This window comes from Cyclobacterium xiamenense (genome assembly GCF_900109255.1).
Lineage (GTDB): Bacteria > Bacteroidota > Bacteroidia > Cytophagales > Cyclobacteriaceae > Cyclobacterium > Cyclobacterium xiamenense.
Genome location: NZ_FNZH01000004.1, coordinates 230,687 through 288,357, shown reverse-complemented (window position 1 = coordinate 288,357; position 57,671 = coordinate 230,687). Strand labels below are relative to the sequence as shown.

Here is a 57,671-nt window from a genome sequence, read left to right as displayed (position 1 = left end):
AGCAGAACGGAGCAAAAAAAGTGCTGCTTTACAGCAATTCCATCCTGGCACCGGCACTGGCATTGTACCGAAAACTGGGCTTTCGCGAAATCCCCATGGAACCCGGCACGTACCAACGCTGCGATATAAAAATGGAGTATATTTTTTAGCTCCCGGATTTATTCCCGACAAAAATTACAGCCTTTTTTATTCGTTCCGAAAATTACCGGTGAGAAACTTCCGGTAACGAGCTGCTGGCTACTATCTGGCCGTTTATTCACGCCATGCGTTACCAATAGCCCCCCACTTTCGGCAGGACTTCATCCGGTCTAATCCAAAATAATCTAAACTTAATGCGCTTTGGCGGGTTATCTTTTTGCTCCAGGACAAAGCCTTACTGGTAATGTGCACACCTCACTCCATCCTGGGGCACAACAGTCCCGAGCCGCCTATAGCAACTAAACCTTAAACGGAAGTTCGTACTACGCAATACAAAAAATCATGAAAAAATTCAAAAAATCAGAAATCGTATTAATGGTGTTGGTTGTCGTTCTGATCGGGGTTTCGGAATACTACTTTCTCATCAGAAACGAGCCATTGAAAGCAATTTTCATCGGCTTGTGGTGTCCGACCATTCTTGGTTTTCTGATATTGTTCAATAGGAAACGATAATATGGAAAATGTAGATGTAATACTCTTAACAATTGTGGTAGTGGTATCCTTTGTGGTGTTTATTGTGACTTCGCTAAAGGAATTCAACCGAATGGAGGAGGAACCCTACGAATACGAAAAAGCAACCGGTCCTACCAGAGCAGCATTGTTCAATGCGCTCAGCGATCTGTTTGAAGATGACGAAATCCCGAAAAAAAGTAGGGATAAGTTTAAGCGTACCATCACACGCACCATTTCTGACATGCACAGCGACGGGGTGCGGTTTGACGGGTCAGCTAACGAACCTCCGGCCAAGTCCAGGCGCAAGAAAAAATCGCAGGAATCAAAGAAAAAAAATCGCTGAGGCAGCCGGCTTTCGCACCGCTATTCGAGGAGAACGGTCGGAAGAAATGAAAAAAATTATTGCCGATTGATTTTCTGAAGGTTAGAAAAATGCCATTGCAATGCTCCACCGGATAAAGTCCTCTTTGTACACTTTTTTTCCCTTTCGGTTTGAAGAACACAAAGTGTAGCCATTAATTATCTGGTTTTTAGGCAGTTGGCCACCATCTGGGTTCACCGAGGCATCGGCGTGGAAGTAGCGTCGAGCACCAAATCAGTGCAGTTTTCCAGTGAGTATTAGCCTGGGCTTTTCCAAGACCTGAACTTCTCCGGTATCTCAAAGACCCGTATTCAACAATTCTTCCAACCTGTTGGAATCCACGTAGGAATTGACTCGCTTACGCAAAACGAATGCATCATCAAAAAGCAAAATCAAAGGCGGAGCAAAAGTCGTACTACCTCCATTGAACAAAAGGGTCAATTCGTGAAGTGGCGTTCTGGATGTTTCCAATTGCTTGTTTGAAAAGACCCGGTTGCCGAGGACCACATCATCCGGATGTTCGGCATCGAATTTTACGGCATAAAACCTGGCTGAAAGCAGTGCGGAGATTCTGGGTTTGCTAAAGACTTCCGCCTCCATCTTCCGGCAATAGGTGCACCAGTCTGTTTGGAAATACAGCAATACCGGCCGGGGATGTGCCGCCAAAGAATCCTCCAACTGCGTAAAGCTTAGCCAAAAGGTGTTTCCTTCCTCCTGAGCGGTAAGGTGTCCGCTCAGGAGGGAAAAGATCACTAGGAATATAAGCCCTTTCATCAACGGAAATTACCAATTTTTATACCTAAAAAAAAGGTCCTGGGCCGCAAGGGGCCGTACACAAAGTCCGCATCCCGCGTGGGGCCGGTATCGAACGCTTCCTGATAGCTGTCAAAGATGTTTTGAACGCCACCACTCACTTCCAAATTAAACCGGTTTGCCAACATCCACCTGTACGAAAGCCTTACGTTCACATCCAAGAAGGCAGGGGATTCTGTCAGTTCGATAAATTCTTCCTCATTTACCAATAGGGGAACCAGCATGGGGCCGGTGTACAAACCGGTGATATCAAGACCGAAAACCTTGTTTGGGGTCCAACTGGCGTTCAGGAAACCATAGGCGTTGGGAGTCCGAATAAATTCCGAGACCGTAATTGCCGGAAACTCCGTTGAGCCTTCCTCGGGTTCGAAAAGAACCTCATCCTCGCTATAAAGCGCCCGTTGGAGGGTCCCTCCCACCTGAAAGGAGTAACGGCTGGAGGGAGAAATGGCATATTCCACATTGATACCGGAAACAGTGGCTCCGCTTCCATTCCTGGTCTCTTCCAAAAATGCTCCATTCTCCATCTGACCCAGATTCACGCGCTGAAATTGGTTATACAAGTTGGTGTAGAAGCCCTCAACGAGAAAATTGCTTTGTACAAGTCCCGTATTATTGCCCATATTCAGGGAAAGCGTATAGGCATCCGAGGTTTCCATGGCGAGATCCTCCGCCAGCACAACGAATTTTTGTTCCCCATCCACCGAAGAAATATGCAGGTCTTCGTCAAATGCCTGCGGGGCGCGAAAACCCCGGGCATAGCCAGCTCTGAGCTGGGCCTCCGGGAGCAGGTCGTAGAGGAGGGTAAATCTGGGACTGAGAACGCCTCGGTTAAAATCGACCTCCCGGGATATTTCCCCGATTTCATACATTCCGTCGACCCCTACCAGATCGTACCTCGTTCCCATAAATACGGTTAGTTTATCGCTTGTCTTCCATTCAAATTGTCCGTAAAAACCACCGGTATTCACCCGTTGATCGATTAATTTTTCGTACCCGGAGATTTCGTCTTCCACGGCATTCCCCTGGTATTCCATCCCGGCAACAAAAGTAGTGCTGCCATTGAAATTATGGGTAATTTGCGAGCCCAGTACCCCTGCAAAGTCGTCGGTTAGACCGTAGGCATTGGTTGCCGCCAGGCTATCTGCCAGTGTCCGTTCTCCACCAAGTCCTCCATAATAGCTTCTACGTGTACCGGTAAGCATGCTGCCGTAGGTGGAAACTTTTGTTCGCTTGTCCTTACTGAATCGATCGTAGGTCAGTCCTGCGTTAAGAATGCTGTGATCCAATTGCTCGGCGATGTCGGCCAAATGAGGTGCCAAATCCAATTGGTCCCCCCCTCGGCGAAACTCCTCGATAGCATTGATGTCCAGGGTCAGCTTGCTGTATTCGGATGCTTTAAAAAAAGCCTTGGCTCCAAATGTCAGGTTATTGAGTGACACCAGTTCGGTAAATCCATCGCCATCTGCGTCAAAACCCTCCCGGTCTCTCCGCATGCCATAAAACGTCACCCCACTGTTCAGGTCTTCGCTGACCACGGAGGCATTAAAATTGGTCGATTGATCCGGTACCTCCCCGCGGAGTAGACCAATATTCGATCCGATTTGCCAATTGTTTTCGACCGGGTCCTTTGTGATCACGTTTACGGTGCCGGCGATCGCATTCGACCCGTACAGGGCAGAACCTCCACTCCGGACAACTTCTACCCGCTCGATCACGTTAGCAGGAATCATTTCCAACCCGTATACTCCGGTAAGCGTACTGAATATGGGCCTACTGTTTACCAGGATTTGCGAATAGGGCCCCTCCAATCCATTCATCCGCAACTGCGTGAATCCACAATTCTGGCAATTGGCCTCTACCCGAACACCCGGCTGATAGCTTAGGCCCTCCACCATCGACAGGGACTGTGTGGCCTGCAATAGCTTTGAACCCACCACGGATACCAGACTTGGTGCATCTTCTTTGCTGAGCTCGTACCGGCTGCTACTGACCACCACCTCATTGAGCCCAAAGCGGTCTTCGTTGATCATCCGCTCAACCACGGTGGTTTTGCCAGCTTCCACCGTTACATCCGCCGTGGTGGTCGCGTATCCAACCGCCCGAATCTGCAGTTTGTAATCCCCTGCAGGAAGGTTTCGAATGGTGAATCGTCCCTCAAAATCTGCTACCGCACCAAAATCCGTATCCACAACCAGAATGGTTGCCTGTACCAGCGGACCTTCCGGACTGCTGACCAGGCCGTGAATCGTACCGGACTGCTGTGCCATGGCACAACAACCCACAAAAAACACCAGGTAAAATTGAACTATTCGTTTATTCATTGTTTTGTCTTTAAAAACGGGTGAATGCCTGTGAATAGGGGTCACCTCACCCAACGTTTACATAAGATTGGTGCCGCTGCTCGAAGCAGGCAGGTCTACGACTACCGAGTTACCCCGGTACCGCAGCAAAAGAAAGGCATGGTAAAACTAAACGAATAATGGCGGTCCTCTTACCGGGCGGTGGGACCGAAAGGTCTCCTGATGAAATTGTGGCAAAAACGCGGGAGTAACCGATGGCTCAGGGACAACTGACTCAATGATGACCTCGTAAAATCCCAATTCCAGAAGGGGACTTGCGAAAATCAACTTGTATAATTCGTACTCTTCCTCGGAATGGGTATCGTTCTTTTTGCTATTGTTTCCCTCGGTACCCAGGTTATAGGGATGCGCATGTAAGGCGACCAATTGACCCCCGTCCCAATGCGAGTGGACAAAAACCACATGGCAGCTAAGGGAAAAAAAATACACCAACAAAACCGCCCAGACGGCCAGTTTTCTACGGTATGTTGGTTTGATTTTCATTGGTTTTTTTTTCCGAGATTCAAGGTGTTATTGACTATCACTTGCTTATCGGGTATTTCCGCCGGAGTTTTTATCGGCGCCTCTCGATGCATTTGCTGGCATTGGATGCGCTCCTGTACCGGTAGCGGCGCCACATTACCCGGCTACGCGGACCAGCTGTGAGGCTCGAATCCGATCGCAGCCCAACCCGGATGACAAATTGCGTCAAGGTATTCAATCGGTTTTTCCGGGCCCAACTACCTCGAGGTAAAGATAAAAAATTATTTTTATCTTTACCTAATACAGGTTTATTGTTTGGTGAATAATTATGTTAGCCTTGTCTAATTTTTACCAAAATATCCGTAGCACCTTATAAATGAATCTTGGGATGCCTTCGAATGATTGAATCGATTCCAGTCTTCGGGAGCCTGTGGCCTTGTTTTTGGGATTGCCGGCATCGTGCCACAAACCCAGCGATAGTCCAGGGGAGTTTGGCCAAGCGAATCTCCGAATGAAAAGCGAAACCGGCAAAACCTGCGCAAACATCCGTTTTTCCCGATAGCGGGTGCAGGCATCCGGTGTTTTCGCTTCCTGGTATTTTTCAGGCCAAAATTTTGTCCGCTATTTTGTTTGCACAGGTAGTGATATCTTGCTACTTTTGCATCTCTATTTCGCGCACGTGGTGAAACTGGTAGACACGCCATCTTGAGGGGGTGGTGCCTTCGGGTGTGGAAGTTCGAATCTTCTCGTGCGCACCCCGACCTTTCCTTTTTGGGAAAGGTTTTTTTTTGAACAGAAATTTTCCGAATTTTCCTTCCGCATGAATGCTACGCAATCGTTTCAGTTGATAAAAGGCCCCATTGAAGCCCGTTTTTCTAGCCAGGGAGCCGAGTGCACCAGTCTCAGCGTTCGCGGGCTGGAATACCTCTGGCAAGCAAATCCGTCGATCTGGGGACGACATGCGCCGGTCTTGTTCCCGATTGTTGGACGTCTACGAAGCGACCAGTACAGCTACCAGGGAAAGAGCTATCCCCTCTCGCAACACGGTTTCGCCCGAGACCGGAACTTTTCCGTTTTGGAGCAATCTACCGACCGTCTGGTATTCACGCTCGAATCCGACGAACAAAGTCTATGCGTTTATCCCTTCGCCTTTGCGCTGCAAATTGCTTATGAACTGACCGAAACCGGCATGCACGTAACCTACCGTGTCCGCAACCCGGACCCGGAAGCGGACCTATGGTACAGCATCGGAGCCCACCCGGGCTTCAACTGCCCTCTTGAGCCAAAAATCGAATCATTGGAAGACTACCAACTGGATTTCGGGCAGCCAAACCTGTCCTCCCTCTCCCTATATACCCTTGAAAATGGGTTGATCGGAAGAAAAAAAGAGGCACTTTCGTTAAACGCGGGCAAATTGGACCTGCATTGGGAACTATTCCAAAACGACGCGTTGATTTTCGACGTGGGTCCGGTGACCTCCATTTCCGTCCGTAGCCGGAAGACGGGAAGAGGCTACGGCATGGAGTTTGCTGAGTTTTGCTGGCTGGGCCTATGGACCAAACAACGGAATGCGGGTTTTCTATGCCTGGAGCCCTGGAATGGGATTGCCGATGCCTGGGACCACGATGGCCAGCTTCAAAACAAGCGGGGCATGCAGTTGCTTTCTCCCGGAGGGGTACAGGAAGTGGGTTTTGGCCTGACGCTATTTGATTAAAATCACCCACCGGCAACATCCTTTTTCTGTATTGGCTGCCATATACCGCATAGATTTATTAATTTTGCGCCATGTTATCCATCAACAACCTATCGTATTACATTGGGGGACGTCCCCTGTATGAAAATGCCTCCCTGCACATCAAGCCCAAGGACAAAATCGGCCTGGTGGGCTTGAATGGCACGGGCAAGTCCACCCTGCTGAAAATCATCCATGGCGACCTTCAACCAAGCGGCGGCGAAATTCAAAAAGCCAAGGATTGCAGTATCGGCTTCTTAAATCAGGATCTGCTTTCGTATCAGTCCGAAGACAGCATTTTGGATGTGGCGCTGGAGGCGTTCAAAGAGACACTATCTTTGCAAGAGGAGATTGACCGGGTATTGAAACAGATGGAGACGGACTATTCGGATCAGATTCTACAAAAGTTGGCACACTTGCAGGACAGGTTTGAAGCCAACGAAGGCTACACCATCAAAGCAAAGGCAGAGGAAGTGTTGGAAGGGATTGGTTTTCAGACGAAAGACCTGGCGCGTCCCCTGCGGACCTTTTCCGGAGGCTGGAGAATGCGGGTCATGTTATCCAAACTGCTTTTGGAAAAACCTTCCCTACTCATGTTGGATGAACCGACCAACCACCTGGACCTTCCCTCCATTCAATGGGTAGAAAATTACCTAAAGGCCTATGAAGGCGCCGTAGTGGTCGTATCCCACGATCAAACCTTTTTAAATAACTGCACCGAAACCACCGTAGAAGTATCCCAGGGAAACCTCACCAGCTACGCCGGTAACTATGCTTTCTACAAAAAGGAAAAGGTAGCGCGGGAGGAGATCCAGCAAAATGCCTACGAAAACCAACAGCAAATGATCAAGCAAACGGAACGCTTTATAGAGCGCTTCCGTGCCAAGGCGACCAAATCCAATCAGGTACAATCCCGGGTTAAAGCATTGGACCGCCTGGATCGGGTTTCTGAGGTGGTTCGGGATGAGGTATCCGTCAATTTTAAGTTCAAATTCTCCCAAAAATCCGGCCGGGACGTGGTCGTATTGGACGGGGTTTCCAAATCCTTTGGCAGCCTTCAAATACTCGATAACGCCCATGCCCGCATCGAACGGGGAGATAAGATAGCACTTATCGGTGCCAATGGAAAAGGGAAGTCCACGCTGCTACGGATCATCGACGGTTCGGAGCCCATCGATGGCCGCAGGGAAGAGGGATACAATGTAATCAAATCCTTCTTTGCCCAGCACCAGTTGGAAGCGTTGGGCATTAACAACGAAATCCTCCAGGAACTTTCCCAGGCGGGTAGTAAAAAAACGGAGACAGAGCTCCGCAACGTATTGGGTTGCTTTCTCTTTACCAACGACGATGTATTTAAAAAAATAAAGGTACTCTCCGGTGGCGAAAAATCCCGGGTAGCCCTGGCCAAAACGCTGATCTCCGAGGCGAATTTCCTGTTGCTCGACGAACCCACCAATCACCTGGACATTCAATCCGTCAACATACTGATACAGGCCCTTCAACAGTACGAGGGGACCTTTGTCACGGTATCTCACGACCGGTTATTTATACAGGGCGTAGCCAATAAAATTTGGTACATCGAAGACCATAAAATCAAGGAATACCCGGGCAGCTACGACGAATACGTGTACTGGCGTTCGCAGCAGGCACCCAAAGAAGAAAAAGCAGCGGCTCCTCCTAAAAAAGATACCCGATCGGCAGGAAGTGATAGGGCACCAACCGATCCCGGGCAGAAAAAACGCATGCGGGAAAACGCGCTGGCATTGGAAAAACTGGAAGAAGAAATCACTGCCCTGGAAACGAAAAAATCGGCATTGGAAAATCTTATGGCCGATCCCACCGTTTACGAAAACGAGGCACGCATGCAGGAATTGCAGACGGACTACGCATCGCTCTTGAAGATAGAGGGCAGCCTGAACAAAAAATGGGAAAACCTGGCCGAAGAGATCGATAATCTGCAGGAATAATGCCGTACCAATCCCCCTTACCATGAAGCAGGTAGTATTGATGTTGCTGTTTATTTCCGGACTTGCTTTTGCATCGCCCTCGGCGAGTGCCCAGCAGGTATACGAAGACCAGGTAGTCGATCCAAACATTCATACCGTACAGCTGTATCCGGAAACAGGGGATTTTCAAGCGCAGATGACCGCTCCGGTAATCGCGCTAAACAGCGGACTTACCCTAACCTTGCAGTTCGACGATATTGCCTACGAAGCCGACCGGTATTCCGCCAAACTGATTCACTGCAATGCAGACTGGACGCAATCCGGCCTACGAGATCCTGATTTTCTGGAACAATACAACGAGTTTAATGTAAATTCCTACGAATACAGCATCAATACGCGGATTCCGTATATCCATTATACATTCCGGGTTCCCAGAGTCATCCGAAGCGGCAATTACGTCATTCAGGTATACCGGGGCAGGGACAAATCGGCCACACTGTTCACCAAACGATTTATGGTGTACGAAAACCAAGTGGCCATTGGAGCAGCGGTCGTCCCTACCAGCTTAAACGAAGACCGGTTGCAACGACAGCAGCTTGACGTCACGGTGAATTACGGTAACCGGGAATTAATAGACCCGTTGAACCAAACCCGGCTAGTGATTCGGCAAAACCAGCGCTGGGGCAATGCCATTAACGGATTGCCCTACACCCAAATCCGGGAAGATCGGAAGCAGTTGCAGTACCGCCTCTTCGACGGGAGTAATACCTTTCCTGCGGGCAACGAATTTCGTTTTGTTGATCTCCGCTACGTGCGCACCCGAGGAAGAAACATCGCGGCGATCACCATGGAAGAAGATGTGGTGTTTGCCGAAGCGGGCATGGATGAGTCCAGAAAAGGCCAGGGCTACCTCGAGTACCTGGATATCAACGGGCAATTTGGGGTATTCAATATCGAGCGGCAAAACCACGACCTGGAAAGCGAATACGTATTGCTTACGTTCAACCTAAAATCCGAAGAACTTGCGCGTCCACCGTACATATTGGGAGCCTTGAGCCAATGGGGAAACAAACCGGAGTCCAAAATGACCTACGATGCCAAAGGAGGCCGGTACCAGGCGTCGTTGTTTCTGAAACAAGGCTGGTACGACTACATATATGGGCTTCCGGGCGAGGAGGGCTGGGAAACGGAGCCTTTTGAAGGGAATCATTTTCAAACGGAAAACGAATACGAAATCTTTTTTTATTACCGCGACATGGGTTCTCGTTACGATGAATTAATCGGGTACAGTGTTGTAAACCCAAACAAAAGACGGCTTTAGGTGATGATTGAAACAAAAAAACCCGGATGACTCCGGGTTTTTTTGTTTAATCATCCGACGCCGATGATTCCTCTTTGTCATCGGTTGCCCGCTCGTCGTTTCGTCTGGGCTCATGGGATTGAGAACGGTAGGGGACAAAACCCTCTCGCTTGAATTTGTACGGCTCGGTTCGCTGGCTAGGCATGTTATTGGCCAAATCCAACATACCAAAACCCTTGTGGGTAAAGGCCCCCAGTCCACATTTGAACACAAAATCCTGCACTTCTTCGGCTGCATACAAAGTAAAGGGGAGGGTGTATCCTCTCACTTCGTATTTTACGTCCATGTCATACACCGAATAGATTCTGGCGAATTTCTTCTGTTGTTCACGCAGTTTGTTCACGTAATTCATGTCCGGCACAACCTGAAATTTGTAGAACGACTCCATCTGCTCCTGATTGTACCAGCCCGACTTTTCCATTCGGGTAAGCGTAGACTCGTAAAGCAAATCGGAAAACTCGTCCGTGTCCGGATTGATAAACCGTTTGCCGGATTCATCATCGAACGTGGGCGTTAATAACACCAGCGGCGAGATGCATACGAACTTGTTGGAAGTCTCCAACGGCGGCTCAATCTCTTTTTCTGTGTACTCCGGGGATAAAATAAGATTTCCCAACTCAATTTTCGGGGTTTTAAACACCTGCTCCAACAAATAGTCGATAAACGCTTCATCGGGAGCGGATACGACCAGGGTGACTAAGCTGGAATAGTAGTGCAACCCACTTCTACTCACTTTGGTCTGACCTTTGAGACCAGAAAAGTTGAAGTAATTGTAGTTAAAAAACGTTTCTTGTCCTCCCTTTACGATCAGACCTTTGAGAAACTGTGCCAGGATGTACTGGTGGTGGAAGGGTAAGTAAGCACCCTTGTTCTTTAAGGAAAATATTAATCTAATTCTCACGACATTAAAAATGAAAAGTTAAACAATAAGTTATTACAACATTACTACAGAATAAACTAATTTATGGGTAAATAAGTTGCAGCAAACATAACAATAATATTTCAATTTATTTATACATTGAATCGAAAATGCATAATATCTCCGTCACAAACTACATATTCCTTACCTTCAACTGCAATTTTCCCGTGTTCACGGCAAACCGCCTCCGTTTTATACTGTTCGTAGTCCTTTAGTTTGATTACTTCGGCTTTGATAAATCCCTTCTCAAAATCGGTATGAATCACACCCGCAGCAGCCGGAGCCTTCCATCCTTTTTTGATGGTCCAGGCCCGAACTTCCTGCACGCCCGCTGTAAAATAGGTGATCAAATTCAATAGCCTGTAGGCGGCGGCAATCAAGCGGTTGAGCCCACTTTCTTCCAACCCGTATTCAGCCAGAAACATGTTTTTCTCTTCTACATCTTCAAACTCCGCAATCTGTGCTTCCAGCGCCGCACAAAGCACGATCACGTCGGCATTTTCCAGGACGACTTCTTCCTTTAGTCGTTTTACGTGGGCATTCCCCTCCTGAATACTGCCTTCGTCCACATTCGCCACGTACAATACCGGCTTGATGGTCAATAAATGAATGTCCTGCAAGGCTTCAAGATCGTCTTCGTCCGCTTCTACCGCCCGAGCATTTTTCCCTGCCTTGAGTGCTTCCTTGTACTTTAGCAGGCTTTCCATCTGCTTTTTGGCCTTCGCTTCCCCGCTTTTGGCTATTTTTTCGATGCGAAGAATCTTCTTCTCCACCGATTCGAGGTCTTTCAGTTGCAATTCCGTATCAATGACTTCCTTGTCAAAAACCGGATCAACCGAACCCGCCACATGGACTACGTTGGGGTCTTCGAAGCACCTCACTACATGGATGATTGCGTCCACCTCCCGTATATTGGCCAAAAACTTATTACCCAGGCCCTCTCCCTTGCTAGCCCCCTTTACCAAACCTGCAATGTCCACGAATTCAATCACCGTCGGAATGACTTTTTGCGGATGAACCAAGTCTTCCAATACCTTCAGCCGGGTATCCGGAACCGTCACCACCCCTACATTGGGCTCGATGGTACAAAATGGAAAGTTTGCCGCTTCGGCTTTTGCGCTTGATAAGGCATTGAATAAAGTTGATTTCCCCACATTAGGCAGGCCAACAATCCCACATTTTAATCCCATGAACGTTAAATCTTATCTATTTTAAATATTCGGTATTCTTTGTATCCTTTGTAAAACTCCTGTATCGAAACCCTGAAAATGGTATACACAGGTATCGCAAAAATCATTCCGAGCACACCCGCAATTTTTGCACCGGCAAAGATAATAACAAAAATTTCAAGGGGATGTGCTTTTACAGATTTAGAAAAAATAAATGGCTGCAAGATGACATTATCGCTAAGCTGAACCACTGAAAAAACGGCTAAAACCTTAAATAGAAAAAAATACACCTCATTGGCCGCATTGAAATCTCCTGTAGACAGCCCCACTAAAACACCAAAGATTGTTCCCAGAAGCGGTCCGGCATAGGGAATCAAATTTGCTACCGCAGCAAACACCGCAATCGTCATCGCATAATCTACATTGGCAAGGGTCAGGCCTATAGAGGCAATGGAGAAAATCACCGACATTTGAATCAACAAACCCAGCAAGTAATTGGATAGCAAGCGCTCAACCTTGTGAAACGTCGCTACCGAAAGCTCGAAATACTTGTTGGGAATGAAATTGAGCAGGTTTCTTCGGAGAAGGCCGTTTTCCAGCAAAAGAAAAAAGGTAATAAATCCCACGGCCAGTATGCTGATAAAAAAGCTGCTGGTGGTGGAAATCACCTGGTTGATAAAACCCTGAATGTTTACCTCATTGAAACTATTGATCAGGTTTTCTTTGACCAATCCGATCAGGTAACCCGGCTCGTTGTTGATCAGGTTTAATTGGATCAGAATGCCCTCTAAATTGTCTATCGGCCGCTGTATCTGGTCGTATAGGTAATTGATGTCCAGGTCTTGTAGCAAGGCCACCTGGGAACGGAACAAGGGTATAAATAGCAACACCAAAAAAAAGACTACGGAAAGCACTGCCCCAAACGAAAGAACAATGGACAAAGCCCGGGGAATGTGCTGCCCCATCACGTACAGGTTGTTGATCTTGTTGGTGAGGGGGCGTAGTGCAGCCGCCAAAACAAGGGAAAAAACAAAATATAAGCTGATGTCTGAAAAATACCAACCCAATAAAAAGATGAGCGCCGTGAAAACGGTTGCCGTTAGGATTACTCGGAACATACACTAAATTTAGCAAAAAAAAACGAATTTCAGGATATTTTTGCCTGCATCAGGCAAGTAACCCCAAAATTCGTTTAGAGGCCCTTAACGGGTCCTGAAAACTACCCGAGAAAAAAGGCTCCCGGTCCTTATTCCCATTTCAAATCTTCTCCGAATTTATTGTTTTCGTTGTTTGTCTCCGTTGCTTCCGGCTCCACGTCAAATTGCGAAAAATCGAAATCTGCCATCAAATCGTTTTTCACATGATCTACCGCATCTTGAAGTGCCTCGACAAACTTGGCGAAATCTTCTTTGTACAAGAAAATTTTATGCTTTTCGTAGAAAAAATTATCGTCCTTGATTTTCCGCTTGCTCTCCGTGATGGTCAAATAATAATCGTTTGACCTGGTGGATTTCACATCAAAAAAATAGGTTCTCTTGCCGGCCTTTACCCTTTTGGTGAAAATCTCATCTCTGTCGTAATCCTTGTTATTTTCCACTATCCAAACATTTAATTTTTTTGTAAAAAACAATTTAATGCCAAGTTAAATCAATTCACTTGTTAAATTCAAATTATTGCCTCTTTTTTTTTCCAAAATTCGGGATAATATTCAAATTACCTGTTGGAAAAGACAATTTTATGACTACAAAAGATTGTTTTTTCTTGCTATTGCGCTATTCTCCATGGAGAAATTGCTTTTTGGCAAGCAACGCTTCTTCGGATTCTCTGTGGTCTGGATCATCCACGCAGCAGTCTACCGGGCATACTGCGGCACATTGTGGTTCCTCATGAAATCCGGTACATTCCGTACACTTTTCGGTCACGATATAGTAAAACTCGTCGGATACAGGCGCTTGTTTTTCGTCCCCACTGACCACGGATCCATCGTCAAGGGTTACTTCTTTTAACTCCGTACCTCCACCCCAGGTCCATTCAATACCGCCTTCGTAAATGGCTGTATTCGGGCACTCGGGCTCACATGCACCGCAGTTGATGCATTCGTCCGTTATCATTATTGCCATTGTTCTTCGATTTTGTTTGTTCGCAAAACTACTACCCAAAAGACAATCTCACAAGCAAAAAGATTCCCTTTTGTTCAAATTTAATTCGCCAACATTAATTGGTATGCTAACTACTTACTTTACTCTTTGTCGGGCTTTCGTTATCTTTGCCTGGCTTTCGAAAACGATTCCGCCGCCAAACCCAACCCCAATTCCGATCCCATGGATGTACGTCAACGACTGATAGCCCTTTCCTCCCTGCATGACCACCTTCAAAACCTGCCCACAGCGACGAAAGACACACTGTTTCAGCGGATGCAGAATCAAAATAGCTGGTTTACCCCAGAACAATCCAAGCATGCCCTCGAAGGGATTATTCGGTATCTATCACCCCAAAAAATTGCTGCGTGGGTAGATCGCTACCCGATGCTATCGGATCCCTCGTTTTCTCCAAAAACGATCGGTCTGATCATGGCTGGAAACATTCCGGGTGTTGGGTTTCACGACTTACTCTGCGTTTGGCTGACAGGTCACCTCGCATGGATCAAGTTAAGCTCTTCGGATCAGGTATTGATCCCCTGGCTGGTACAACAGACGGAAAAAATCGCCCCAGGGCTGGCTCAAGCCGTCCATTTTTCGGAGCAACTAAAGGGAATGGATGCCTACATAGCGACGGGGAGTGACAATTCGGCTCGTTATTTCGACTATTATTTCGGAAAATACCCTCATATCATTCGAAAAAACCGGACCTCCATTGCCCTACTGGATGGCAAGGAAAGCCAGGAAGACTGGAACCAACTTTCTGAAGACATTTTTCGCTATTTTGGACTTGGCTGTAGAAACGTATCCAAGGTGTTTTTTCGGGAGCCGGATCAGATACAAGCGTTCTTGAAAGGAATGGATCCTGCCAATCAGATCATCAACCACCACAAGTACCTGAACAACTACGAATACAATAAATCCAAATACCTGGTCAACCGAACGCCTCATTTGGACAATGGTCATTTACTTTTGGTCGAAAATGAGGCGCTTGTATCCCCGATCTCGGTAATCTACTACGAAATGTATGCCGGTGAGGCTGATCTTCGGTCCAGGATTGCCGCGCTGGAGGACAAAATACAATGTGTGGTGTCACGAAACGGTTGGTGGAAAGATAGCATTCCGTTCGGCACCGCACAGATCCCCAACCCTGACGACTTTGCAGATAAGGTAGATACGGTGCAATTTTTATTGGATCTGCGATAAGGCTTTCGAAATAGCTGGAGACTCCGGTTTGTTTTTTTAAAACCTGTATAAATTAACAGATTAAAGTGCTATTTTAGCCAATTAACAGGCGATTTTCGTATCTTTGCCGCTTCATTGAATTTTCTACAAATAAACTTTCGTATAACTTTATCATCCATGGTTTTTGATATAGACATGATCAAGTCGGTTTACGCAGCGTTCCCGAAGCGTATAGCCGCAGCCCGAAAAGCAGTGGGCAGGCCGCTCACCTTAACTGAAAAAATCCTTTACGCCCACTTATCCGAAGGAGAGGCAACGAAGGGATACGAGCGGGGAGGTTCCTACGTGGATTTTAAACCGGATCGGGTAGCCATGCAGGATGCGACCGCCCAAATGGCATTGCTTCAGTTCATGCAAGCCGGCAGATCCCAGGTGGCGGTCCCTTCTACTGTTCACTGCGATCACTTGATACAGGCAGAGGTAGGGGCTACCAAAGACCTGGCCAAGGCAAAAGATAAAAACCGGGAAGTATACGATTTTTTATCCTCGGTATCGAATAAATATGGATTGGGTTTCTGGAAGCCAGGGGCAGGTATCATTCACCAGGTGGTGTTGGAAAACTATGCCTTCCCGGGCGGAATGATGATTGGAACCGATTCCCATACACCCAACGCCGGTGGTCTGGGAATGGTCGCTATAGGCGTAGGTGGAGCCGACGCCTGCGATGTCATGGCAGGACTTCCCTGGGAACTCAAATTCCCCAAACTGATTGGCGTAAAATTGACCGGTAAGCTTTCTGGCTGGACCGCTGCCAAGGACGTCATTCTTAAAGTGGCCGGTATACTCACCGTAAAAGGTGGTACGGGATGCATCGTGGAGTATTTCGGTGAGGGGGCTCGCTCGTTATCAGCTACGGGCAAAGGCACCATTTGCAACATGGGAGCTGAAATCGGAGCTACCACCTCCATTTTTGGCTACGACGAAAAATCCGAAGCCTACCTGAGAGGAACCGATCGGTCTGAAATAGCGGATCTCGCCAATGAAATCAGCGAACACCTCACCGGAGACGATGAAGTATATGCTTCTCCAGGGGAATATTTTGACGAGATCATTGAAATTAACCTGTCCGAACTCGAACCACACATCAACGGTCCGTTTACCCCGGACCTCGCGTGGCCTCTATCCAAGTTTGCTGCGGCCGTTCGCGAAAATAACTGGCCGCAAAAACTGGAAGTCGGACTGATCGGGTCCTGTACCAACTCCTCTTACGAAGACATATCACGGGCCGCATCCCTTGCCCAACAAGCAGTCGATAAAAAACTGAAAGCAAAATCCGAATACACCATCACTCCCGGGTCAGAACAGGTCAGGTATACGGTGGAACGGGATGGCTTTTTAGGGGTATTTGAAAATATGGGCGGAGTGGTCCTCGCAAACGCATGCGGCCCTTGCATTGGCCAATGGGCCAGACACGGCGCCGAAAAGCAGGAAAAAAATTCTATCATTACCTCTTTTAACCGCAATTTTGCCAAAAGAGCAGACGGTAACCCCAACACGCATTCTTTTGTCGCCTCTCCGGAAATAGTTACGGCTATGGCTATCGCCGGTGATCTTACCTTTAACCCCCAAACCGATACCCTTACCAACGAGGAAGGCAAGCAGGTAAAGCTGGAAGAACCTGCCGGTCTGGAATTGCCAACCAAAGGGTTTGCGGTGGAAGACGCCGGATACCAGGCGCCTGCCGCCGACGGATCTTCGGTAGAAGTTAAGGTAGCACCGGACTCCGATCGGCTACAATTACTCGAGCCTTTTCTTCCATGGGAGGGAACGGATTTGAAAGGCTTAAAACTACTGATCAAGGCAAAAGGAAAATGTACCACCGACCATATTTCCATGGCTGGTCCCTGGCTTCGTTTTCGTGGGCACCTGGACAATATTTCAAACAACCTGCTCATCGGTGCAGTCAATTTCTTCACCGAAGAAACCAATAAGGTGAAAAACCAACTTGACGGAACCTACGGAGAAGTACCGGCAGTTCAACGGCAGTACAAGCTGCATAACATCGGTTCTATAGTGGTAGGAGACGAAAATTACGGCGAAGGATCCTCACGCGAACACGCGGCCATGGAACCCCGATTTTTGGGCGTACGGGCCATTTTGGTCAAGTCTTTTGCCCGTATCCACGAAACCAACCTCAAAAAACAGGGCATGCTGGCCCTCACCTTTGATAATCCGGCCGATTACGACCTGGTACAGGAAGACGATTCGATCGATATTGTAGGCTTGGATAGCTTTTCTCCTGGAAAAGCACTGACTGTGGTCCTACACCATAGCGATGGAAGCACGAATGAAATCAAGGTCAATCATACGTACAACGAAGGGCAAATCAAATGGTTTCAGGCAGGATCTGCCTTAAATCTGGTAAAAGAAAACGCCATCTAGTATCCGATACCTGCTAGCACTTCTAAAGGCCATGAATCCACGTTCATGGCCTTTGTTTTTTTAAGTAAATGTCAGAAGTTTTCACTTGCAGCCTAACCGCCTTGACTACCTCCTGGATTCGCTGAGTTCACGTCGCCAATTCCAGTTGAATCGCCCCCTTGGTTCAAAGCAGCCTGAAAGCCAGTACACCCACCGGGTCCAGTAGCCATTAGGCAGCACGAAATTTGCTACATAATACCGGTAGGCGGCCGGAAAAAGCAGCCATTCGACCCCTTTACCCCACTGGTAACACATCAGCCAAAAAGACTGGTTATCCACCCCGGCCTGCCACGGGTCGATCCGTTACAAGAAAATAGAGGTAGACGTACACGCCGATCGAATTGGCTTATTTCACAACTTTAACTAGCGGTTCATTCCCTCCCGCACCAAGGCAGGCAGTAAGGATTATTCTTTCCTAGTTGCCTCTGCGATCATCGTTAGCGAGTATCTCTGCACACCGGCTGTGTTGGATGGTTGGGCACACGCATGTACCCTGCCTCAAACAGTTGTAAATTAATACTTCCCTTTAAATCGGTGTGAAAAACGAGCATCCGGGTAAAAAACGGTCTCACCACGAACCGCCCAATGGGGTGCGGGGAAGCCGTGAGCAAAAAAAAAGCTGCCCATGGGACAGCTCTCAATTTTTAGTAATGACGATGAAATTCGCTGGACTAGTTATTTTCCACCTTTCCAACGGAAGCATACATCAGCTTTCGTGCATCTGCTTCCCTTAATTCAAACTGTATATCACTGATAGGTCCCATTTTCACGTCTCTATCCGCTTTCAGCGAAATCGTGATCTGATCCCGTTCGGCTTCCGATAGGTTATCTTTTTCCTGATTCACCCACAGGATGATGTCAGAAGTGTTGATCAATACATCGTTGGCCTGAATTCGAGGCTCCGATCCATACAGGGAGGTGTTCTTGGGCTTTCCAATGTACAGGTAGGAGATCAAGGTCTTTTTCTGCAATTTCTGCAGCTGCGTAGCCTGCGGAATTTTTTGCTCCACCAGGATTTCCTGCTCCCGCAAAACCGTCGTCACCATGAAGAAGAACAACAACATGAAGATAATATCCGGTAGTGCTGAAGTAGGAATATTGGTGTCAGCTTTGGTTTTCTTTTTAAACTTCGACATAATTAGCTTCCTATTTTATCAGGTTCAGCAATCGAGATGGCCATTGGAATACGGTCTTTTCCACGATCGATCAATTCTTTTTCGGCCGCAGTTTGCCCCGACAGTGCCCGGTACTGCTCTGCAGTCAGTCCTACCCGCTCTCCGTAGATCTCGAAATAGGCCTTTTTCACCAAATCCAAAACTTCCAGATAGGTCTCATAACTAGTACCTCTATTGGTCTTGATGGAAATTACTGCACCACCGGTCATGGGATGGTCGGAAGATTCCGGACTTTGCTCTGCCAAGCCTCTCAATGAAGGAGGTAACTCATTAAACAAGGCCACCGCATCTTCGTCCGGGTTACCAAAGTTCAATACAAAACTTTTGATTTCTTCGGACAAACCATCGGTGTTATTTCTGAATTCACCTTCGATCAACAAGTCATCGTTTGCATTGATCAGAATGTTAAATATATTCCGTTCGTTTAGCTCCACCTCTGGTGGTGGCTGATTGGGATCCTGCTTGGGAGGAAGGATATTAAGAATACCCTTATCCGAAGCGATTGTTGTGGTTACGAGAAAGAAGATAAGAAGCAAGAAGGCGATGTCCGCCATCGACCCTGCATTTACCTCCTGACTCATTCTACCTCTCTTGCTAGCCATAATTACTTGATTAATTTATTAAGTTCGGTAATTACGATGCCCACGATGGCCAGAATGAATAGGGCATATACGGTAAGCAATACCCCTCCTACCATCTTGGCACCTTCTGGAGAAATATTAAATGGGTCTGCCATGTACTTGGCAGCCACATCTCCACTTGCGGAGGAATAGGCTATCCCAAACACTGCACCGATGATAACCACCCCGGCGACCGTCTTTAACAGACTTTTTGGGTCTCCGAGAGACTGGATCAATGGCATTAGGATTGCAAAAATCGCTCCAACGATGATCAGCAAGTACCCTGCATATAAAAATATATCAGTAGTATCCATTTTATCTAAATATCTTGAGTGAATAAATCATTTAAAGGTACACAAAAAAGACCAGGATTACCTGGTCAATTTGTGTTTCACCAAAATGTCTACTAAGCTGATGGAAGCGTCTTCCATATCGTTTACGATAGAGTCAATTTTTGCCACGCAGTAGTTGTAAAATAACTGTAGGATAATCGCTACGATCAAACCGGCTACTGTTGTTAAAAGGGCGATTTTGATACCACCTGCCACGAGAGACGGAGAGATATCACCTGCTGCCTCGATGGAGTCAAAGGCACCAATCATACCAATTACCGTACCCATGAAACCAAGCATTGGTGCAAGGGAGATAAACAGGGAGATCCAAACCAGGCCTTTTTCTAGCCTACCCATTTCTACGGATCCGTACGCAATGATGGATTTTTCCACCATGTCAATACCTTCCGAATAGCGCATCAACCCTTGAGTAAAGATGGAAGCAACGGGGCCTCTGGTACCTTTAGTCACGTCTTTGGCGGCTTCAATTCCACCCTCTTCTAACGCACTTTCAACTTTGGCCAACAATTTCTTGGTATTGGTCGTTGAAAGGTTAAGCGTGATGATTCGTTCCAGTGCCACAGCCAAACCCAATATCAAACACAACAAAACGGGCGTCATGTACGTGGGATCTCCTTCAATAAACTTGTCTTTGATCACTTGATGAAAGGATTGCTCTTCAGCAACGATGTCATCATCGGTCATCACCGGCGTGGGATCAGGAGCAGGCGTTGGAGCTGGAGCAGCAGCCTCTTCGGTGGTGTCAGCTTCTGTTTCTTCTGTTTCTTCTTGTGCTTTTGTGATCATCGGAGAAAATAAAATCCCGAAAAGCATGAACAAAGCGATTAACTTTTTCATAATGTAGTTTTTAATAGACATTTAAAGGTTGAACGGTTTCTGAATTCGAATTAAGTTTTTAAAGTTATAATTTTTTCGGTTCATTTTGCAAATGATTCCATTATAATTTCTAAGAAAACCCTTTCTGTGGGTAACAGATTGTACCCAATTTCAAGTTATTTTAAATAAAAGGATTGTTTCAACCCAATTATACCAGTGGATATACTCCAGTTTGGATGGCGCCCCTCTACCGGCGTAACTTACTATATGAGGCAGGTTTCAAAGAACTGGAAACGCTTGTTTCCGAACCAGGTGATTCATGTAGAGAGGAAGGGATTCGAACCCTCGATACCCTTTAGGGGTATACACGCTTTCCAGGCGTGCTCCTTCGACCGCTCGGACACCTCTCTGTTTATTCTGGTGAATTTCAGCTTTGTTGAAGCGACAAATAAAATTATAAAATTCAGCCCATGCAAATAATTGCCTCGTTTATTATGTAAAAATAACACGCCTCAAACGGAATTTTTCTGGCAATGAAAGCTAGAAGATTGACGATCAAACCATTGATTCGAGCCCTGTCAATGGCTCAAAACAGACATCTCTCCAGCCAGCGGCGTCATCATCTTGCGTTTAATTTCGGTTTCGTCACTTTCGTTGGCCAGTACAAACATCATCTTGGTAATCGCAGCCTCTGTGGTAATGTCCCCTCCACTCAAAACCCCGACGCGTTTGAGGTCGGTACTGGTCTGGTAACGGCCCTGAATCACCCGCCCTCCGTTGCACTGCGAGACATTGAATACCAGCAAGCCCCTGTCTACCGCCTCCTCCATGGTATGGATAAACCAGTCCTCGCTCGGGCTGTTGCCGGAGCCGTAAGTCTCCAGCACAATGCCTTTCAATCCTTCGATTTGAAGGCAGTGTTGGATGACGTTTTTTGTGATCCCGGGAAAAAGTTTCAACACCATGACGCGATTATCCAGCCTGTTTAGGTATTTGAGCTTTTTCCCCTCTTCATAGGGACGGATCGAGGCATAATTGTAGTCGATCACAATGCCGGATTCTGCCAGAGGTGGGTAATTTTCTGACTCAAAAGCATCAAAATGGACGCTTTGCACTTTCTTCGCCCGGTTTCCCCGAAGAAGCATGTGGTTGAAAAAGATGCAAACCTCTGGTACAATCGGTTTTCCATTGGCTTTCGAAATCGCGATTTCCAGGGAGGTCATCAGGTTTTCCCGGGCATCCGAGCGCATCGCGCTTATGGGCAGTTGTGCCCCCGTAAAAATCACCGGTTTGTTGAGCCCGGAAAGCATGTAGCTGAGCATGGACGCACTGTAAGCCATGGTATCCGTGCCGTGCAGCACCACGAAACCATCGTAGGTATCGTAATTCTCGTAAATGATGTAGGCCATGTCCACCCAGTGTTGCAGGTTGATGTTGGACGAATCAATGGGTTCCGGAAACGAAATGACCGTAATGCTGATGTTCAGGTTGTTTAGGTTGGGGATTTTTTCCAAAATTTTCCCAAAATTAAAGGGCACCAGCGAACCCTGTTCGTCGTAGGCCATTCCCAGCGTACCTCCCGTATAGATGATGAGGACCGCATATTCGATCTCAGTTCGGGCGGCAGTATTTAAACGAACGATTTTATAATTCATCGAAAGGCTGTTTAAAAACGGTCAACGCGTTTTTACTCGTCACGGCGGCTACTTCCTCCACCGAGGTTTGAACAAAGCCGGCCATTTTTTCGGCGATGTGTGGGATGTATTCCGGTGAATTCCGCTTTCCCCGGAAAGGAACTGGAGCCAGGTAGGGACTGTCGGTTTCCAACACCAACCGATCCAGACCCAGGGCAGCCACTACTTCTCCCAACCCACTGTTTTTGTAGGTGAGCGTTCCCCCGATGCCCAGATAAAACCCCATGGCAATAATTTGCTTTGCCTGAGAGAGATCTCCGGAAAAACAATGAAAAATGCCAGACAGTCCATCGACCTGCTCGGATTGCAGCAAGGCAATGGTTTCATCCAAGGAATTACGGCAATGCAATACCAGCGGAAGGCTTTTGTCTTTCGCCCATCGAATATGCCTGCGCAACGATTCCTGCTGTTGCGCAAAATACGTCTTGTCCCAATACAAGTCGATGCCCGTCTCTCCTACGGCCACAAACGGGTGCCGGCCCCACCATTCCTCCATAGTGTCTAACTTTTGTTCGAAATCTGCTCCTACGTCACAGGGATGCAAGCCGAGCATAGGAAAGCAAACCTCTTCAAAATCCGCCGCTATCTGCAGCATCCCCGGAATGGACTCCAGGTCAATATTAGGCATAAAGAATTTCGCCACACCCCGTTCCCGGGCCGTCCGGATCACTTCGTACCGATCGGAATCAAATTTCTTGCTGTAAAGATGGGCGTGTGTCTCGATAAATTTCATGCGTACTTGCGGTTTTTCCATTGGATGGCTCCGGGCCAAAAGTAATACAATACGGTGGCCCAGCTTACGATCCAGTTATAAATTTCAAAGCTTAGTAAATCCAGAAATCTTGTTTTCGTTTCCGTTTTTGCAGCAAATGTGCGGATAAAAAGGGATTGAGCCAAAATTTTAATGGCCCAACTGATCCCTGTCAGTAACGGTACGTAATACAAGGCGACAGCCAGTGCCAGGTAGAACCCTACCTGCAAGCCCAATAGCCATTGCCAATACCAGGGCAAAAGGAATGCACCACGCATCCAACGTTTTCGCTGCTTCATCAACCGGGCAAATCCCGGTTCGGGCAGGGTCCTCACCAGCGCGGCTCTATTTACCAGTTGAATGGGTCGAAATCCCATCCCGTACATGGCTCTGGCCAGGGCGAGATCTTCCGTCACAACTTCCTTGAAGGGGAAAAATCCGCCCACTTTCCTGTAGGGGCCTTCCCCCACTGCCATGTTATTCCCCATGGCTGTTAGGGTAAATCCCCAATCTGCGACCACTTTTACTTTTCCCAGGGTAAGCCACCAGTCCAGGGACTGCATGCGTGCAAACCAGGAGTTTCCGGAAATCGTCGTTATCCCGGTCACTAAACCGAATTCCTGAAGATAGGTTTTCGCCATGCATTTTGCCCAGCCTGCCGGAACCCGGCAATCCGCGTCGGTAAAGAGCAACAATTCCCCCTCTTTTACCTGCCCGGCCATCAGGGCCATGGCAAGGGCTTTGCCGTTTTCTCCAGCTACCGGCGGACGGTCCAGCGGTATCAACTGCCGGTTTTTTCCCTGACTCACCCAGTTGGCCAGGATGGCACCCGTCTCATCACTGCTGTGGTCATCCGCCACTAGGAATCGAATCTTCTCGGCGGGGTACTGCAGCGCGTCTAGCGCACGAAGGCAGTCGGGCAAATTTTCTGCTTCATTTCGACAGGGAAGAAAAATGCAAACGTTTGGCATAGCGGCGGTCGGGTCCGCTTGGGAGTACCCGCGAAAAAATCGTTTCAGTCGGAACCAAAGTACCAGGTATTGGAGCGTAACCAGGGACAGTATGAGTAGCGCCACCTGCTGCACGGCTACAGTAGTTGGGTGGTGTAGCCAGTGGCGGATAAATAGTCCAGGTATCCGTGCAGCATGCTTTTGAGAAAGTGTCGGGATTTTTGCTGATCGTGAAACAAGACAATGGAGCCGTTTCTGGTTGTTTCCTGCAATTTACGCAGCGCGCGTTTGGGAGACATGCCGGGTACAAAATCCCATGAAATCAGATCCCACAAGACGATTTCATACGCTTCTTTAATCGCCCTTTTTTGCTTGCAACGGATGCTCCCGTAAGGCGGCCGAAACAAGGTGGGACGTGTACCGGTCTCGGCACGGATGACTTCTCCACACCTTTCTACGTCCTGCAGGTATCCCGCAACACTTGTTTTTGCACCTCGAAGGTGGTGAAAAGTATGGTTGCCGATGCCGTGTCCTGCTTGCCATACCTGCCGGGCCAGGGAACCGGACCGGCTTACGTTATCTCCCACCATGAAAAAGGTCGCCTTCATCCGGTGTTGGTCCAGGGCTTCCAGCACAAAATCGGTCACTCCATCTACCGGCCCATCGTCAAACGTCAAAAAAACATTCCGTTGATCCCGGTCCCGGTGCCAGGTAAAGTCGGTAAAAACCTGCTGCGCTATGTCTGGTACTTTAAAGGGGCGCATCTCCGTTGAATTGAAGGCTAAGCAACGTAAGGTCATCCCGTCGCGGCACTCCCTCAGAAAAGGCGTCCAGTTCTGTAAAGAAGCCTAAATGAAAGTGTTCGGGAGTCGCACAGGGGTTGGCGCGGATGTACTGCAAAAAGCTTTCCTCGCCATACTCTTGTTCCCTGGGATTTAGTGTTTCGGTCAAGCCATCCGTATACAGGTGTATGATAAAGCCGTGCAGGTCGTTACGTTGGCCCTGTTCCAAAAACGGTAGGGATTCGAAGGCTCCCAGAATGGTGGTACCTGCCTCCAGCACTTCCATCTGCTGCCCCTGCTCGGTGCAAAGGACGGGGGGATTGTGCCCGGCATTGACGTAGCGCAGCCTGCCATCCGAATACCGGTAATGTCCCAGGAAGAAGGTAATGAACCGTTCTCCGTTGGTGTTTTCAAATATGGTGGAATTTAGCTGTTCGACGATGGTCACCAAATCCGAACCACTTCGCAACAAGGTTCGCAAGGCAGCCTGAAAGTTTGACATCAGCAGCGAAGCGGGCATTCCCTTGCCGGAAACATCTGCTACACAAAAATAAACATCATTTTTGGTGGGCTGAACCAGGTCGTAGTAATCGCCTCCCACCGTACTGTGGGGAAAATAGGTCACCTTTGCCTTTAGTCGGTGATTGGATGGCAAGCTTGCCGGAAAAAGCATGCGCTGCACACTGCTGGCGATTTCCATTTCCTTGCGCAAGCGTTCCTGCTCGAGTTGCTTTCGGGCAAAGCGTTTGTTTTCCAATGCCACAACCAGGATGTTGGTAAGCGCTTGGGTAAAGTCCAGGTCCAACCCTTTTTCTTTGTCCTTGGTATTCAAGAACAGGATTGCCAGCATTTTTTCTTTGTGGTAGACGGGTACGTATATATTTACCTCCGAGAAAGAGTATTCCTGAGAAAGGCTCACGCTGAGTTTACCCAGGTCTTTGTTTTCCTCCACATCCGCTTTTGCAATATGTTCCGGTAACTTTCCTTTTACCTGGTGGGAGATCCTGCGTTCAAAAAACTGCTCCTGCTCGTTGAACACATAAAGTAACAACGACTTGATGTTGAGGTGCACGAGACAGGTGAATTTAAAAATGTTGAGCAATACATTCTCCGTCTTATTTTCGTTGATGGCCTGGGTGATTTCCAACAAGGCCTTTAATTCCAATTCTTTTCGTTGGTACTTTAACGTCTCTGTGGTCATGTCAGCGGGTATTGTGTCTCAAAAGCCCTTGTTTGCTGGCCAGGTAATACAGCTCGTTGCCGTTTTCTTTCAACGCAGGCGGGGTAAATATTTCTTCCTCAGGACCCGAATAGCATTTAATCCATGCTTTTTGCAGCAGCAAATCCAAGGTAACTAACAGCCGCTCGTCCTCCCAACCCAATTTATTTTTAAGGTAGTCGTACGATTGTAGGAAATACAATTCGTCGAGCAGGTCAAATTCGTCGTCGGTCATTTTTTGTACCCATTGGTTAGGTGGAATGACAAAAATAAGGGTTTGATTAGTTTTTCCTTCCTTTCCAGGTATATTTTCCTGAAATCGCCCGCGGAACGGTCCGGACCACAAGCAAGGGGTATAACCAACCGGCTAGAAACAGGTCCAGGTTGTTCACCGGCTTTCCGAAATGCCGTAGAAACCGACCCAAGGTTCGTTTTTCCAGAAAGAATTTCAGCGCGCAATAAAGCAGGACCCAGCCAAGAAAGGTCCAATGCAGCAATGGAAGCAGCAGGACGGCCAACTGACACAGACTGACAAGTGCAAAAAAGCCCGCCGAAGCGGCATGCCCCCAGCTCCGGTGAGCATTCCATTTACTGGCCCATCGACTACGTTGGGCAATCCAAGCCTCCACCCCCGGTAGGTGCCGGGTTGTTACCAGCGATTCCGGTCCGGCACTATACCGCAAGGCAGGAGCGCCGAATGCGGCAAGTATTTTTTTCATCAGAAACTCGTCGTCCCCCGATAACAGGTGTTCGTTTCCCTCGTAGCCAGAAACATGGTAGAAAGCTGCCCGGCGAAAAGCCAGATTGGCAGCGCTGCACATCAACGGGTTTCCCCGGAAGAACGACACAGCCGTCATCAGTCCAATGCTCGCCCATTCGATGGGCTGAAACCTGCCAAAGACCCCCGGACCGGCGCTGGCGATTACCGGGCCTGCCACCAACTGCACCTCCGGCTGCTCAAAGGAAGCCAGCATGGACCGGACCCAGGTAGAAGGGACCTGCACGTCGGCATCGGTGGTCAGGATGAGGGCTGTGGTACTGTGTTCGATTCCCGTACGCAACGCGGCTTTTTTTCCAATTCCTTCGCTAGTCATGCACCGCCAATGTGCCAAATCCCTCTCGCTGATAAAGGCGTTTACCAGGGCTTCTCCCCCATCCTCGCTTTGGTCATTGATGAAAATAACCGGCAAGCCATGGGGAAGCTGCCGGGCGAGTTGCGGCAGTAATTGAGCCAGATTTGGCGCTTCGTTTCGGAAAGGAACCAGAACCGTGCAGTCGGGCACCGGATTTTCAGCCGCTGAGGCCGGCACCGGCAATTGATCCCAGGTGATGGCAAGAAAAACCAGGCCCAGCAGGTACGCAGCGAGGACGAAAATGCAAACGGCAGCGATAAGTAAACCCATGTCCTGCTTTGAAAGAATTGTCGTAAATTGCACCGATGGGCAAAGAAGCGAAAAATCAGCAGAAGGAAAAAATAATTTTGGGCATTGATCCGGGCACCACGGTCATGGGCTACGGGTTGTTACTGGTAACAGGCAATAGCTATTCAGTCCTCCAATTTGGTGTCATTCATTTGAAAAAATACAGCGATCATGCCTTGAAGTTGAAAAAAATATTCGACAAAATAAGCGGCATATTGGAGGAATTTTCGCCGGATGCCGTAGCACTCGAAGCCCCCTTTTACGGGCAAAACGTACAATCCATGCTCAAACTGGGCAGGGCACAGGGAGTGGCCATGGCGGCGGCGCTGGCCAAAGAAATAGCCATTACCGAATATTCGCCAAAGAAAGTGAAACAATCGGTCACGGGAAACGGCAATGCCTCCAAGGAGCAGGTAGCAGAAATGCTGAAAACCCTGCTAAACCTGAAGGAATTGCCCCAATTGCTGGATGCCACCGATGCGTTGGCGGTGGCGCTTTGCCACCACTTCCACGAGGGCCGGATTCAGACCCGGGGACGAAGCGCGGGCTGGAAGTCCTTCCTTAGCGAAAACCCAGACCGGGTAAAAAAATAATCACCTAACTATTCCGATTTCGATCGGTAATTGGTACATTGACTTCTACCGCTGTAAACGGAACGCTCATGAAACGAAAGGAATTGGATTGCGAAAATTGCTACACCGAATTTGTCGAACAGCTCAATGATTTGCGGGATGTGGTACAGGAAGGCAAAAGTCACGGCATGAACGACCGGACCCGCGCCGAAATCGTAAAATTTTTTGAAAAAGCCCATGACGCGGCCTTGGAAACCATTGCGGCCTATTTTAGAAAACAGGGGAAACCACCCTTTTCCGGGTCCCGGGACGCCACGGTGGAAGCTTTTCACGCAAACCTGATCGACGACGGACAGGGGTGGCTGGACATGATTATTTGCCGCATCAAATACAACCCCCTGTATCCCGGGGACTACCTGGGTTCCCTGACGGAAAACATCGTGAAAAAATACATCGATTTTCTGGAAGGATTTGAACGGGTCATGGAAAAAAACCTGGACCAGTAAACCGTTATTAAAAAAAAGTGAGCTCCGGGTGTCGCACTTTTCCAATGAGTTGCGTCTCAGGGAAAAGCATCTGATCAAGATGTCCCCGAAAACCTTTTCAAATTTGTTCCCAATGGCCATGAAAACACACGTACAAAAAAAACTCAGACAAAGCCTTCCGCTCGTATTTTCGGCAATGCTGCTCGTGTTCTTCCCTTCCTGCGAAGACCAATTGGAATCCAGCTACACCTACCAAACACAGGTGCCGGTATTCTTGCAAGTAAATGCCTTCCGTGAAGCAGACATCATCATCGAACCGCCCAAGCCACTGGATAATCCCGGTAAAATCTACATTTTCGGGGACTACCTGTTTGTATCTGAGCCGGGCAAAGGGATCCACATCCTGGACAACACCGACCCTGCCAGCCCGCGTAATCTGAATTTTATCAATATTCCGGGAACGGGAGATTTGGCTATCAACGATCACATTCTGTACGCCGATAATTACGTAGACCTATTGGCGTTTGATATCTCCGATCCGCAGGACATTGAATTGGTCAAAAGAGAGGAAGACGTGTTCCCAAACCTGTATTCCAACGAGGAAACCGGTACCATTGTCACGTATAAGGATACGTTGATCACGTCTACGGATCCCAATATGATGTGGTCCAGCTGGGGCAGGCCAGCTTTTCGGACCGACTTTATGGCCTTTGAGTCCATGGCTGCGGTTAGCAGCGATGCCAGCAGAGGAGGTGGACAAAATTACGGGCAGGGTGGCTCCATGGCTCGCTTCACCTTATTGTCGGGCCACCTGTACACGGTAGACGACTACGACCTTCGCGTCTTCAACGTGGAAGACCCTACCGACCCGCAGTACCTGAAAAACATCAACCTGGGTTGGGGCATTGAGACCATCTTTCCGTTTAAAGGAAATTTATTTATCGGTTCCATGACCGGCATGCACATTTACGATGCGAGCATTCCCTCCGACCCGAAGAAAATGGCTGTGTACGAGCACGTCACTTCCTGCGATCCGGTGGTCGTCAACGACACCCATGCCTTTGTCACCCTTCGGAGCGGGGCAATGTGTCGCATGGGTGTAGATGAACTGCATGTGCTGGACATCACCGACCTGTACAAACCGCGGTTGATTAAATCCTACCCCATGGATAATCCGCATGGGCTGGGTCTTTTGGGAGATTATTTGTACCTTGCAGAAGGTGAACACGGATTGAAGAGTTTTAACGTGGCAGATGTTTTGGAAATCGCCAGCAATCAATTGGAGCATCTGGACGATTTTGCTGCCATAGACATCATCCCCGGACCCAAATCGTTAATCGTAATTGGCCCGGATGGGGTTTGTCAGTTTGACTATTCCGACCCGGAAAAACTAAAGAAATTAAGCTGTATCAATGTATCTTTTCGCTAAATGAAGGTCATTTATACCATTTTTGCAGCAACCCTCTATTTGGCCTGTCCTTTTAACAGCTGGGGACAGGCCTTACCTTTTACCCATCATTCCGAAATGGGTATGCTGAGCGGGCGGGATGAGTTTGGGACGCGCACCAATTTCACCTTCCAAACTTTCAATGGCTTTCTGCTTTCGGAGAGGCACGCGTTTGGGTTCCTGACCGGCCTGGACCAATACGGCGGCCTTTCCGTGGTGCCGGTGGCCATGAGCTGGCGAACAGTAGCCAATCCCCAAGATACCTGGCAGGTATACGGAGCCCTGGATTTGGGGTACGGGTCCACGATTCTGGAGCCCACAGTGGTCACCGAATGGAACGAACACCGCTGGCAAGACGGGGGTTTTATGGGGCAGGGCAGTATCGGGCTGCGCTTAAAAACGAAACGGACCAATTTTTGGACCATCAGCCTGTCCTATAAACGGCAAATCTACCACCTCACCACTGCCAATCCCATGGTCCCAATGCCCGATCCCAGTCGCCCGGAAGACTGGAGCTATTTTGCAAAAGATAAAATCACATTCAATAATGTGGTGTGTCGCTTGGGATATTGGTTTTGAAAAGTATTAAAAAGCCCGTTTTTTCGAAAAATGGCGTCACAGAGGTCCAAAGGTGACACAAAGACAACTTTTTTCACCGCAGATTCGCACCCGATTTTCAGAGATTTTTTTGGGATTTAGAATAACTGAATAAGCTATTTTATCCTATACCCTGACCTTTTTCTGTGATGTATCTGTGCTAATTTGCGTAATCTGTGGTGCATTTTTTTTGTCCCGCAGACAAATCCCCGAAATAGCTCGTTATAAGTAGGGTCCTATAGATCCCTACATTCAGAACTACCCCCTTATTTCCCGGCGCATAAACAGGTAATACGAAGCTGCAAAACACATCGTCGTGGCAGCGATCAGGCCACTGAGCTGCGGCCATACGATCATCAAACTGTCCCGCAACGGAAGTGGCGAGGGGATCGCGCCGGCCATCTGTTCCATTGTGATCGGCCCCAAACTCCTTACAGACGGCATCAATAAGGTGGTCGTCGCATCGGTAAAAAGCTGACTGGGCGAGAGGCGCAACAGGTTTAAAACCTGTCGGTTATACCGAATCACATCCGTTTCGGAAAACTCATTGGCGGCCGGTACAATCAGGTCAATGATGATTTGGTAGAATACGGTAAAAAACAGCCAAATGCCAATTGCCGTCAGTGCGGAGGTGGAAGCCTGTTTGAAAAGGATCGACAATAAGATGGAAAGACCCAGCCAAAATCCCACATACACCGTACAAAGGATCGTAAAACCAACGATTCGAAATACTTCCTCTGCCTCGATGAGCACTCCGGTGATCAGGATGCCCCCGCCGACCATCAATAGGGAGAGCGTCAGTAATAAGCTCCCAACAAGTGCCAGCGCACTGACAAATTTCGACAAGAGCAAATTATCCCGGTACACGGGCTGCGCCATAATGCGGGTCAATGTTCCATTTTGCTGCTCGGAATTGATTGCATCAAACCCAAGGCTGATACCCACGATGGGGCCCAGAAAATTCAGAAATACATGGAATGGTGGCAGGGTGCCTTCGGTGGTGGTAAGCAACTTCAGGTACAGGAACAACCGATCCGGATCCTTTGCATTGTTCACCACCTCGCGTATAGTACTCATGGCCACCGAGATGCTGCCCCAAAATGTCAGGAGAATGAGTAGCAGCAGTACCAAAAACCGCCAGCTGCGAATATGACCGGCAATTTCTTTGCGCACCATCACCCAGAAGGGATGGGGGCGGGTTTCTGTCGTTGTAGAAGAATGACTGTCAACGAGATCCCTGATTGCTTTCATTGATCTTTTATTCAGTTAGGTTTTTCTCAAAATACTTTTCGTAAATTTCCTCCAATCCATACTCCTTTTTCTGGACACCGGAAACGTCATAGCCTTTATGTACAAAGAACCGAACGATGGCGGGGGTCAGGTCTTTACTGCTTATCACCTCGATCACCTGCCCTTGTACGCGAACCTGTTGCACAGCCTCCAGTTGGCGCATTTCTGCCTCATCCTTCCAGGGAAGGTCGATAGCGTTTTCCAAATTGACATGGACCTCGAATGATTTTTCAGCAAAAATCCGGTTGGAAAGCGTATCGAGGGTACCTTCAGCCAGCAGTTCTCCCTTAACAAAAATACCTACCCGATCACAAACTTGCTGCACCTGATGGAGGTGATGGGAGGAAAGCAAGACGGTCAGCCCCTTCTCGCGACTTAAGTGCAAAATGAGCCCGAGGAATTCCTTTACACCGCTTGGATCGATTCCCAGCGTGGGTTCATCCAAAATAATGACTTCTGGATCTTTGATAAGCACTTCTGCCAATCCCAGCCGCTGTTTCATTCCTCGGGAATAGGCGGCAGTCTTCTTATGGATGGCCTCACCGGACAGCCCTACCAGTTCCAACGTGGCAAGGGCCCGCTCCTCCACTTCTGAGCGTGGGATTCCATTCAGCTCCCCCACGTACATCAGGTTTTCAAGGGCCGTCATCGTATCGTAAAAGCCAACACTATCCGGCATGTACCCTACAAGCCGCTTGACCGATAGGGGGTCCTTGGTAGCATTAAATCCGCAAACACGGGCCGTGCCGGAACTGGGATCCGTTAGCCCCATCATCATAAGGATGGTCGTCGTCTTTCCGGCTCCATTGGGGCCCAATAATCCAAATATTTCCCCCTTGTTTACCGTAAGATCCAATTCATTCACTGCTTTGAAGTCGCCATACTTTTTTGTCAGGCGATTCAACTCTATGATTGGGTTAGCCATAACGTTGCTTATCTCCTACCAAATTTTCGGATGAGGTAAAATACAAAACCGATCGCCAGCAAAATCACGAGTATACCTACCCAGCCAGACAACATGGAGGTTTTGACCGTCATTCGAAAGGTCGCGGTACTCGTACTTGGAGCGTTTTTGGCAGTAAATTTACTGACGTAATCCCCTGCCAGGGTTTTATCGGGAACGGACAGCATTGCGATCACGTCCATGGTCTCGCCGGGATCCAACTGCTGGATCTCAGCGGGAGAAAAGGTGGCCTGCCAATTTGGAGGGGTCTGCGAGGAGAAAGTAATGTCATTCAAGGCCAGCGAGCCAGTATTTTTTACTTGGAGAAGTATTTCGGCTTTTTCCCCCTCTGTAATTTCACCACTCAAGCGCCCCGTAGGAGTGGTGAGCTCCATTTCATGGGATCCTTCTATTACCGCTTCCAGGTCTAGTGAAAGGGTCTCATTAGCTGCGCGGGCCTGCACGGGTACGGGGTACGTCGAAGGAGCTGCCCCATAGGCCGGTCGTATTTCGATGGTGAGGCTTTCCGTTCTTCCCGGCTCCACATTTAGCGAAGTGATTTGACTGCCCCTCGCCTTAAAAGCAACCCGCCAGCCTTCGGGCATCTCTGCGCTTAATTGGTATATCCGCGCTTGATCGGAATTGTTCGTGAGCGTGGCCTGATAACGAAAGGTTTCATTGACCGGGGCTTCTATGTTAAGAAGACTTGCGGTAAACGACGACCCGTCCCGTGAATCTTGAGCCGGGACCTTTAAGGGAAGTAGAAATCCAAAAACGACTAGAAAAGCAAACAAACAATACACGCCCCGAGAGGAGCTCTTTCTGTTAAAATTACCTGCGGAGTTCATATAAATAAGTGAAATTATGAATTAAACCATTGACGTAAAATCCAAGCCTATTTACCTTGAGATAACTTCAAGAATTGCGGTGACAATTTTATGCGAGAAGCAGATTTTACGCAAGACCCAAATCGAGAAATTAACATTTTTTAACAAACCGTCAATCGGTTGGATCATCACTAACCGTTATTGGTGCCGAAGCCTGTCGAATAGAAAACGCGTACCGCCAACGTGCACCGACAGACTGCCGCGGGTGCAACGAGCGAAGCGTTCATCCTTTATCCCAAAATATATCCTACCGATGACGTTTTTTTACCACCCCCTTTCTCCCCCTCCTGTTTTCAGGAGTGGGAGAAAGGAGGGAGGTGATTTGATATCACGCTTTATTTTTTTAATAGGTTGATTTTTAGATAGGTAATAGTCAATACCGTCATCCTGATTTCTGCGTTTTTTAAATGTTAAGTCTCGCAGAGGCGCCAATACCCGGCATTGGTTTTGAGCCCGTCGGCCTACGGCAGGCTAAGCCACTCCACATTACCACATCATCACATCTCCACTTGATCCTATCATCCCTCGAAATCAGGGAAAATAAAAGCCACTAGGGCCTCTTCCGGCGGGCAATTGGTCTATCAACGCTCCGGCCGAATTGATACGTAGTACTGAGCCGTTTCCCTGCCAGCCGGCATGCTCTCCAATAAACAGCGTTTGCGTTGCCTCATCGTATCCCAACCCGTAAAAATTTTTTCCCGAATAAAAACGGGCCTCCGAAACGGTTCCGGTACCTAGAGAAAGCTTCACTACCACATCTTCATCGGCATGGTTGCTAATGACAACTAGTTCGCCACTACCGGTAAGGGCAAAATTGCCATTGTAAATGCTGTTGACAACCCCAAACGTTTGCGTTTCCTCCACCTCAAACGTCACCGGATCCAGTCGGTGCGCGTAGACATTTTCGGCATCGTTGGCATACAGGTAGGTACGATTTGCGTAGTTAAAAAAATAAAAAGGCGTGCCGCTTACCGATACGGTCTTTTCTACGGTATCGTTTTCGGGGTTTATGACCGAAATCAGCTGTTCCTGCTGGCAGGCTACCAAAATCCGGTCTCCCAGGAAAGTCATTCCTTCTGGCCTGGAGGAAATAGCGATTTTCTTGCTGACCGAACCGCCCTCCTGGCCATTAACCACGGCAATAAACGATTCCGGATTGTTCCAGTTTTCGTCGTAGGCACCCCAATCGCTGATGAATAATTTCCCGTCAGTAGCCAGCAGGGACCGGGAATTGATCAGGCCTCCGTTTACCGCGCCTACGCTTACAAAGTCATCGGACCGAACGATTTCCACCTTGCCGGTATTGGCGACGAGATATCTATTGGCTCCAAAGGACCGCATGTTTTGGATCAACCCGGCAAAGGGGCGCGCATTCGCCTTTTCAAAAATAGACGATTCCATTTCCCCACTTTCGGTTTCGTAATGGAAAATTTCCCCATCATTGGCGCCAAATGCCCCTTCATTGATCACCAGCACCCCTTCTTCATAGGCACCTCGGGGCATTTCTACCGGCTCCGTTGCACAGGATACCAACAGCGTAAAAATCAGTATTTGGAAAGCTAACTTCACTTTTTTCATAGTTCTAGATGTATTGTAAGTTGAAAATTTCTTCCAGGCATGGGCCGTAGCCGAAGCAGCTGGTACTCGGTATTCCACACATTTTGAACCTCTAGCGCAACGCTTCCGCTTACCCATTTCTTCCAGGAAAAGGTACGGGAAACACCCGCTCCCCAAAGCGAATAGGCCGGCAGTGCGGTCTGGTTATCGGAGGTGAGAAAGCGTTCACCGGTGTATTGCCCTGACACAAAGCCGGAAAACCGGTCATTTTTAACCTTCCCGCGTACCTGCAATTTGTGGATGGGTACGTAGGGCAGTTGTTTACCGAGATCCATCTCGTTTCCTGCTGCCACGCTGCGGTTACTGGTATGGGTCCAGGCATAGTCCGCCTCCCAACCCAGATCCCAGCCCCCCTGCTTCAACTCCCATTCCATGAAGTACTCCAGCCCCTTACTCACCACCTTGCGGACGTTTTTTGGTGTCCAGTAGGATTCCTCCGGAAGCCAGATAATCCAGTTGTCCACGCTCATGTGAAACGCGGAAAGCCGATTGCTAAACTGTAGGATCTTATTGGTAAACTGTTGGTTAAAACCCAGTTCCTTGCTCCAGCTCTGCTCGGAAGCAAGGTCCGGATTTCCCCCAGGCACCCAGTAGCGGTCATTCAAGGTGGGCACCTTAAAGCCTTTGGATGCAGCTCCCAACAGCTCCCACTGCTGCACTGGACTTTTAACAAATGTCCAGGAAACACCCACTCCCGGTGTAAAGGGAACGGGCTGTCCTTCGTGCAGCAACTGCCTCAACTGCAGGGAAAATGCCAGGTTGTCCAGGGGCTTGTAATTGGTCGCCTGATACAGTTCAATGCGTTGTTCAGAATGGGAATAGGTCGATAAATCCCCCTGAATTCGGGTATACCGAACGCCGGAGCGGCTTTGCCAATGCGCTGAAGGTTCCCAGTCCACCGCAGCTGCCAGCAAGGCTTGCAGGGTTAGGTTTACGTCTGAATTGAACTCCATGTAATCGCGCACTATTCCCGCCTTGATATTCCAAGTGGTTTTTGGACCGTTTTTGATGTAATCCAACACCGCCCGGAGATTTGTATCGTTTTGGACATCTCGGCTGGATGAGCCCATAACGGGTTGAACCTCCCGCTGTATTTCCCCGAGCCAGACGGAAGCTTGTAGCACCTGAGCTTTTCCCAGATCGGCACGAATGTCCTGTACCCAACCCTGTTGGTGGACCGCCGCATGGTCCTGGTACCGAATAGGCGTGTCCGGGCTCGCCCAATCCGTATACGGATACCGGTTTGCCAGCACGTCTCGATACAGGCTGGTACGAAAGGAAATGGATTGAAGGCGCTGTTGGTGGCTGATTTCCTGGCCCCAATTGCCAAAACTTCCCAGCTGAGTTTTAACGTGGCTCTTGCGCCGTTGGTCTCTGGAGAGGGAAGTGGAGAGATGCACGGCTCCTCCGATGGCATCCGTCCCGTACAGTGCACCTGCACTTCCGTAGTGGATGTCTACCTGGTCCATACCGGCCATGGGAAAAATCGAATAATCTGCCTGGCCCAGAGAGGGACTATTGACCGGCAGCCCGTTCCAAAACAAGGCGTTATGGCCCGCGGATGTACCTCTTATGCTTAGGGAAGCAGCCATTCCCGGCCCGTAAGCGCGGATAAACAGCCCGGTTCGATCCTGAAGAAGGTCGCCAACCGAGCCTCCGGAAGGCCCCTCTGCAGCAGAAAGGTCAAGGCTACGAATCCGCTGCCCGTATGCATAGGTGCGCATCGGTACCGCAGCCACCTCCACGGGATCCAACTCCACCGTATCCCGGGCCAGCTCTTGACAATATCCCCAGACCGGCAGCAAAAGCCATACAATAGCGAGAAAGGGAATACGTCGATTTACTACTGCCATGATACCATCGGTTTCTTTCGAATCCGGACAGAAACGGCAAGAGAATGCGGGTTTATCCGTTGGACAGACCAATAGAGCGCGACCACCGTCAAATGGCTTCGCCTGGCTACGACTGGTAGAAATGAACACTGTTACAAACCTTCTTCTCCGCCTTTCTCCCGAAAGCGTTGAATACAGCGAAAAATGGCAGGTCTCCTGACTTCCCTTGGTTGTTCCGCCTTCTCGTCCTTGGATTAGGACAATGGCTGAGGATGGACAACCCCTGCCGCCGAAATCTGGCTGCAGGCATGGGTTACAGTTGCGGGGACAGCTCCGGATTTCCACCGGATTCCCTATTAATCCCGAGAGCCTGGTACAGGTTCGGGAACCATTAATCGAGACAAACATACAGGAAAATCCGCATTCAAAAAATTTTTACCAGAAAATAGCTGTTGGAATTGGGGGGTACATTGGTTTACTTTGGCATCAAATGTAAATCAGAAATGCAGCTATCGTACCCGGGAATTCGCTTCTACCTTGCCATAAACCTGCTGCTGTTGGTTGGTTTTTCCTGTGGTGAAAAAGAAAAGCAACGAGAAGACGCCACTGCGCTGGGCATCCAAGAAATCCCCCTGACTTATGCGAAGGGTTTTTCTCTATACAAAACCCCAGGAGGCTACCGCTTGATAACCCATTTTGAGCCAGGACTGGAAAAACGGTACGAAATCCGAGCCGCTGCCAGCCCGGACTCCCTGCACCTTGCGGAGGGTACCCAAACGATTTTCGCCAGTAGCAGAAAAATTGTACTGACAGCAACCACCCAAATTCCGCACCTGACCTATCTGGGTGCAGCAGACCGTTTGTTGGCGTTTCCAAATTTGGACCTGATTTCTTCCCCGGCCGTTCGCAAACAGATAGCTGCGGGGAAGGTCGTCGAACTGGGAAAAGGCCCATCCCCGGACCTGGAAACGATCATCGCAGCCGATCCCGACTGGGTGATGGTATCCGGGTTTGGGGAAGTGCAAAAACTCACCGAAAGGCTGGATGCAGCGAGAATTCCCGTGGTCGTAAACGGAGAATTCCTGGAACCACATCCACTGGGAAGGGCGGAATGGATCAAGGCTACAGGAGCCCTTTTGGGTGAATTGGAGGCCGCCGACAGCATCTTTTCTGCCATAGAGGCCAATTACCAGACTGCCCGGATGCAGTCAGGTACCACCACCCTAGAAGAAGATCGGCCCTCCGTGCTTTCCGGAACCTTGTACAAAGACATCTGGTATGCTCCCGGGAAGGACAGTTGGGTAGCCCAACTGATACGGGATGCCGGAGGAGCGTATGTATTCGAGCAACTCGAAGGCAGCGGTAGCCTTGCTCTCAACTATGAATTTGTGCTCGATCATGCGGGTGAAGCGAGCTTTTGGATTGGCGCTGCAGATTACGCCTCCGTATCGCAGATGGGAAATACCAATCCAAAATACCAGGATTTCAGGGCCTTTTCCAACGGACAGGTCTACACCTATACCCGGAACAGGGGCGAAACGGGCGGACTAATGTATTTCGAGGAAGGTTACCTGCGGCCGGATTGGGTACTTTGGGACCTGATCAAGATCCTGCATCCGGAAAAAGCAAGGGACCGCGATTTTCACTATTTCCAACGCCTCCATGAATAGCTTTTTATCCCCCCGTCTGGTGATCGTGCTACTTCTGTGTGCCGGGTTATGGCTGATCAACCTGAGCCTGGGCAGCGTACACATTCCTTTGAACGACCTGCTCCGGCGACTGGGAGGTATCCCTTTCCCAAAAAGCAGTTGGGAAATCATTGTCGTGGACTACCGGCTGCCCAAATCACTTACCGCAATGCTTGCCGGGATCGGACTTAGCCTCAGCGGCTTGCAAATGCAGACGTTTTTTCGAAATCCACTGGCCGGTCCCTATGTATTGGGCATTAGCGCTGGTGCGGGGCTGGGCGTGGCACTGCTGACCATGGCGGGAACCGCTTTCGGCTGGCACCTGCTGGGCAGTGCCGGAGGGTATTGGTCGGTGGTTTTGGCGGCGAGTGTCGGGGCGATCGGCGTACTGGTACTCATGGGCCTGGCCGCCTGGAAGGTAAAGGATAGCATGACCTTGTTGATTGTCGGACTCATGTTTGGTAGTGCCGCCTCCTCACTAATCACCCTGTTGGCCTATTTCAGTGCGGCAGAGGAATTGAAGCTATTTACCATTTGGTCGATGGGCAATTTGGGAAACACCGGGTGGAAGGAACTGGTACTTCTTTCGGGAGCGGTGTTCCTGGGCCTGGTACCCGCAATTTTTTCTGTCAAAGCCTACAATGCCATGCTCCTGGGCGAGGCCTATGCAGTGAGCATGGGAATAAACTTTCAGCGGTTACGTTGGGTAATGATCGTCAGTACGGGCATACTTACCGGCAGCATTACGGCTTTTTGCGGACCCATCGCCTTTATTGGCATAGCGGTACCGCACCTGGCCAGGCTGCTTTTCCGCACCCAAAACCATGCATTGCTCTTTCCGGCCGCAGCAAGTTTGGGGGTAGTGATTTTGCTTGCCTGCGATACCATTAGCCAGCTGCCCGGCATGGCCAGTACGTTGCCTTTAAATGCAATCACCACAGCCTTTGGTGCGCCATTGATCATTTGGCTGATCATGAAACGAAGTTTCAGTGAGGAATTTTAACGTTAGCACCATGAATCTGCCGACAACCAACACGGCCGAAAATCCGGCATTTGTACGGGCCAGGGACCTGGAATTGGGCTATCGCACCGGCAAGCTGGCGCAGCGGGTAGCCTATCCGGTGAGCTTTGACCTGTATCGGCAGGAGCTCACCTGCCTGATGGGACCCAATGGGGTGGGCAAATCCACTCTGCTAAAAGCCATCATGCATCAGCACCCGCCCCTGCAGGGCGAGGTGTGGCTGGGGGATACCCCAACCGGTAGGCTTGCTGAAAAGGAGCGGGCAAAAAAGATCGCCGTGGTCCTGACCGAAAAAACACCCACAGGCATGATGACAGTCCGGGATTTGGTCGCCCTGGGCAGAATTCCACACACGGGCTGGTGGGGCCAACTGAGCCCGCTGGACCAGACAAAAATAGCCGAAGTGATGGAATGGACATCCATTTCGCATCTGGCCGCAAAACGGGTATCCGCGCTCAGCGACGGACAGCGGCAAACGGCCCTGATTGCCCGTGCCCTGGCCCAGGACAGCCCCATCCTAATCCTGGACGAACCTACGGCCCACCTGGATCTTAGCAATCGGTTTGAAATCATGTACTTGTTACGTGACCTTGCAAGAAAAGCGTCCAAAGCCATTTTGGTCGTCACCCACGATCTGGAAGTAGCCCTTGAAACGGCTGATAAACTTTGGCTGATGAACGCAAACCAGCCCCTGTTGACCGGCAGCCCGGAAGACCTGATGATTAATGGCGGCATACAGCGCCTGGTCCCCGGGGACAAATGGCAGGTGGATGCTGTTTCTGGCAAGATCGTTCGGAGCACAATTCCGCTGGCTTGTGCCATTGAAGGGCCCGAAGCCCTGGTTTGTTGGGTAAAAAACGCCCTCCGGAAAAACCCCGAACTGCAACTGCCTGCCTCCATTCAAATCACCGCATCCCCCTTCGAAATAAAAGCAACCTTTGCCAAAAGCCACTGCCACTTTCAAAGCATTTCCGAAATGCTCAGATTCCTCCAAAATCCGCCAGCAACAGAAAACTCCTTTTTAAAATAAACTTTTTTTCTTATATTAAAATTATTCTTTTAAAAAAATCAATTATATAGTAATAAAATTTTAATAATATCGATTTTACTTATTAACGAATTTATTAAAAAAACACACCGACGCATTCGCGTGAATAAGATCAAAAGATCAATTATTTCCACAATTGGATTTTATTGCTAGCCATAAACCCAGCCTGTCATGCCCAAGTTTCTAAAAATCCTTATTTTGCTTGCATCCATTTCGGTGCTTTTAATCATGGTTGGAGTAGTGTACGTTTCAATTGCCCTGCCTAATGTGGCGCCGGCACCGGAAAATTTATAGGCTTTTGATGGCCCCTCCATCAATCGGGATACTGGTTCCAGTGATGTATCCGGCCATTGGGGAAGCCAGAAAGGCAAGCAAGTAACCGTATTCTTTGGGATCTCCAAACCTGCCTGCAGGAATGCTCGCTTTCCTGGCTTCCAGCAGTGCTTCCATCGTGTTGCCGGTAGCCCGGGCCTGCTGTTCGGTCAGCTCCCGGATACGTTCGGTATCAAAGGCTCCGGTAAGAATGGAATTGACCGTGACTCCATCCAAAGCTACCGCTTCTGCCAGACTCTTCGCCCAACTGACCACCGCGGTGCGTATGCTGTTGGACAATACCAGATTGGGCAATGGTTCTTTTACCGAAACGGAGGAAACATTGAGTATACGCCCGTAGCCCCGGGCACGCATGCCCGGCAGCAGCAACTGGGTCAAATGGTGATAGGTTTTAAACAGCAGATCGAACGCCTCCTGAAAGTGCTCGGTTGTTTTCTCCGTGACCGTACCAGCTTTCGGACCGTTGGTATTGTTGACCAGGATATCTACTTTTTTGCCATTAAAAAACTTCTCGCTGTGTCGCTTGAAACCAGGAAAATCCAGGTAATCGACCTGCAGGTAATCGTGTATTTGTCCGTTATCGGCAGGTAAGGAAGCTAAGGCCTCGTTTAAGGAACGCTCGTTTCGTGCCATCAGCGTGACTGTAGCGCCCGATGCAGCAAGTTGACGAGCAGCGGCCAATCCAAGCCCCCGGGTGGCTCCCCCTACTACCGCCTGGTATCCAGTAAGATCGATGATCATTTCTTGCTTGTTTTTTAGGGTAAGACATTTGATTCTGGAAAATTAGCCCTTTCCAGACAATATGGCAAGTCGAAACGACCTTCCAATCACTATTCAACAAAACCTATAATTTTTATAGGGTTTGTTGGGAGAAGAAATGAAATATTGATTATATTTGCCGTACGAATTATTGGCATGACATACGAGCAATTTAGCAGGTATTCTTTTTTGTTGGATCGGACGGCGAAAAAAGTCAAGCAGTACGCCCAGCAAAAGTTCAAGTTGAACGAATTTGACATTACGGTGGACCAATGGTTGGTCATGAAAAACCTGGATGAAAACGAACGGCTTAGCCAGACTGAATTGGCTCATCTGGTATTCAAAGATCAGCCCACCCTGACCCGAATTGTCGATATTCTGTGCAAAAAAGGGTACGTGGACCGCATTCCTCATCCCCAGGACCGGAGGAGCTATCGGCTGCTTCTGACGAGCAGCGGAAAGGAAAAGGTAGGAGAATTGAAGCCACAAATTGCGCAGATTCGTCAAAAGGCCTGGGAAAATCTAACCGAGAGGGATTTTGAGGAATTTAAGCGGATACTGAACACCATCTATGGCAACCTGGCAGAATAAACTGGCGGAAAATTTAAAATAGTTGGTATACTAATTATCTTTGTAGAAACAAAGGAACCTGAACGGGGTTCCACCTTTAAAACAATCAATTTATACCATGATTACTACTGACATTTGCATAATTGGAGCAGGCCCGGTAGGCTTATTTGCGGTCTTTGAAGCCGGTTTATTAAAGATGCGTTGCCATTTGGTGGATGCCTTGCCTCAAGTGGGAGGACAGTTGTCGGAAATCTATCCGCAAAAGCCTATTTACGATATCCCCGGTTATCCCGAGGTGAAGGCGCAGGAGTTGGTAGATAATCTCATGGAACAAATAAAGCCATTTAAGCCCACGTTTTCGCTGGGCGAACGGGTAGACCACCTCAGCAAGCAGACGGACGGTTCGTATGTGCTGACCACCAGCGATAAAACCCAAATACATGCGCAGGTGGTAGTCATAGCTGGGGGCTTGGGTTGTTTTGAACCTAGAAAGCCCGTACTGGAAAATCTCGAAACCTTCGAGGGCAAAGGAGTGGCCTACATGGTCAAAAATCCGGAGCAGTTCCGGGACAAAAAAGTGATTCTGGCCGGCGGAGGAGATTCTGCCCTGGACTGGGCCATCTACCTGTCCGACGTAGCCAAGCGGGTAACGCTGGTACACCGAAACGAAACCTTTAGAGGCGCGCCCGACTCGGCCGCAAAGGTGTTTGACCTGGCCAATGAAGGTAAAATTGACCTGATCCTATCTGCCAACCTAAAAGAACTTGGTGGCAATGGTCACCTTGCTTCGGTTTTCCTGGAAGACAAAGCCAAAACCCGAATCAAAATCGATGCGGATTACCTGATTCCTCTGTTTGGTCTCAGTCCCAAACTAGGACCAATTGCCGATTGGGGACTTACCGTGGACCGAAATGCAATTGAAGTGGATACCAGAGACTATTCGACTGGCGTGGACCGCATCTTTGCCATAGGAGATATCAATACGTACCCGGGTAAGTTGAAGTTGATTTTGTGCGGGTTTCACGAAGCGGCTATCATGATGCAAGCGGCTTTTAAGTACGTCTATCCCGATCAGAAACTAAGTTTCAAATACACGACCGTAAACGGAGTCAACTCATTTTAATCGTTTTTTTTAACCAATGGTAACATTCACCGTAGAAGATCACGATGGCAATCGTCAGGACATTGAAGCACCGGATGACATGGGGCTAAGCCTGATGGAAGTACTGAAAGCGTCCGAATATCCCGTTTTGGCCACTTGTGGAGGAATGGCGCTATGTGCCACCTGCCACGTTGAGGTACTGGAAGGGAAAAACGGCCTTGGAGAGGCGACTGACATTGAATTGGATCAGCTGGAGGCGCTTCCGGAATATTTTCCCAGCAGCCGGCTCGCTTGTCAGATTCGGATCAGTGAGGAACTGGACGGTGCGGTAATCAAGCTCCGGGGAGAAGACAATTAATCCTACCTCAGAAAAAGGTGAGCGGAATAATGCCGCTCACCGCTCTTCCTGTTTGGAGATACTTTCCATCCACCTGCCCACCACTTGTTGAAATTTTTTCTGCGCCACCGGCTTGGTCAGGTAATCATCAAAGTCATAGGTACCCGAGTCTGTTTGTGCTACAGGGAAGGCATTTGCGGTAAATCCGATCACCGGTACCTCCTTTTTTCCGGGGTATTCCCGAATGGCCTGCAACAATTCGTACCCGTTCATTTCCGGCATGTGAATGTCAGTAATTACCAGGTCGGGTTTGTTCGATTCAAACATGGCGAATGCTTCCTTGCCATTCTCGGCTTCTAACACCTTCGCTCCGGGGCTCATTTGCTCTATAAATACCTTTACCAGCATGCGGTTAATCGGGTTGTCCTCGGCCACCAATAAGGTAAATCCTTTATCTGTATGGGTATCGGAGGGGGTAGCTACCGATCGGACATGCGCTGAGGAGTTGGATATTTTGCCAAGCATTTCCAGCAGTTTGGTGGGAGTTACGGGCTTATCGATCGTCCCCAAGCAGCCAATTTCCGTAAAAGTATCGATGGCACCGTCTCGTTCGTTGCTGCTTAACAGGGGCACAAAGAGCGCATGCCGTTTCGCTTTTTGTGCGAGTCGCATCATTTGCTGAATGGCATCCCGACTACTTTTTCCCAACAAACGATTGTTTACCAGCACCAGGACCGGCCTGGAACCATTTTCAATCGCTGAAAAAGCCTCGTTTACGTTTTCTACATGGCTCGCCGGGAGTCCGAAATCTTCGCAATACCGTTGTAGCAGGGTACCCGAACGGCTATTCCCATCGAGGATTACTACCTGGGAAATGTGGGACAAATATTCCCTGGAGAACGGCTGCCCACTGTCCGAATCCTTTTGACCCTCTACCGAAAGCACAAAGAAAAACCTGCTCCCTTGCCCTGGTTCGCTTTCAAGCTGGATCCGGCTATCCATTAGGGAAAGCAGCTTGTTGGAAATGGTCAAGCCCAGGCCGGTACCGCCAAATTTTTTGGTCGTGGAAGAGTCTGCCTGGGAAAAGGCGTCGAATATCAGGTGCTGTTTGTCCGGAGCTATCCCTATTCCGCTATCCTGAACCGAAAATAAGAGTTGTTCGGTTTGTTTGGACTGCTCCGGTCCTCTTGTTTCTACCAGTAGCACCACCTCCCCTTTTTGTGTAAACTTAACCGCGTTGTTTAGTAGGTTGATCAGCACTTGTTTGAGTTTGAGCTCGTCCGTTTTAATCCTACGCGGAACATCCGCGTGTAAATCCAGAAGCAATTCGAGCCCTTTTTGGTGCGCCTGAAAACGCAGCACATCCACGATGGTCTCGAGCAGTTCGTGCAGGTCGACCACATCCAGGCTCACTTCTGTCTTGCCGGACTCAATTTTAGCCAGGTCCAGGATATCATTGATCAGATCGAGCAAGGACGTAGCCGATGTCAATGCCGTTTGTGCATACCGGCGTTGTTGCTCGTTTAAATCCGTATGGGTCAACAATTCGGTAAAGCCGATCACCCCATTTAAGGGTGTCCGGATTTCGTGACTCATGTTCGCCAAAAACTCGCTTTTCGCTTTGTTTGCTGTTTCTGCAGCTATTTTGGCATTTTCGATTTGGATCTGGAAGTTTTTTTCATGGGTGATATCCCGCAGTACCAGCAAGCTTCCCACCTGATGCTGGTCTTCGGCACTCACCTTGGATTTGGAGAGCAGGTACCACAGGGTATGTCCGTCCCTAACACGGGTAAATTCGCTAACTTGATAGGAACGAGGTGTGCGAAGCATGTCGCAGATTTCAGGCCAATTATCATTGATCTCCTTTAGTGCCGAAGCCTGATGCACCCTTTTGATACCCATGATCTTGGCTGCAGAAAGGTTTAGCGTTACCAAGGCTCCCTGGCTATCCAGCACCATGACTCCTTCCTGTAGATTATCGAACAGGGTTCGGTACGCAATGGGAGCGATACGGAATAGTTTAAAATTTTTCAACCCCAGAAAAAAGAACAAGCCCGTACCCAGAAAACCCACTGGAATGGGATCCAGTAAAAAAGGAACATTGCCTGTAAGGTACCACACGTATACAAACAACGGACTACAAAGACCCAAAATCACCATAAATACCTGCCGGGAATCCGCTGCGGGCACCTCCTCAATCCGTTTTACGAGCACCCACAAACTCCCGAAAATCAACAATAGCGTATACCCCTGATGAACCCAGTAGAAATACCCCTTTTCGGTCACCAATACCGGAAAAAGCCCTTCACTACTGATAGTAAAGGAGGAATAAAACAAGTAATGCAATTCATTGGTACCTACCAGCAGTAAATTTCCGATTGGTATCACCAAGAAAGCAAGTTTCCTTGGTCCCGCGATCCATTGTTCCTTTGTCGTATAGGCCAGCGTAAAAAAAAGAACCAGTGGTGCAAAAGCTACCGCTCCCAGGTATTGCAGTTTGATCATGGCAATTTTCCACGATGCGGACAAGAGCATTAACTCCAGTGTATAGGCAAACGAGTAAACAAAACAAGCCAGCATGATCCACAAAAAATACACATACGCTTTCTCACCTGTCTTTTTGCGTGCAAAGAGTACGAACGACAAGGGAACAATGGCAATTGCCATCAGTAAAAAAAACAAGTAATGAACGTGGAAAAAAGAAAACATGACAAAAACCAAATTCGGATTTAGAAAGTAAGATAATGGAATAAAACCACTTTTGGTACAATGGGAATATTTTTTATTTGAAAGGAAGGAGCGATGGCAATGTATTGGGATTTAGCCATACTGAAAAAACACTTTCACAAATAAAATTCTGTCGCTTTCAAAAATAACGGAGGCAGTAATGGGACTAGAAATCCAGCAAACGTGCGCCTGGAAATAAAAATAGCTCCCAACGGGAGCCATTTTTATATTGTTAAAAAACCTTAATCTTAAATGTTTTAAAAGCCATTACGCTTGTGACGAATAAAGGGCAAAAATCCTGATACAGCAAGGGGTTTTCTCCCAATGCACTAATATAATGTCCGAAAGCTGCACATATATTCCCGAACCGAGGCTGTAGCTTCACTAATTCCGTAGCGATCTGACAAAAACGATATTTCTATCGGGAATTTGAGTATATTTATTTCATGAAGGTTTTGTTTTTACTCATCGGTATCGGCAGTTACTATTTTACGCTAGCTTACCCGCTTCCCGAAAAGCCAAGCCTCTACCAACCGGTATTTACCTATCCTCCAGATTTCGGAAAAGAATATTTGGAATCCCTGGCCAATCTGGCCCAAGTGCAGCAAGAAAAAGACAGCCTGCGCTGGCAGATACTTTGGGATTGGGGGTATTATACCCATTCCCGAAACCTCAACGAATCCCTTCGTATCATTCAAAAGGGGTTGCTCGAAACGCAAGAAGCGGGAGACAAACGATGGGAGGGCCGTTTTCAGCTAATAGCAGGAGCCATTTTACTCCGAATGGACGAGACCGAACAAGCCGAACTGCTCTTACAAGCCGCCCTAAAAAAAATCGACCCACAAGACCGATGGCTGGCCTATACCAACCTGGGTTACGTGTACGAAAGACGGGGAGATTTGAGTTCCGCTTTCGAATGGGCAGGAAAAACACTGGAACTCGGCATGCGATCCAATCATCGCAAGGCACAGGCCATGGCTTACAGCGACCTGAGTTATTTGCTTTGGAAACAGGGAAACTATCTGGAGGGGCTGGAATTTGGACTGAAATCCCTTCATCTATTCGAAAGCTGGGGAATACCGGACATGGATTATGATTTTACCCTCTATGTGGTTGGAAACAATTTAATGGCACTCGACCGTCTGGATGAAGCAGAGAAGTATTTTTCCGAAAGCATTGCGGTCGGGGAACGCTTCGGATTTTACAACAACCTGAGTGACGTTTACATGTCGCTTGCCAGTCTGTACATCCGTACGGATAAATTGGATCAAGCTGAAAATTGCGCTGCCAATGCGCTGAAATATGCCGGCCTACTCGAGAATTCGTTCATGCAAATGCGTTCCTTTTTGGCCCTGGGAGAAGTCAGTTTTTCCAAAAACGAATGGCAGGCAGCCGAAAACTATTTGCTACAAAGCATTGCCAAAGCAGGAACTGACTTGGGAGACCACTTCTTTTCAAGTCAGGCGTATCAGCGGCTAAGCGAGGTCTATGAGGCGCTGGGAAAAAACCAACAAGCACTGGCTGCGTTTAAAATGTACCATGACCTAAACCAGACTATTTTTAATGAGAAAGCAGAACAAAAAATGGCTGGCTTGAAATCCGAGCTAGCGCTTTCCCAAAAAAACAACACCATCAAGGAACAAGCGCTGATCCTGACGAAACAGGAAAAGCAGGTCACCTTTTGGATTGTGGGTACCAGCCTGATGCTGGTATTCTCTCTGATAATGTTCCGGGGTTACCGCGTCATCCGAAAGAAAAACAAACTGTTGGAAGATCAAAACGAGGAGAAAACCTATCTGGTTCGCGAGACCCATCACCGCATAAAAAACAACCTGCAGGTCGTCTGCAGCCTGCTTTCTTTGCAATCGGAGCGAATTCAGGATCCCGACTTACAACGAATCATGTTGGACAGCCAAAACCGGGTGCAAAGTATGGGCCTGGTGCACCAGACCCTCTATCAAGGGAAAGACCTGGCCTACCTCGAAATGAAAGACTATTTCACAAAATTGTCCCGGGACATCATTCACAGCTTTGGGGTGGATGGAACGGCTGAATTGCATTGCGATATGGAGGAGATGAGTCTGGATATCATTACCGCAATACCTATCGGATTGATCGTAAACGAACTAATTACCAATTCGCTAAAGTATGCGTTTCCCGGAAAAAAGCAAGGAAACCTAACCATCCACCTTGAACGGGAAGGGAATGAACTCATCCTGGATTACCTGGACGACGGCATCGGATTCAATGAAAAAGAAACCGCCTTTTCGCTGGGTTTCGGGGGACAATTAATTCAATTATTAACCAGTCAGTTGAACGGCAGAATGAGCAAATTACCCCATGAAGGGACGTATTTCCGCTTCGTCTTTTGCCCGGATGCGTACCAAACCGCCCTGACATGATACGTATTTTAATTTTAGAAGACGATATGGTGCTCGCCGCCCACCTCTCGCAAACCATCCAAAAGCTAGGCTACTCGGTTACAGGCATCGAAAAAAACGGGGAAAATGCCTTGCTTCATTTCAGGCAATACCTGCCACAATTGGTACTGGTGGATATTGGATTGCATGGCAAAATAAATGGTATTGAGACCGTGAAGCGCATTCAGGAAATCGACGCGATAAAAGCCATTTATCTAACCGGCAATACCGATGAGGATTCCTTTGAAAAAGCCAAAACCACCCGTCCCCTGGCCTTTATTTCCAAACCCTTTCAGCCCGTTGAGTTGGAGCGGACCCTTGCCTTGGCTGCGGAACAAATCCTATTCGAACCGGAAAGGGCCAAAACGGAACCGGAGGAGATCGCCACATTTTTGAAAGACCGTATCTTTGTGCGAACGCAAAACAAACTGGTAAAGCTATTGTTTGACGATATCTATTACGTGGAAGCCGACCGAAATTATGCAAAAATCCACACCAAGTCGGAATCCATTCTGGTCGTTTGCCCCCTGAAAATGCTCGATCAAAAGCTCCCCGTTCGGCAGTTTGTCCGAATTCACCGCTCGTTTCTTGTCAATATTTCCAAACTGGACGCAGTAGCCGATAATTTTCTGGAAATCAATAACATCACCCTACCTATCAGCAAGCAACACAAACAGGAATTACTTAAAAATCTCAATACGCTCTCCTAATCAGGATCCTGGCAGAGGCATTGGCTTCTTCACCGCATGCCCCTGCTTGTAAGCAGGTAGTACCTGAAAACCAAAATAGGCAAGCGTTCACTTGCCTTATTGCCATAACCAGATCCAAACTCCAGTCGTTTCGCGGCGCCAGGTAGCAAAAGACGCGCAACCAGCCGACTGCTCCTGGCCCCTGTGCATCGTCCGTCTTTTTCCCTGTCGGCCAACCGGGACTCTTCGAGCCGTCGGCAAACGAGCAGTACCTCCGTAACCGGAAAAATTTGGCTATCCCGCCCCAATAAAGGGGGCAACCTACATACCTGTCCTTTTTCCAGTGTCTGCCCTTGCCGATTTGTCGCTTTCCCCGAATCCCTTGAAAATGGCTGACTCCCGGCTGCGCTTTTCCATGGTTTCGGTATTCCCAAGCAATCGCACATCCAGAAAACTCAATATCGTGCCCAATAACACACCTACTCCGAGCGAAACGGGGAGAATAAACAATACCTCAATCCCCAAAAATTTAAAAAAGGCGATGGCCACCGCAATGGCGACACTACCTAGCCCGGCCAGAAAGGTCGCCCTTCCCGTGGCAAAGGGAACAAAAAGGGCTAGAAAAAACAGCACAAATAAGGGGGAAACGAAGAGATTAACGACTTTAACAATTACATCGTAGAGGTTTCCTTCTACCTTACTGATTAGCAAGCTCAGCAGCAAAGCAAAAACCCCCACGAACAGGGAAAGGTTGCGCACCGCCGCCATTTGTTTCTGAGGCGCCCGTGATTTGCGGGTAAAGCGTTTGATGAGATCTTCTGAAATGACCGAGGAGGTACTGTTCAAACCTGAAGATAGGCTGGACATGGCTGCTGCCAGGATACCCGCAGCCACCAGGCCGGAAATTCCAACCGGCAATCCTACCCGGATAAATTTCGGAAATAGCTGGTCGGCATGAGTGGTTACTGTCTCCCCCGGAGCCAGAAAATGGGGAAATGCAGTAAAGTAGGCCAGCACGGCCAATCCAACCAAGCCCAGTAAGATTTGTACCACAAAGGTAGTCAGCAGTGAAACACCAAAAGTCTTGCGGGCGGTCCGGGCGTTTTCAGTAGCCAGAAAACGCTGTATGGACATCTGATCGGAGCCCGAAGAAGCCAGGTACCAGACAAAAGTGGTCAGCAGGGCATTGCCAATCGTCAGACGCTCCCGGGCATCTACCCCGAGCTGCAGTTCCCCCCAGTGCGCCAGCCATTCGGAGGGAAACCAAGCGCTGAGCGAGCCGAAGGAAAAGGTCACCACCAGTAAGGTCAAAATGGCCCCACCCATCAGCACGCCCGATTGGATCACATCTGTAAATACCACGGCTTTCAGCCCACCTAGCGTGGTATAAAAAATGGTAATCCCCATCAACAATATGCTAATGATCAATGTATACGACGGATCGACTCCGAAAATGGCCAGTATGGCCGTATGTACCGTGATGAAGATGATGGTACCCATCCACAAAAACCGCAGCGACAAAAAGAAAAACGTGGCCAATACCCGAATGCTCACTCCCAGGTTGATCTCCAAAATTTCGTAGGCACTGGTGACCCGCAATTTCATAAACCGGGGAATCAGAAACCATCCCACCACATAGTATACCAGTGGGAAAACCAATACGCCGGAGAAGATTACCGGCCCGTATTTCACAATTTCTCCCGGATAGGAAAGGTAACTCAGGGAACTAAGCAGGGTAGCAAATAGCGATAAACCGACTGCAACCGGGTTCATCTTTCCACCGCCCAGATAGTAATCCCTTTCACTTTTGTTTTTTCGCGAAAAATAATAACCCACGCCCACCATACCGGCCAGGTAAGCCGCCACTACGAACCAATCGGCCCAGGCCAGGCTGTACTCCTGCCGTCGGTCCAGCATCAGAATTCCATAGGCAGCCGCAGCCCGAACGTCTGCATTCACCCCCGCCTGCAAATCCTCGCCGGGAACTTCCGCCTCAGGCATCAACGGGTTTTCGTTTTCGAACAGCGCCACAAGCGCCGGTAGGTCCTCGGGACTCCCCGCAGTACCCAATGCTTGCGCTATTTCCATTCGAACTCCCTTGGAAGGGGCCTCTTTTAGGTCCCGCAGGGCATTTTTTACCTCCCCTAAAATCGGGCTGTTTCGATCTTCCTCCGGTGCATGGATCAGGGCGGCCGATAACAGGTACACACTGGGAAGGGAGCCCTGCGGCTCTTGTAGACCGGCCCTGGCTACTTTTTCCCAGGAAGTGGCAGAAAACCCACCTTCACTTCGGAGGGCAAAAGCTGCCTGAAGCCGGATTATTTCATCTCGTTCAGGATTCAGTGCCAGGTCCAGCAATTGCTCCCTGGCCGCGGCCGTATCGCTACCCTGTAAGGTACTCCACAGGGTGTAGACATACAGGCTGTTTACGGGACCTTCCACTACTTCCCGCGTAAGTTCCGGTGACAAGTCGCCCAGCGATTCCCCCAGCTTGGCCAGGCTTTCGGCGGCATGTACCCGGTCGGGACCATTTCGGTCTTCGAAGGCCCTAAGGATTTTCTGTATATAGCTATCGCGTGAAGCCGGATCTGCCTGGGCCAACACTCGCCAGACTCCGATGCGATAGGGCGAAAGCTGATCCCATTTCTCTTCCTCCAGCAGAAAGGTTTCCAACACGCCATCGGTGTAGTCCAGCCATAATTTATATTCTGCAGCGTGCACTTTTACCCACTGCTCCTGCTTCTCCATCCCCTGCTGCAGCTCCTGTACCGCTCGCTTCCGGAGTTCCGGGCCCACCGTAGAAGGTCTGGATTGACAAGCCAATGCAAAAAACAGGACCCACGCCCCCATGCTTAGGTTTCGGATTAGCATACTGCTCATGCCTGCCGTTGATTCAAGGATTTTACGTAGGCTTTTTTCGCTGCTACGTCCTCTTGGGCGGATTCACCAAAATAAATCCAACCCAGCGCTTTTCGGCTTCGCTCCGGATGCGTATTGGGGGCTGCCCGGTGTATGGTCAGGGCATGGTGTAGCAGCAGATCCCCGGGTTTGGCCGGTACGTGCACCTCGTCTTTCAAGTCTGCGGGACTTCCAAAATCTACAATCCCTTGTGAAAACCCAACCGTCTGCGTGGCTGCGTGAGTACGCATGCCCTTCTTGTGCGAACCCCTCACATAGCTTACCCAGCCATTTTCTTCGTCCACATCTTCCAGCGCCAACCACATGGTCACGGCGCTCATCGGTTTCAGCATAAAGTAATAGCCATCTTGATGCGGAGGGGTAGCCTTCCCAATTTTTGCAGGTTTATTGAAATACTCCAGCGTCTTGCCGACCACCGGCTCTCCGAGCAGGCTTTCGGCCAGCGTTGAAAAGGAACTGTCCAGCAGCAAGTCTCCGAAAAAGGGCGAGTAGACCTGCAGGTCCTGCAGCATTTTCAAGGTTTGTACCTCCCCAGGCACTTCGTATTTCCTATGTTCTGCTACCATATCGGAGAGCTGGTCACGAATAAAGGTGTCCAACTGTTCGTTGATCTCATCCACCTGATTGCGCGACAAAAAGCCCGGCAGGTGCAGGTAGCCATCGCGTGAGAATTGTTGGATGTGTTTGCTGGAATCCATGGTTTGTTACGAATTGTTCTTGCCTGATTCTTGTTCGGGCCTTTCTGGGTTTTCATTTGCCATCCCCGCCGGTTCCCCGGAAGAATTTGCTTCCGGGAGTGAGTAATTATGAAAGCAGGTACATCTACATCTCATCCGAAATCCAGCTGGTAAATTGGAAACAATCGAATTTTTCTGTGGGATACCCATTTCTAGCATCCAGTACTGGTCTACCAAAGTAATTAATTCCAGGTAAATTGCATACTTCGGGCGGTTTAAGTATGCAAGCGAAATCTTCCTTTTAAAGCAATCATTGGTTAAAACCTTGTAAAAGGAATCATGAATTGAGAAATCAGCAATCTGGCATTTCCCAACATCCCCGGCTTTAGCCAAACCATTTATCCCAAGAGACTAAAATCCCCATTTCACAAAAAATGCTCCGTTACGCTCGTGGAGTGGGTACTGGATATTTTCATAATTTCATTCACTTATTGCCACCCTAACAAATCCCAACTCATCATCCCTGTTCTGAAAGACCCATAGCTTTCCGTCTTTTACAAAATATTTTGCAGAGGATTTGTTACTGAGCTCGGGAATAGGTATTTCACTCAAAAAATTGAATTCCTGATCAAACACAGTTAGAAAGACCTTGACGCTAATCGTTTCATGTAGGATTCTATTCTCTTTTTTTTCTTGACCAAACTTACTGGAGGCAGAAAGCCGATAATATCTCTTCCTTTGCTTATCATGAGCCAATGGTCCAAAACTTACCTGTTCGAGGTAAAATTGCAGGGCACTAATTCGATCATCGGTGGAATTAACGAGGTCACCTTCGGTTGTGATAGTTACTTTACTCGGCGTATGGATGGAGGAATAGGTCACCGATTCGAGGTTATCTTCCATTGGATCGTATACATAAAAATCATTAGAAAATTCATGGGAAACGATAATTTTATCGTCTTGACTGGCTATAAAAACCCGAGGATCCCATTTATTATAAGAAGTCAAATCTCCAAGTGTGTATTTTTTATAATTCCCGTAGGGATCAATCTCGTAGGTTGAAATCAGGGTGTCGCTTGTGTTTAGTTTTTTCAGTGATATCCTATCAGCCAAGTCATCAATTACCAATGCAAAGGCCAGGTGATCGAAGCTAGGATTTGCCATTTGTTGGTATACGTATTCTTCATCAGCAATTCCTCCCTTTATGCCGGATAATCTTTCCCATTCAAATTTTTTAACCAGTCTGCCTTCTAAGTTGAAATGGCCTCCAAATTGTCCTGCGAGAAACAATTTACCATCGCCCATACTTTTGAGGGAGGAAATCCACGAACCGGTGCCATCAGGACCTTCTTTTTGAAGTGGATAGTTGTCCTCCAGTTCCATCAGGTCCAGGTCTATCTTGTCAATACCATGATCAAATTTATTATAGGTATACAAAAAACCATCTTGCTCGCAATAATCCGAATTAAGCAACAAATAGGTTAGGTCAAACAGATGCCCTTTGCCATCTACCATCACGGTGTCCACTTGATAACGGATTGTTTCAATGGATGCAGTATCCTGCGGTTTTCTGCAGGAAAAACATGCCATAAAGAAAAGCACTAGGAAAGTTTTGTTGGGCATTGTATTTAAAGGTGTCTAGTATACGAGCAAAGCAACATTCCATAAACCTATTCATTTCCAGCACATAATGGAAGGTAAATGCGCAACTTTAACCATTTTTAACCCAAAATCATGGACAGATAAATTGGAATAGGCTATTTCCTATTGAATCTATAATGGCTAAAGCCCATGATTTTTGATTGCTATTTTTTTTGAATGGGCTATTTCCTTATGAAGGGAGGTTCGAATTGCAGATATTCCATCGTTTAGGAATGGCCCATTTCTCACTGAGGAGGTAGGAAATCCCCTTACCTGCCAACAGCCAAATCAGCGGCATTGCGGGGACAAGTAAATCCCCCCTCAATGAATCTCCAGGACGGTGCCGGCGATGTGTCGGGTACCGTTGTCTTTGTTGAAATAATAGGTCACCAAGGCCCTTTTTTCATCGAGCATGACGGCCCAGGGATACCCAATGTCGCCACTTCCACCATCTTCCCGCAATACAATCTCTTCGGCGGTAGCGAAATCTGTGCATTCGGGGTTCAGGATTCGGGCACGGATGCCGTACGGCCGATACCGGTACCCGTACACCAGCAGTACCCGGTCATCGGGTAAGCGCAAGGCCTGCAAGGGATGCCCTTTAAAACCCATCCCCTGCCAGGAAAAGGTTTTTCCACCGTCCGAAGACCGGGCGATAACGGACTGCCCCTCGTACTTGTCTGTGCGAATAAAGGCTACCAAATCGCCTTTGGGGGTTTCATGGAGCGATGCCTCATTGAATATCACTTCCTCGTCTTTGGCAACGGTAGAGAGGTGCTCCCAACTTCGGCCCTGGTCGTCGGAAACCAGTAGGTAATTGGAAGTACGGCGGGGCGCTACCTGATCATTGGCAGCTACTACCCAGTAGATTCGGCCGTTTTTGCCTTCAAGCAGGGCTCCCCGGTTGTAGGCAGGAATGGGGCGGCCCATGGGGTCTAGGTTCACCTCCGGTTCGATGTGTGGAGGGTAAATGGGTTTGGACCAGCTTTTTCCCCCATCAATGGAGCGCAGCAAATACCCTCCCAGGAATACGGTTCCTGGGCGGTTCTGAAAGTTTGGGGTGGGTAGGTTTTGCACGCCGTCGTCCCGCAAAAATGCCCATGCATAGCTGGTGCACAGCAGGGTTCCGTCCCGCAGTTGCAACAGGCAGGGGTCCTGGGATCCCCCAAAATCGTATGCATGGAGCAACTCCGGGTCTTCCTCCCAGTTCAGGCCATCCCTGGAGGTCATGCTCACCAGGTAACTATTGGGATCCACGTGGTTATTTCCCTTCTCTCCAAATACGACCCGTCGATCCGGCGCACGCCGAAAGGAAAGCAAAAAATCCCCGTCCGCCTTCCGCACGATGGAAGGAAAACTGGCGTAATACATGGAATCCTGGTAAATCACCAGGTCCCGGATTTTTGTCGCGGTGGACCCGTTCGTTTGAGCCAACGAAGGCTGCTGGGCTACGACGGTCACAAAAAGGTGTAAGGCGAAAAGAAAAGGTAGTCTCATTATGCAATTTGTTTTGGTGTAAATTCTTGTATACTTCCCAACACTAGTCGGCGTTGGAATAAAAACGGAAAGAAAAAAGATCGGCATCGGATAGCCGTATGCGCATCCGAATTTCCTTCCCGGAAAGTTCCGAAACATCGGGGTTGCTGTTCCAGTAAACGGTTTTGGAAATTTCATTTCCGACCAGCGGACGGCATTCCTCCAGAGAATAGCCGGGCAACTTATTTCCTGATTCGTCGAGCAACTCCACCCGGGCCTCTCCTGCCGCAGATGTGGCAAAATTTACCTCCAGCCTGTTGCCCGTAAAGGTAACCGGGCGCGTCAGCATCTCCCCGCCCGCATACCCCGCAGAAAGAGACGCCAGTCCGTCCAGGCGCATGCTGTACCGGCGCAAATGGGCAGATGGCTGGGCATAATCCTGGTTGACATACAATGACATTTCTGCCGGCCCGGTTTGCACCAGGTTGAGGGCGGGGTAATTGGAGCGGGATACCCAGTTTTGCAGGCCGATGCCCGGACGAATAAAGGACTCCATAAAGTGCCGGTAATACCGGTTTCCTCCCCGTGACGACATCAATATGGCGTCGGAGCAGTCGTTGTAATAGTTTGGGTTTATGCCCAGTTTTTCGGCTTCTTCATCCGAAACCACCTTTCGATTGGGCATAAACCGTGCACCAATCGCCAGGTAGATATGCGGCGCGCGAAAATAAGGACTGGTCTGCTGCGTGTACAGGTGTTCGTAGGGCGTGTTGCCAAAACCCATGGGTTCGGGTTCGGTCCAGTGGATAAAATCCCGGGAAGTGGTCCTGCTAACGGAGCGAAAGCCCTGGTACCCTTTTCCGGTCCAGGAACGAAAATAACAGAGGTACATCCCTTCATTTTCGGACCAAAAGCTCACGTTTTGGGAGTCGAAAACACCCTGACGAAAAACGGGCTCATTTTGGAGGCGCTTCCAGTGAATGCCATCGGGAGAGGTAAAGGCAACCAATCCACTCTTTTGCGTACCTCCCAGTGCTTTGTAGCGTTCATCCGGTTTGGCAGCGGGATTGGTATCAATGAAGGGACTGAAATTATGGGTAATTGGCGCCTCATTTGCCAGGATAACGTTGTTGTTTGTATCGCCTCCCACTTCGTGGATGCCGAGGTGGGGTTTTACCCAATGAATGCCATCGGCGGACTCGGCATAGCAGGTGACCTCTGCACTGTTGCCAT

At 48.8% G+C, this 57,671-nt stretch carries 51 protein-coding genes, 2 tRNA genes and 1 riboswitch (2 of these 54 running past the window's edge); of the genes, 21 read left to right on the top strand and 32 right to left on the bottom strand.

Annotated elements, in window-relative coordinates; translation table 11 throughout:
* The 3 genes from BMW71_RS14760 to BMW71_RS14755 all read left to right on the top strand — a co-directional run.
* Nucleotides 1-149: the 3' end of a GNAT family N-acetyltransferase gene (locus BMW71_RS14760; protein WP_244891181.1), read on the top strand. It extends 334 nt beyond the left edge of the window; the window shows 149 of its 483 coding nt (coding positions 335-483); the start codon falls outside the window, past its left edge; it ends in the stop codon at nt 147-149.
* A gap of 331 nt (nt 150-480) precedes the next feature.
* Complete coding sequence (locus tag BMW71_RS23735; RefSeq protein WP_177179654.1) at nt 481-651, top strand: hypothetical protein; 171 nt, start codon at nt 481-483, stop codon at nt 649-651.
* A 1-nt stretch (nt 652) separates the two neighbouring features.
* The gene (locus BMW71_RS14755) at nt 653-994 is read left to right on the top strand and encodes a hypothetical protein (protein ID WP_092175528.1); all 342 of its coding nucleotides are present in this window, start codon (nt 653-655) and stop codon (nt 992-994) included.
* A 315-nt stretch (nt 995-1,309) separates the two neighbouring features.
* On the opposite strand, the gene BMW71_RS14750 is transcribed toward BMW71_RS14755, so the two are convergent.
* The 3 genes from BMW71_RS14750 to BMW71_RS14740 all read right to left on the bottom strand — a co-directional run bounded on the left by BMW71_RS14750 (nt 1,310) and on the right by BMW71_RS14740 (nt 4,671).
* Nucleotides 1,310-1,786, bottom strand: coding sequence for a thioredoxin family protein (locus tag BMW71_RS14750; protein ID WP_092175525.1), 477 nt, complete (start codon nt 1,784-1,786; stop codon nt 1,310-1,312).
* Nucleotides 1,786-4,149 (bottom strand): TonB-dependent receptor, encoded by a 2,364-nt coding sequence (locus BMW71_RS14745; protein ID WP_092175523.1) that lies wholly within the window; start codon nt 4,147-4,149, stop codon nt 1,786-1,788. The genes BMW71_RS14750 and BMW71_RS14745 overlap by 1 nt, the downstream gene beginning before the upstream one ends.
* A 147-nt stretch (nt 4,150-4,296) precedes the next feature.
* Nucleotides 4,297-4,671 carry a hypothetical protein gene (locus BMW71_RS14740; protein WP_092175520.1) on the bottom strand — a complete coding sequence of 125 codons (375 nt, stop codon included), beginning with the start codon at nt 4,669-4,671 and terminating at the stop codon, nt 4,297-4,299.
* 652 nt (nt 4,672-5,323) lie between these two features.
* On the opposite strand from BMW71_RS14740, the gene BMW71_RS14735 reads away from it, so the two are divergent.
* The 4 genes from BMW71_RS14735 (at nt 5,324) to BMW71_RS14720 (ending at nt 9,649) form a co-directional block, all read left to right on the top strand.
* Nucleotides 5,324-5,405 (top strand) — tRNA-Leu (locus BMW71_RS14735).
* A 65-nt stretch (nt 5,406-5,470) separates the two neighbouring features.
* Nucleotides 5,471-6,364, top strand: coding sequence for an aldose 1-epimerase family protein (locus BMW71_RS14730; RefSeq protein ID WP_092176090.1), 894 nt, complete (start codon nt 5,471-5,473; stop codon nt 6,362-6,364).
* Between the two features lie 71 nt (nt 6,365-6,435).
* Nucleotides 6,436-8,349, top strand: a complete 1,914-nt coding sequence (locus tag BMW71_RS14725) for an ABC-F family ATP-binding cassette domain-containing protein (protein ID WP_092175517.1) — start codon at nt 6,436-6,438, stop codon at nt 8,347-8,349.
* A 22-nt stretch (nt 8,350-8,371) separates the two neighbouring features.
* Nucleotides 8,372-9,649, top strand: coding sequence for a type IX secretion system plug protein (locus BMW71_RS14720; RefSeq protein ID WP_092175515.1), 1,278 nt, complete (start codon nt 8,372-8,374; stop codon nt 9,647-9,649).
* Between the two features lie 46 nt (nt 9,650-9,695).
* Here the strand turns inward: BMW71_RS14720 and cas6 are convergent, their stop codons facing one another.
* From cas6 to BMW71_RS14695, 5 genes are all read right to left on the bottom strand, one after another.
* On the bottom strand, nt 9,696-10,589 hold the full coding sequence (gene cas6, locus BMW71_RS14715) for a CRISPR-associated endoribonuclease Cas6 (RefSeq protein ID WP_092175513.1): 894 nt from the start codon (nt 10,587-10,589) through the stop codon (nt 9,696-9,698).
* 110 nt (nt 10,590-10,699) lie between these two features.
* The gene (gene ychF, locus BMW71_RS14710; RefSeq protein WP_092175510.1) at nt 10,700-11,797 is read right to left on the bottom strand and encodes a redox-regulated ATPase YchF; all 1,098 of its coding nucleotides are present in this window, start codon (nt 11,795-11,797) and stop codon (nt 10,700-10,702) included.
* A gap of 5 nt (nt 11,798-11,802) precedes the next feature.
* Nucleotides 11,803-12,894: an AI-2E family transporter gene (locus BMW71_RS14705; protein WP_092175508.1), complete on the bottom strand. Its 1,092-nt coding sequence runs from the start codon at nt 12,892-12,894 to the stop codon at nt 11,803-11,805.
* A gap of 128 nt (nt 12,895-13,022) precedes the next feature.
* The gene (locus BMW71_RS14700; RefSeq protein WP_092176087.1) at nt 13,023-13,373 is read right to left on the bottom strand and encodes a DUF3276 family protein; all 351 of its coding nucleotides are present in this window, start codon (nt 13,371-13,373) and stop codon (nt 13,023-13,025) included.
* Nucleotides 13,374-13,548: 175 nt separating this feature from the next.
* Complete coding sequence (locus BMW71_RS14695) at nt 13,549-13,896, bottom strand: 4Fe-4S binding protein (protein ID WP_092175505.1); 348 nt, start codon at nt 13,894-13,896, stop codon at nt 13,549-13,551.
* Between the two features lie 201 nt (nt 13,897-14,097).
* On the opposite strand from BMW71_RS14695, the gene BMW71_RS14690 reads away from it, so the two are divergent.
* A complete protein-coding gene (locus BMW71_RS14690) occupies nt 14,098-15,120 on the top strand; it encodes an acyl-CoA reductase (RefSeq protein WP_092176085.1) in 1,023 nt (340 codons plus the stop codon).
* Nucleotides 15,121-15,276: 156 nt separating this feature from the next.
* Nucleotides 15,277-17,541: an aconitate hydratase gene (locus BMW71_RS14685; protein ID WP_092175503.1), complete on the top strand. Its 2,265-nt coding sequence runs from the start codon at nt 15,277-15,279 to the stop codon at nt 17,539-17,541.
* A gap of 710 nt (nt 17,542-18,251) precedes the next feature.
* On the opposite strand, the gene BMW71_RS14675 is transcribed toward BMW71_RS14685, so the two are convergent.
* From BMW71_RS14675 to BMW71_RS14620, 12 genes are all read right to left on the bottom strand, one after another.
* Nucleotides 18,252-18,716: an ExbD/TolR family protein gene (locus BMW71_RS14675; protein ID WP_092175497.1), complete on the bottom strand. Its 465-nt coding sequence runs from the start codon at nt 18,714-18,716 to the stop codon at nt 18,252-18,254.
* Between the two features lie 2 nt (nt 18,717-18,718).
* Nucleotides 18,719-19,357 carry an ExbD/TolR family protein gene (locus BMW71_RS14670; protein WP_092175495.1) on the bottom strand — a complete coding sequence of 213 codons (639 nt, stop codon included), beginning with the start codon at nt 19,355-19,357 and terminating at the stop codon, nt 18,719-18,721.
* 2 nt (nt 19,358-19,359) lie between these two features.
* Entirely contained in the window at nt 19,360-19,689 is a 330-nt protein-coding gene (locus tag BMW71_RS14665; protein ID WP_092175492.1) for a hypothetical protein, read from the bottom strand.
* 57 nt (nt 19,690-19,746) lie between these two features.
* Nucleotides 19,747-20,565 (bottom strand): MotA/TolQ/ExbB proton channel family protein, encoded by an 819-nt coding sequence (locus BMW71_RS14660; protein WP_092176082.1) that lies wholly within the window; start codon nt 20,563-20,565, stop codon nt 19,747-19,749.
* Between the two features lie 301 nt (nt 20,566-20,866).
* Nucleotides 20,867-20,954: transfer RNA gene (locus BMW71_RS14655), tRNA-Ser, on the bottom strand.
* A gap of 168 nt (nt 20,955-21,122) precedes the next feature.
* Nucleotides 21,123-22,199 carry an asparaginase gene (locus BMW71_RS14650; RefSeq protein WP_092175490.1) on the bottom strand — a complete coding sequence of 359 codons (1,077 nt, stop codon included), beginning with the start codon at nt 22,197-22,199 and terminating at the stop codon, nt 21,123-21,125.
* Complete coding sequence (locus BMW71_RS14645) at nt 22,189-22,971, bottom strand: TatD family hydrolase (RefSeq protein WP_092176080.1); 783 nt, start codon at nt 22,969-22,971, stop codon at nt 22,189-22,191. Before BMW71_RS14645 ends, BMW71_RS14650 begins: the two co-directional genes overlap by 11 nt.
* Nucleotides 22,968-23,960: a glycosyltransferase gene (locus tag BMW71_RS14640; RefSeq protein WP_143057637.1), complete on the bottom strand. Its 993-nt coding sequence runs from the start codon at nt 23,958-23,960 to the stop codon at nt 22,968-22,970. The genes BMW71_RS14645 and BMW71_RS14640 overlap by 4 nt, the downstream gene beginning before the upstream one ends.
* A 116-nt stretch (nt 23,961-24,076) precedes the next feature.
* Nucleotides 24,077-24,703 (bottom strand): polysaccharide deacetylase family protein, encoded by a 627-nt coding sequence (locus BMW71_RS14635; RefSeq protein WP_092175485.1) that lies wholly within the window; start codon nt 24,701-24,703, stop codon nt 24,077-24,079.
* Nucleotides 24,690-25,922 carry a PP2C family protein-serine/threonine phosphatase gene (locus BMW71_RS14630; protein WP_092175482.1) on the bottom strand — a complete coding sequence of 411 codons (1,233 nt, stop codon included), beginning with the start codon at nt 25,920-25,922 and terminating at the stop codon, nt 24,690-24,692. The genes BMW71_RS14635 and BMW71_RS14630 overlap by 14 nt, the downstream gene beginning before the upstream one ends.
* A gap of 1 nt (nt 25,923) precedes the next feature.
* Entirely contained in the window at nt 25,924-26,175 is a 252-nt protein-coding gene (locus BMW71_RS14625) for a hypothetical protein (protein WP_092175479.1), read from the bottom strand.
* Nucleotides 26,176-26,221: 46 nt separating this feature from the next.
* A complete protein-coding gene (locus tag BMW71_RS14620; protein ID WP_143057636.1) occupies nt 26,222-27,343 on the bottom strand; it encodes a glycosyltransferase in 1,122 nt (373 codons plus the stop codon).
* Nucleotides 27,344-27,378: 35 nt separating this feature from the next.
* On the opposite strand from BMW71_RS14620, the gene ruvC reads away from it, so the two are divergent.
* The 4 genes from ruvC to BMW71_RS14600 all read left to right on the top strand — a co-directional run bounded on the left by ruvC (nt 27,379) and on the right by BMW71_RS14600 (nt 30,444).
* Nucleotides 27,379-27,954: a crossover junction endodeoxyribonuclease RuvC gene (gene ruvC, locus BMW71_RS14615; protein WP_092175474.1), complete on the top strand. Its 576-nt coding sequence runs from the start codon at nt 27,379-27,381 to the stop codon at nt 27,952-27,954.
* A 68-nt stretch (nt 27,955-28,022) separates the two neighbouring features.
* Entirely contained in the window at nt 28,023-28,439 is a 417-nt protein-coding gene (locus BMW71_RS14610; RefSeq protein ID WP_092175471.1) for a nucleotidyltransferase substrate binding protein, read from the top strand.
* 118 nt (nt 28,440-28,557) lie between these two features.
* Nucleotides 28,558-29,847: an LVIVD repeat-containing protein gene (locus tag BMW71_RS14605; RefSeq protein ID WP_092176077.1), complete on the top strand. Its 1,290-nt coding sequence runs from the start codon at nt 28,558-28,560 to the stop codon at nt 29,845-29,847.
* On the top strand, nt 29,848-30,444 hold the full coding sequence (locus tag BMW71_RS14600; protein WP_092175468.1) for a hypothetical protein: 597 nt from the start codon (nt 29,848-29,850) through the stop codon (nt 30,442-30,444).
* A gap of 276 nt (nt 30,445-30,720) precedes the next feature.
* Here BMW71_RS14600 and BMW71_RS14595 read toward each other — a convergent pair whose 3' ends face one another.
* From BMW71_RS14595 to BMW71_RS14575, 5 genes are all read right to left on the bottom strand, one after another.
* Nucleotides 30,721-31,713 (bottom strand): ABC transporter permease, encoded by a 993-nt coding sequence (locus tag BMW71_RS14595; RefSeq protein WP_092175466.1) that lies wholly within the window; start codon nt 31,711-31,713, stop codon nt 30,721-30,723.
* Between the two features lie 7 nt (nt 31,714-31,720).
* A complete protein-coding gene (locus BMW71_RS14590) occupies nt 31,721-32,677 on the bottom strand; it encodes an ABC transporter ATP-binding protein (protein WP_092175463.1) in 957 nt (318 codons plus the stop codon).
* 8 nt (nt 32,678-32,685) lie between these two features.
* Nucleotides 32,686-33,543, bottom strand: a complete 858-nt coding sequence (locus BMW71_RS14585) for a COG1470 family protein (RefSeq protein ID WP_092175460.1) — start codon at nt 33,541-33,543, stop codon at nt 32,686-32,688.
* Between the two features lie 570 nt (nt 33,544-34,113).
* Nucleotides 34,114-35,160: a YncE family protein gene (locus BMW71_RS14580; RefSeq protein ID WP_092175458.1), complete on the bottom strand. Its 1,047-nt coding sequence runs from the start codon at nt 35,158-35,160 to the stop codon at nt 34,114-34,116.
* Entirely contained in the window at nt 35,157-37,052 is a 1,896-nt protein-coding gene (locus BMW71_RS14575) for a TonB-dependent receptor (protein WP_092175455.1), read from the bottom strand. Before BMW71_RS14575 ends, BMW71_RS14580 begins: the two co-directional genes overlap by 4 nt.
* Before the next feature lie 168 nt (nt 37,053-37,220).
* A riboswitch (cobalamin riboswitch) is annotated at nt 37,221-37,439 on the bottom strand.
* A gap of 95 nt (nt 37,440-37,534) precedes the next feature.
* On the opposite strand from BMW71_RS14575, the gene BMW71_RS14570 reads away from it, so the two are divergent.
* From BMW71_RS14570 to BMW71_RS14560, 3 genes are read left to right on the top strand one after another with little or no spacing between them, the layout of a single operon-like run.
* Complete coding sequence (locus tag BMW71_RS14570) at nt 37,535-38,701, top strand: ABC transporter substrate-binding protein (protein ID WP_143057635.1); 1,167 nt, start codon at nt 37,535-37,537, stop codon at nt 38,699-38,701.
* Nucleotides 38,694-39,722: an iron ABC transporter permease gene (locus tag BMW71_RS14565; protein WP_092175450.1), complete on the top strand. Its 1,029-nt coding sequence runs from the start codon at nt 38,694-38,696 to the stop codon at nt 39,720-39,722. The genes BMW71_RS14570 and BMW71_RS14565 overlap by 8 nt, the downstream gene beginning before the upstream one ends.
* 10 nt (nt 39,723-39,732) lie before the next feature.
* The gene (locus BMW71_RS14560) at nt 39,733-40,770 is read left to right on the top strand and encodes an ABC transporter ATP-binding protein (RefSeq protein WP_092175447.1); all 1,038 of its coding nucleotides are present in this window, start codon (nt 39,733-39,735) and stop codon (nt 40,768-40,770) included.
* A 306-nt stretch (nt 40,771-41,076) separates the two neighbouring features.
* Here BMW71_RS14560 and BMW71_RS14555 read toward each other — a convergent pair whose 3' ends face one another.
* Entirely contained in the window at nt 41,077-41,862 is a 786-nt protein-coding gene (locus BMW71_RS14555) for an SDR family oxidoreductase (protein ID WP_092175444.1), read from the bottom strand.
* Nucleotides 41,863-42,036: 174 nt separating this feature from the next.
* Between BMW71_RS14555 and BMW71_RS14550 the strand changes: the two genes are divergently transcribed.
* The 3 genes from BMW71_RS14550 to BMW71_RS14540 all read left to right on the top strand — a co-directional run bounded on the left by BMW71_RS14550 (nt 42,037) and on the right by BMW71_RS14540 (nt 43,910).
* Nucleotides 42,037-42,471, top strand: a complete 435-nt coding sequence (locus BMW71_RS14550; protein ID WP_092176075.1) for a MarR family winged helix-turn-helix transcriptional regulator — start codon at nt 42,037-42,039, stop codon at nt 42,469-42,471.
* A gap of 97 nt (nt 42,472-42,568) precedes the next feature.
* Nucleotides 42,569-43,573: an NAD(P)/FAD-dependent oxidoreductase gene (locus BMW71_RS14545; RefSeq protein ID WP_092175442.1), complete on the top strand. Its 1,005-nt coding sequence runs from the start codon at nt 42,569-42,571 to the stop codon at nt 43,571-43,573.
* A 16-nt stretch (nt 43,574-43,589) separates the two neighbouring features.
* Nucleotides 43,590-43,910: a 2Fe-2S iron-sulfur cluster-binding protein gene (locus tag BMW71_RS14540; protein ID WP_092175439.1), complete on the top strand. Its 321-nt coding sequence runs from the start codon at nt 43,590-43,592 to the stop codon at nt 43,908-43,910.
* A 36-nt stretch (nt 43,911-43,946) separates the two neighbouring features.
* Here the strand turns inward: BMW71_RS14540 and BMW71_RS14535 are convergent, their stop codons facing one another.
* Nucleotides 43,947-46,556, bottom strand: coding sequence for a histidine kinase N-terminal 7TM domain-containing protein (locus tag BMW71_RS14535; protein ID WP_177179653.1), 2,610 nt, complete (start codon nt 46,554-46,556; stop codon nt 43,947-43,949).
* Between the two features lie 506 nt (nt 46,557-47,062).
* Between BMW71_RS14535 and BMW71_RS14530 the strand changes: the two genes are divergently transcribed.
* A complete protein-coding gene (locus tag BMW71_RS14530) occupies nt 47,063-49,018 on the top strand; it encodes a tetratricopeptide repeat-containing sensor histidine kinase (protein WP_092175435.1) in 1,956 nt (651 codons plus the stop codon).
* Complete coding sequence (locus BMW71_RS14525; protein ID WP_092175432.1) at nt 49,015-49,746, top strand: LytR/AlgR family response regulator transcription factor; 732 nt, start codon at nt 49,015-49,017, stop codon at nt 49,744-49,746. The genes BMW71_RS14530 and BMW71_RS14525 overlap by 4 nt, the downstream gene beginning before the upstream one ends.
* Nucleotides 49,747-50,046: 300 nt before the next feature.
* On the opposite strand, the gene BMW71_RS14520 is transcribed toward BMW71_RS14525, so the two are convergent.
* From BMW71_RS14520 to BMW71_RS14495, 5 genes are all read right to left on the bottom strand, one after another.
* The gene (locus tag BMW71_RS14520; protein WP_092175429.1) at nt 50,047-52,605 is read right to left on the bottom strand and encodes a sodium:solute symporter family transporter; all 2,559 of its coding nucleotides are present in this window, start codon (nt 52,603-52,605) and stop codon (nt 50,047-50,049) included.
* The gene (locus BMW71_RS14515) at nt 52,602-53,342 is read right to left on the bottom strand and encodes a phytanoyl-CoA dioxygenase family protein (RefSeq protein WP_092175426.1); all 741 of its coding nucleotides are present in this window, start codon (nt 53,340-53,342) and stop codon (nt 52,602-52,604) included. Before BMW71_RS14515 ends, BMW71_RS14520 begins: the two co-directional genes overlap by 4 nt.
* Before the next feature lie 459 nt (nt 53,343-53,801).
* Nucleotides 53,802-54,944, bottom strand: a complete 1,143-nt coding sequence (locus tag BMW71_RS14505; RefSeq protein WP_092175420.1) for a DUF4221 family protein — start codon at nt 54,942-54,944, stop codon at nt 53,802-53,804.
* A 339-nt stretch (nt 54,945-55,283) separates the two neighbouring features.
* Nucleotides 55,284-56,459, bottom strand: a complete 1,176-nt coding sequence (locus BMW71_RS14500) for a sialidase family protein (protein WP_092175417.1) — start codon at nt 56,457-56,459, stop codon at nt 55,284-55,286.
* 43 nt (nt 56,460-56,502) lie between these two features.
* Nucleotides 56,503-57,671, bottom strand: the 3' portion of a protein-coding gene (locus BMW71_RS14495; RefSeq protein WP_092175414.1) for a glycoside hydrolase family protein. 292 nt of this gene lie beyond the right edge of the window; the window shows 1,169 of its 1,461 coding nt (coding positions 293-1,461); the start codon falls outside the window, past its right edge — the gene reads right to left on this strand; the stop codon is at nt 56,503-56,505.

Excerpts from the sequence above, each read along its gene's own strand:
- BMW71_RS14630 (WP_092175482.1), bottom strand. The coding sequence starts at position 25,922 with ATGACCACAGAGACGTTAAAGTACCAACGAAAAGAATTGGAATTAAAG.
- BMW71_RS14530 (WP_092175435.1), top strand. The coding sequence starts at position 47,063 with ATGAAGGTTTTGTTTTTACTCATCGGTATCGGCAGTTACTATTTTACG.
- BMW71_RS14665 (WP_092175492.1), bottom strand. The coding sequence starts at position 19,689 with ATGGATACTACTGATATATTTTTATATGCAGGGTACTTGCTGATCATC.
- BMW71_RS14595 (WP_092175466.1), bottom strand. The coding sequence starts at position 31,713 with ATGAAAGCAATCAGGGATCTCGTTGACAGTCATTCTTCTACAACGACA.
- BMW71_RS14660 (WP_092176082.1), bottom strand. The coding sequence starts at position 20,565 with ATGAAAAAGTTAATCGCTTTGTTCATGCTTTTCGGGATTTTATTTTCT.
- BMW71_RS14590 (WP_092175463.1), bottom strand. The coding sequence starts at position 32,677 with ATGGCTAACCCAATCATAGAGTTGAATCGCCTGACAAAAAAGTATGGC.
- BMW71_RS14535 (WP_177179653.1), bottom strand. The coding sequence starts at position 46,556 with ATGGCAATTGCCATTGTTCCCTTGTCGTTCGTACTCTTTGCACGCAAA.
- BMW71_RS14540 (WP_092175439.1), top strand. The coding sequence starts at position 43,590 with ATGGTAACATTCACCGTAGAAGATCACGATGGCAATCGTCAGGACATT.
- BMW71_RS14550 (WP_092176075.1), top strand. The coding sequence starts at position 42,037 with ATGACATACGAGCAATTTAGCAGGTATTCTTTTTTGTTGGATCGGACG.
- BMW71_RS14755 (WP_092175528.1), top strand. The coding sequence starts at position 653 with ATGGAAAATGTAGATGTAATACTCTTAACAATTGTGGTAGTGGTATCC.
- BMW71_RS14520 (WP_092175429.1), bottom strand. The coding sequence starts at position 52,605 with ATGAGCAGTATGCTAATCCGAAACCTAAGCATGGGGGCGTGGGTCCTG.
- BMW71_RS14565 (WP_092175450.1), top strand. The coding sequence starts at position 38,694 with ATGAATAGCTTTTTATCCCCCCGTCTGGTGATCGTGCTACTTCTGTGT.
- BMW71_RS14740 (WP_092175520.1), bottom strand. The coding sequence starts at position 4,671 with ATGAAAATCAAACCAACATACCGTAGAAAACTGGCCGTCTGGGCGGTT.
- BMW71_RS14725 (WP_092175517.1), top strand. The coding sequence starts at position 6,436 with ATGTTATCCATCAACAACCTATCGTATTACATTGGGGGACGTCCCCTG.
- BMW71_RS14650 (WP_092175490.1), bottom strand. The coding sequence starts at position 22,199 with ATGAATTATAAAATCGTTCGTTTAAATACTGCCGCCCGAACTGAGATC.
- BMW71_RS14620 (WP_143057636.1), bottom strand. The coding sequence starts at position 27,343 with ATGGGTTTACTTATCGCTGCCGTTTGCATTTTCGTCCTCGCTGCGTAC.
- BMW71_RS14585 (WP_092175460.1), bottom strand. The coding sequence starts at position 33,543 with ATGAACTCCGCAGGTAATTTTAACAGAAAGAGCTCCTCTCGGGGCGTG.
- BMW71_RS14580 (WP_092175458.1), bottom strand. The coding sequence starts at position 35,160 with ATGAAAAAAGTGAAGTTAGCTTTCCAAATACTGATTTTTACGCTGTTG.
- BMW71_RS23735 (WP_177179654.1), top strand. The coding sequence starts at position 481 with ATGAAAAAATTCAAAAAATCAGAAATCGTATTAATGGTGTTGGTTGTC.
- BMW71_RS14730 (WP_092176090.1), top strand. The coding sequence starts at position 5,471 with ATGAATGCTACGCAATCGTTTCAGTTGATAAAAGGCCCCATTGAAGCC.
- BMW71_RS14555 (WP_092175444.1), bottom strand. The coding sequence starts at position 41,862 with ATGATCATCGATCTTACTGGATACCAGGCGGTAGTAGGGGGAGCCACC.
- BMW71_RS14635 (WP_092175485.1), bottom strand. The coding sequence starts at position 24,703 with ATGCGCCCCTTTAAAGTACCAGACATAGCGCAGCAGGTTTTTACCGAC.
- BMW71_RS14605 (WP_092176077.1), top strand. The coding sequence starts at position 28,558 with ATGAAAACACACGTACAAAAAAAACTCAGACAAAGCCTTCCGCTCGTA.
- BMW71_RS14500 (WP_092175417.1), bottom strand. The coding sequence starts at position 56,459 with ATGAGACTACCTTTTCTTTTCGCCTTACACCTTTTTGTGACCGTCGTA.
- BMW71_RS14750 (WP_092175525.1), bottom strand. The coding sequence starts at position 1,786 with ATGAAAGGGCTTATATTCCTAGTGATCTTTTCCCTCCTGAGCGGACAC.
- BMW71_RS14670 (WP_092175495.1), bottom strand. The coding sequence starts at position 19,357 with ATGGCTAGCAAGAGAGGTAGAATGAGTCAGGAGGTAAATGCAGGGTCG.
- ruvC (WP_092175474.1), top strand. The coding sequence starts at position 27,379 with ATGGGCAAAGAAGCGAAAAATCAGCAGAAGGAAAAAATAATTTTGGGC.
- BMW71_RS14560 (WP_092175447.1), top strand. The coding sequence starts at position 39,733 with ATGAATCTGCCGACAACCAACACGGCCGAAAATCCGGCATTTGTACGG.
- BMW71_RS14505 (WP_092175420.1), bottom strand. The coding sequence starts at position 54,944 with ATGCCCAACAAAACTTTCCTAGTGCTTTTCTTTATGGCATGTTTTTCC.
- BMW71_RS14690 (WP_092176085.1), top strand. The coding sequence starts at position 14,098 with ATGGATGTACGTCAACGACTGATAGCCCTTTCCTCCCTGCATGACCAC.
- BMW71_RS14720 (WP_092175515.1), top strand. The coding sequence starts at position 8,372 with ATGAAGCAGGTAGTATTGATGTTGCTGTTTATTTCCGGACTTGCTTTT.
- BMW71_RS14575 (WP_092175455.1), bottom strand. The coding sequence starts at position 37,052 with ATGGCAGTAGTAAATCGACGTATTCCCTTTCTCGCTATTGTATGGCTT.
- BMW71_RS14640 (WP_143057637.1), bottom strand. The coding sequence starts at position 23,960 with ATGCCAAACGTTTGCATTTTTCTTCCCTGTCGAAATGAAGCAGAAAAT.
- BMW71_RS14745 (WP_092175523.1), bottom strand. The coding sequence starts at position 4,149 with ATGAATAAACGAATAGTTCAATTTTACCTGGTGTTTTTTGTGGGTTGT.
- BMW71_RS14705 (WP_092175508.1), bottom strand. The coding sequence starts at position 12,894 with ATGTTCCGAGTAATCCTAACGGCAACCGTTTTCACGGCGCTCATCTTT.
- BMW71_RS14675 (WP_092175497.1), bottom strand. The coding sequence starts at position 18,716 with ATGTCGAAGTTTAAAAAGAAAACCAAAGCTGACACCAATATTCCTACT.
- BMW71_RS14645 (WP_092176080.1), bottom strand. The coding sequence starts at position 22,971 with ATGAAATTTATCGAGACACACGCCCATCTTTACAGCAAGAAATTTGAT.
- BMW71_RS14600 (WP_092175468.1), top strand. The coding sequence starts at position 29,848 with ATGAAGGTCATTTATACCATTTTTGCAGCAACCCTCTATTTGGCCTGT.
- BMW71_RS14685 (WP_092175503.1), top strand. The coding sequence starts at position 15,277 with ATGGTTTTTGATATAGACATGATCAAGTCGGTTTACGCAGCGTTCCCG.
- BMW71_RS14545 (WP_092175442.1), top strand. The coding sequence starts at position 42,569 with ATGATTACTACTGACATTTGCATAATTGGAGCAGGCCCGGTAGGCTTA.
- BMW71_RS14525 (WP_092175432.1), top strand. The coding sequence starts at position 49,015 with ATGATACGTATTTTAATTTTAGAAGACGATATGGTGCTCGCCGCCCAC.
- BMW71_RS14695 (WP_092175505.1), bottom strand. The coding sequence starts at position 13,896 with ATGGCAATAATGATAACGGACGAATGCATCAACTGCGGTGCATGTGAG.
- BMW71_RS14625 (WP_092175479.1), bottom strand. The coding sequence starts at position 26,175 with ATGACCGACGACGAATTTGACCTGCTCGACGAATTGTATTTCCTACAA.
- ychF (WP_092175510.1), bottom strand. The coding sequence starts at position 11,797 with ATGGGATTAAAATGTGGGATTGTTGGCCTGCCTAATGTGGGGAAATCA.
- BMW71_RS14570 (WP_143057635.1), top strand. The coding sequence starts at position 37,535 with ATGCAGCTATCGTACCCGGGAATTCGCTTCTACCTTGCCATAAACCTG.
- BMW71_RS14610 (WP_092175471.1), top strand. The coding sequence starts at position 28,023 with ATGAAACGAAAGGAATTGGATTGCGAAAATTGCTACACCGAATTTGTC.
- BMW71_RS14515 (WP_092175426.1), bottom strand. The coding sequence starts at position 53,342 with ATGGATTCCAGCAAACACATCCAACAATTCTCACGCGATGGCTACCTG.